Annotated in this window: 39 protein-coding genes and 3 tRNA genes; 12 read left to right on the forward strand and 30 right to left on the reverse strand. The window is 43.4% G+C overall.

The annotated features are described in order from the left end of the window. Positions 1-19: 19 nt before the first annotated feature. From J3998_RS10265 to gltX, 3 genes are all read right to left on the reverse strand, one after another. Positions 20-95, reverse strand: a tRNA-Glu gene (locus tag J3998_RS10265). 46 nt (positions 96-141) lie between these two features. Continuing rightward, a tRNA-Ala gene (locus J3998_RS10270) sits at positions 142-217 on the reverse strand. A gap of 259 nt (positions 218-476) precedes the next feature. Continuing rightward, positions 477-1,889, reverse strand: a complete 1,413-nt coding sequence (gene gltX / locus J3998_RS10275) for a glutamate--tRNA ligase (RefSeq protein WP_208150576.1) — start codon at positions 1,887-1,889, stop codon at positions 477-479. Positions 1,890-2,121: 232 nt separating this feature from the next. Here gltX and J3998_RS10280 point away from each other — a divergent pair, with 232 nt between their 5' ends. The 7 genes from J3998_RS10280 (at position 2,122) to J3998_RS10310 (ending at position 9,671) form a co-directional block, all read left to right on the forward strand. Continuing rightward, positions 2,122-3,123: an SLAC1 anion channel family protein gene (locus J3998_RS10280; protein ID WP_208150577.1), complete on the forward strand. Its 1,002-nt coding sequence runs from the start codon at positions 2,122-2,124 to the stop codon at positions 3,121-3,123. A gap of 94 nt (positions 3,124-3,217) precedes the next feature. Then, entirely contained in the window at positions 3,218-5,152 is a 1,935-nt protein-coding gene (locus J3998_RS10285; RefSeq protein ID WP_208150578.1) for a M61 family metallopeptidase, read from the forward strand. Next, positions 5,152-5,403 carry a SlyX family protein gene (locus J3998_RS10290; protein WP_208150579.1) on the forward strand — a complete coding sequence of 84 codons (252 nt, stop codon included), beginning with the start codon at positions 5,152-5,154 and terminating at the stop codon, positions 5,401-5,403. The genes J3998_RS10285 and J3998_RS10290 overlap by 1 nt, the downstream gene beginning before the upstream one ends. 48 nt (positions 5,404-5,451) lie before the next feature. Continuing rightward, positions 5,452-6,051 carry a hypothetical protein gene (locus tag J3998_RS10295; RefSeq protein ID WP_208150580.1) on the forward strand — a complete coding sequence of 200 codons (600 nt, stop codon included), beginning with the start codon at positions 5,452-5,454 and terminating at the stop codon, positions 6,049-6,051. A gap of 261 nt (positions 6,052-6,312) precedes the next feature. Beyond that, positions 6,313-7,242 (forward strand): cupin domain-containing protein, encoded by a 930-nt coding sequence (locus J3998_RS10300; RefSeq protein ID WP_243750706.1) that lies wholly within the window; start codon positions 6,313-6,315, stop codon positions 7,240-7,242. An 86-nt stretch (positions 7,243-7,328) separates the two neighbouring features. Further along, complete coding sequence (locus J3998_RS10305; protein ID WP_208150581.1) at positions 7,329-8,039, forward strand: response regulator transcription factor; 711 nt, start codon at positions 7,329-7,331, stop codon at positions 8,037-8,039. Between the two features lie 78 nt (positions 8,040-8,117). Next, a complete protein-coding gene (locus tag J3998_RS10310) occupies positions 8,118-9,671 on the forward strand; it encodes an ATP-binding protein (RefSeq protein WP_208150582.1) in 1,554 nt (517 codons plus the stop codon). Positions 9,672-9,740: 69 nt separating this feature from the next. On the opposite strand, the gene J3998_RS10315 is transcribed toward J3998_RS10310, so the two are convergent. Then, positions 9,741-11,156 (reverse strand): SPOR domain-containing protein, encoded by a 1,416-nt coding sequence (locus J3998_RS10315; RefSeq protein WP_208150583.1) that lies wholly within the window; start codon positions 11,154-11,156, stop codon positions 9,741-9,743. Positions 11,157-11,291: 135 nt separating this feature from the next. On the opposite strand from J3998_RS10315, the gene J3998_RS13400 reads away from it, so the two are divergent. After that, a complete protein-coding gene (locus tag J3998_RS13400; RefSeq protein ID WP_279576284.1) occupies positions 11,292-11,423 on the forward strand; it encodes a hypothetical protein in 132 nt (43 codons plus the stop codon). 13 nt (positions 11,424-11,436) lie between these two features. Here the strand turns inward: J3998_RS13400 and J3998_RS10320 are convergent, their stop codons facing one another. From J3998_RS10320 to gyrA, 21 genes are all read right to left on the reverse strand, one after another. Further along, positions 11,437-11,853 carry a YchJ family protein gene (locus J3998_RS10320; RefSeq protein ID WP_208150584.1) on the reverse strand — a complete coding sequence of 139 codons (417 nt, stop codon included), beginning with the start codon at positions 11,851-11,853 and terminating at the stop codon, positions 11,437-11,439. A gap of 20 nt (positions 11,854-11,873) precedes the next feature. Next, complete coding sequence (locus J3998_RS10325) at positions 11,874-13,268, reverse strand: MATE family efflux transporter (RefSeq protein WP_243750707.1); 1,395 nt, start codon at positions 13,266-13,268, stop codon at positions 11,874-11,876. 49 nt (positions 13,269-13,317) lie between these two features. Continuing rightward, complete coding sequence (locus tag J3998_RS10330; protein WP_208150585.1) at positions 13,318-13,701, reverse strand: hypothetical protein; 384 nt, start codon at positions 13,699-13,701, stop codon at positions 13,318-13,320. A gap of 15 nt (positions 13,702-13,716) precedes the next feature. Then, entirely contained in the window at positions 13,717-14,322 is a 606-nt protein-coding gene (locus J3998_RS10335; protein ID WP_208150586.1) for an NUDIX domain-containing protein, read from the reverse strand. Then, on the reverse strand, positions 14,322-15,410 hold the full coding sequence (gene alr / locus J3998_RS10340; RefSeq protein ID WP_208150587.1) for an alanine racemase: 1,089 nt from the start codon (positions 15,408-15,410) through the stop codon (positions 14,322-14,324). Before alr ends, J3998_RS10335 begins: the two co-directional genes overlap by 1 nt. Positions 15,411-15,453: 43 nt before the next feature. Beyond that, positions 15,454-16,911 carry a replicative DNA helicase gene (gene dnaB, locus J3998_RS10345; protein ID WP_208150588.1) on the reverse strand — a complete coding sequence of 486 codons (1,458 nt, stop codon included), beginning with the start codon at positions 16,909-16,911 and terminating at the stop codon, positions 15,454-15,456. A gap of 190 nt (positions 16,912-17,101) precedes the next feature. Further along, positions 17,102-17,557 (reverse strand): 50S ribosomal protein L9, encoded by a 456-nt coding sequence (rplI, locus tag J3998_RS10350; RefSeq protein ID WP_208150589.1) that lies wholly within the window; start codon positions 17,555-17,557, stop codon positions 17,102-17,104. 17 nt (positions 17,558-17,574) lie between these two features. Next, positions 17,575-18,465, reverse strand: coding sequence for a DUF2232 domain-containing protein (locus tag J3998_RS10355; protein WP_208150590.1), 891 nt, complete (start codon positions 18,463-18,465; stop codon positions 17,575-17,577). Between the two features lie 35 nt (positions 18,466-18,500). Beyond that, positions 18,501-18,728: a 30S ribosomal protein S18 gene (gene rpsR / locus J3998_RS10360; RefSeq protein WP_208150591.1), complete on the reverse strand. Its 228-nt coding sequence runs from the start codon at positions 18,726-18,728 to the stop codon at positions 18,501-18,503. 2 nt (positions 18,729-18,730) lie between these two features. Continuing rightward, positions 18,731-19,087, reverse strand: a complete 357-nt coding sequence (rpsF, locus tag J3998_RS10365; RefSeq protein ID WP_208150592.1) for a 30S ribosomal protein S6 — start codon at positions 19,085-19,087, stop codon at positions 18,731-18,733. 203 nt (positions 19,088-19,290) lie between these two features. After that, on the reverse strand, positions 19,291-20,001 hold the full coding sequence (pyrF, locus tag J3998_RS10370) for an orotidine-5'-phosphate decarboxylase (RefSeq protein ID WP_208150593.1): 711 nt from the start codon (positions 19,999-20,001) through the stop codon (positions 19,291-19,293). 25 nt (positions 20,002-20,026) lie between these two features. Next, complete coding sequence (locus J3998_RS10375) at positions 20,027-20,386, reverse strand: LapA family protein (protein WP_208150594.1); 360 nt, start codon at positions 20,384-20,386, stop codon at positions 20,027-20,029. Positions 20,387-20,565: 179 nt separating this feature from the next. Further along, positions 20,566-20,871 carry an integration host factor subunit beta gene (locus J3998_RS10380; protein WP_208150595.1) on the reverse strand — a complete coding sequence of 102 codons (306 nt, stop codon included), beginning with the start codon at positions 20,869-20,871 and terminating at the stop codon, positions 20,566-20,568. A 140-nt stretch (positions 20,872-21,011) separates the two neighbouring features. Then, a complete protein-coding gene (gene rpsA / locus J3998_RS10385) occupies positions 21,012-22,673 on the reverse strand; it encodes a 30S ribosomal protein S1 (RefSeq protein WP_208150596.1) in 1,662 nt (553 codons plus the stop codon). Between the two features lie 203 nt (positions 22,674-22,876). After that, entirely contained in the window at positions 22,877-23,545 is a 669-nt protein-coding gene (gene cmk, locus J3998_RS10390) for a (d)CMP kinase (RefSeq protein ID WP_208150597.1), read from the reverse strand. A 2-nt stretch (positions 23,546-23,547) separates the two neighbouring features. Further along, entirely contained in the window at positions 23,548-24,885 is a 1,338-nt protein-coding gene (aroA, locus tag J3998_RS10395) for a 3-phosphoshikimate 1-carboxyvinyltransferase (protein ID WP_208150598.1), read from the reverse strand. A 61-nt stretch (positions 24,886-24,946) separates the two neighbouring features. Then, the gene (locus tag J3998_RS10400) at positions 24,947-25,822 is read right to left on the reverse strand and encodes a prephenate dehydrogenase (protein WP_208150599.1); all 876 of its coding nucleotides are present in this window, start codon (positions 25,820-25,822) and stop codon (positions 24,947-24,949) included. Between the two features lie 12 nt (positions 25,823-25,834). Continuing rightward, on the reverse strand, positions 25,835-26,953 hold the full coding sequence (gene hisC / locus J3998_RS10405; RefSeq protein ID WP_208150600.1) for a histidinol-phosphate transaminase: 1,119 nt from the start codon (positions 26,951-26,953) through the stop codon (positions 25,835-25,837). A 43-nt stretch (positions 26,954-26,996) separates the two neighbouring features. After that, complete coding sequence (gene pheA, locus J3998_RS10410; RefSeq protein ID WP_208150601.1) at positions 26,997-28,109, reverse strand: prephenate dehydratase; 1,113 nt, start codon at positions 28,107-28,109, stop codon at positions 26,997-26,999. 106 nt (positions 28,110-28,215) lie between these two features. Continuing rightward, complete coding sequence (gene serC, locus J3998_RS10415) at positions 28,216-29,304, reverse strand: 3-phosphoserine/phosphohydroxythreonine transaminase (protein WP_208150602.1); 1,089 nt, start codon at positions 29,302-29,304, stop codon at positions 28,216-28,218. Positions 29,305-29,367: 63 nt separating this feature from the next. Then, a complete protein-coding gene (gene gyrA / locus J3998_RS10420) occupies positions 29,368-32,004 on the reverse strand; it encodes a DNA gyrase subunit A (protein WP_208150603.1) in 2,637 nt (878 codons plus the stop codon). A 263-nt stretch (positions 32,005-32,267) separates the two neighbouring features. Between gyrA and ubiG the strand changes: the two genes are divergently transcribed. Genes ubiG through J3998_RS10435 form a run of 3 tightly spaced genes read left to right on the forward strand, consistent with a single transcriptional unit; the run spans position 32,268 to position 34,415 of the window. Continuing rightward, complete coding sequence (gene ubiG / locus J3998_RS10425; protein WP_208150604.1) at positions 32,268-33,008, forward strand: bifunctional 2-polyprenyl-6-hydroxyphenol methylase/3-demethylubiquinol 3-O-methyltransferase UbiG; 741 nt, start codon at positions 32,268-32,270, stop codon at positions 33,006-33,008. Positions 33,009-33,012: 4 nt separating this feature from the next. Then, on the forward strand, positions 33,013-33,687 hold the full coding sequence (locus J3998_RS10430) for an HAD family hydrolase (protein WP_208150605.1): 675 nt from the start codon (positions 33,013-33,015) through the stop codon (positions 33,685-33,687). Between the two features lie 29 nt (positions 33,688-33,716). Next, positions 33,717-34,415 carry an SDR family NAD(P)-dependent oxidoreductase gene (locus tag J3998_RS10435; protein ID WP_208150606.1) on the forward strand — a complete coding sequence of 233 codons (699 nt, stop codon included), beginning with the start codon at positions 33,717-33,719 and terminating at the stop codon, positions 34,413-34,415. A gap of 67 nt (positions 34,416-34,482) precedes the next feature. On the opposite strand, the gene J3998_RS10440 is transcribed toward J3998_RS10435, so the two are convergent. The 4 genes from J3998_RS10440 to J3998_RS10455 are packed head-to-tail and all read right to left on the reverse strand — an operon-like array spanning position 34,483 to position 40,846. Next, complete coding sequence (locus tag J3998_RS10440; protein WP_208150607.1) at positions 34,483-36,135, reverse strand: ABC transporter ATP-binding protein; 1,653 nt, start codon at positions 36,133-36,135, stop codon at positions 34,483-34,485. Between the two features lie 15 nt (positions 36,136-36,150). After that, positions 36,151-37,605: an ABC transporter permease gene (locus tag J3998_RS10445; protein ID WP_208150608.1), complete on the reverse strand. Its 1,455-nt coding sequence runs from the start codon at positions 37,603-37,605 to the stop codon at positions 36,151-36,153. Beyond that, complete coding sequence (locus J3998_RS10450) at positions 37,602-38,579, reverse strand: ABC transporter permease subunit (RefSeq protein ID WP_208150609.1); 978 nt, start codon at positions 38,577-38,579, stop codon at positions 37,602-37,604. The genes J3998_RS10445 and J3998_RS10450 overlap by 4 nt, the downstream gene beginning before the upstream one ends. Further along, complete coding sequence (locus J3998_RS10455; RefSeq protein WP_243750708.1) at positions 38,579-40,846, reverse strand: ABC transporter substrate-binding protein; 2,268 nt, start codon at positions 40,844-40,846, stop codon at positions 38,579-38,581. Before J3998_RS10455 ends, J3998_RS10450 begins: the two co-directional genes overlap by 1 nt. A 276-nt stretch (positions 40,847-41,122) precedes the next feature. Here J3998_RS10455 and J3998_RS10460 point away from each other — a divergent pair, with 276 nt between their 5' ends. Further along, positions 41,123-41,899, forward strand: coding sequence for an enoyl-ACP reductase FabI (locus J3998_RS10460; RefSeq protein ID WP_208150610.1), 777 nt, complete (start codon positions 41,123-41,125; stop codon positions 41,897-41,899). Positions 41,900-42,126: 227 nt separating this feature from the next. Here the strand turns inward: J3998_RS10460 and J3998_RS10465 are convergent. Continuing rightward, positions 42,127-42,203, reverse strand: a tRNA-Asp gene (locus tag J3998_RS10465). Positions 42,204-42,221: the final 18 nt, after the last annotated feature.

The following is a 42,221-nucleotide window of genomic DNA, read 5'->3' on the forward strand; positions in this document are numbered from 1 at the left end:
AGCTGAGCTATTCCCGCAATGGCGTCCCGTAGGGGAGTCGAACCCCTGTTACAGCCGTGAAAGGGCCGTGTCCTAGGCCTCTAGACGAACGGGACTTTTTATGCAAAAAGTCTTTTAACTTATTGTAATATCAGATCATTTTGGTGGAGCTAAGCGGGATCGAACCGCTGACCTCAACACTGCCAGTGTTGCGCTCTCCCAGCTGAGCTATAGCCCCCCTGAGCTGATGGAGGCGTATTATAAGGACTTCCCAGATATGGTCAAGCGCAAAATGCAAAAAAACTGTATTTTTTTACGCGTTGCCGACAAGTACATGAAAGTGCGACAACCGCCATTTTCATAACCTATTGATTTTTATCCGCAAAGCCCTATAAACAGCGTCTTTTCGTTATTTTGCTACTCCAGCGATAGAAAACCAAAAACCCGCTAAAAGCGGGTTTAAGGAAACGCAGAACAAGTCCAAATAGCTATCGCTATTACTGGTTAGCAATACGCTCAGCGATATAGGCTTGCGCCATCTGTATACGAGCTAAACAGCGCTCTTTACCAATAAGCTCAGCCGTTGCATCAATAGCCGGTGATTGTCCACCGCCGGTAATCGCAACGCGCAATGGCATACCAACTTTGCCCATCCCAACTTCAAGCTCTTCTGCTGTAGCATTAATGGCTGCATGAATATCGGCAGCTTGCCAATTTTCGAGAGCCGCAAATTTTTCTGCTAATTTGGCTAATGGCTCGGAAGCAACACCACGAAGATGTTTTTTGGCTGCACCGGCTTCAAATTCGGCAAAATCATTATAAAAGTAGGTGGCACCCTGCGCCATCTGAACCAATGTATTAGCCCGGTCACGAAGTAAATCTGCCACATCCGTTAATGCTGGACCTTGTGCCAGATCACAACCTAGATCAGTCATGAATGGCGACAAGTGACGTGCAAGATGTTCTGCTTCAGCATTTTTAATATGCTGTTCGTTAATCCAAAGTAATTTAGCTGTATCGAAACTTGATGGCGAGCCATTGACATTATCTAAATCAAAATAAGCAATCATCTCATCTATGCTAAACACCTCTTGATCACCATGTGACCAGCCAAGGCGAACTAGATAGTTCAATAAAGCTTCCGGCAAGAAACCTTGTTCTTTGTATTGCAGGACACTGACCGCACCGTGACGTTTCGACAAACGTGCGCCATCTTCACCTAAAACCATTGGAATATGTGCAAACTTTGGTACTGTTGCACCCAAAGCTTTATAAAGGTTAATTTGACGAGGAGTATTATTAAGATGATCGTCGCCACGAATAATGTGCGTCATCCCCATATCCCAGTCATCAACCACAACGGTAAGATTATAGGTCGGTGTACCGTCAGAGCGCGCAATAATTAAATCGTCCAGCTCTTTGTTATTGATAACCACTTTACCTTTAACAAGATCATCAATCTCAACATCACCGTCAATCGGATTTTTAAAACGGATAACCGGCTTAACCCCTTCCGGAGGAATTCCATCAAAGTCGCGGTAACGACCATCATAGCGAGGTTTATCACCACGAGCCTTCTGCTCCTCACGCATAATATCCAATTCTTCCGGCGTTGCGTAGCAGTAGTAAGCCAAGCCTTTTTCAAACAACTGGTCAATGACTTCTTTATAGCGTTCAAAACGATGTGTTTGATAAATCGGACCTTGGTCGTAATCCAGTCCTAACCAACTCATGCCTTCTAAAATAGCGTTGACCGATTCTTCGGTTGAGCGCTCCAAATCAGTATCTTCGATGCGCAAGGTAAACTCGCCGCCAAAACGTTTGGCATACAGCCAAGAATAGAGTGCGGTTCTTACGCCACCGATATGAAGATAACCTGTTGGGCTAGGTGCAAAACGAGTACGAATCACTACAAGGACTCCAATTGTCTAAATCAAAATAAAGCGCCCATTATACTCTTTGAATCGATGCCTTTACATTGCAGTTTGACACTATATTTACAATTTCTACGAAACCCGGAACCACAACATTTTTTTATTTGCTATAACTAAAAAATTTAATAAACAAAACACTATTCATCTATTTGCAATTCGTTAGGATATTGACAAGAAATAACCAAAACACTCAATTTAGGAACTCACAATGGCTGAACAAAGTGCTCGCTTAGCGTATTTTCCAATCAATCTTTTCGGCGCTGTCATGGGCTTTAGCGGCTTGGCCTTGGCGCTCTTGAAAGCCTCCCAACTGAGTTGGATTACCTCAACACTGTTTATGAGCTTATCCTTGATTACCGTTGTATTGTTTGTCCTAATCAGCGCTCTATACCTAGTTAAAAGCATTAAATATCCTGAAGAAGTAAAACATGACATTCACCACCCTGTCGCAGTGCACTTTTTTCCGGCTTTCAGTATCAGCTTGTTACTACTTAGTCTATTAATTAAAGAATTCTCACCGCTTATAGGGAGTGTTTTCTGGCATCTCGGCATGGTTTTACATCTTGCCCTAACCGTCATGCTACTCAGTAGTTGGATGCATCATGAAAAATGGCAAATCACACATATGAACCCCGCTTGGTTCATACCGGTAGTTGGTAATATTGTTATCCCGCTTGGAGCAGTTCATTTCTCAAATATTGAATTGGGTTGGTTCTTTTTCAGTATTGGCTTTGTCTTCTGGGTCATTCTATTTGCCATTGTCATGTACCGCATCTTCTTCCACCCGCCAATGCTTAAATTATTGGAACCGACCCTATTTATTTTGATCGCGCCACCAGCGGTTGGCTATTTGTCCTACCTTGCTTTAAATGGTGGCGAATTAGATGTCTTCGCGCGAGTTTTATATTACACCGCCCTGTTTATGACAATTCTATTGTTGGCACAATTACCGCGTTTTATCAAAATACCTTACGCACTATCTTGGTGGGCTTACAGTTTCCCTATCGCTGCCATTACCTTGGCTAGCATGAGTTTCTATGAAAAACTTAATCTCTCGATTTTTAGTTATATCGGCATTATTTTACTTATCGTTTTAAGTGCTCTAATTGCATTTCTGAGCTTCAAAACCCTTATTGCGGTTAAAAACCGTCAACTATGCAAGCCTCATCCACAAATGAAGCCACCGCAGCCAACTATTTCCGAAAAGTAGACCCGTTAGAATTCTCTCCTTGCTATGCGGATTTTGTGTTGTTTGTTAGAATTGCCTCGCATTTCGACAATAACACAAAATCGGTAGCCCGCGAATGAGTCAATTTAGCTCCCCAGAACTACAGCAAATCAGTCAAAAATACATCAATGAAAGCACCCTCCCTGAACTGGCAAAACCAGTCACTAAAGATGAAGCTTGTGCCCGCCACTACAGTATTAGTCCGGCAAATGCACAAGCCCATTTGTTTGATGTACAGCTGCGCATTGCCTTCCCGACTAAACAACAGTTAGTCAGTCTGCCGAACTGGATTCCTGGAAGCTATTTAATTCGTGACTTTTCTAAACACCTCAGTAAATTAGAAGCCTTTACCGATGATCAACAGCCACTAAAAGTCCAGCTAATTGACAAATCTACTTGGGAAATCGAAGCAACAGAAAACAACGATGGCAACATAGCTGCAATCAATGTGAGATACCAAGTCTACGCTTGGGATTTGTCCGTTCGTGGCGCGCACTTTGATGAAAGTCATGCTTTTTTTAACGGTACATCGGTGTTTGTTGAAGTAATTGGGCAGCGCGAACTACCCTGTGTAATGAGCTTAAAAAAATCACCGGTCTGTTTTAAGAATGCTTGGAAAGCGGCAACCGGCATGGAACCAATCAAAATAGATCACCACGGTTTTGGCCACTATAAAGCGGATAATTATCTCGCCTTAATCGATCACCCTGTTGAAATAGGTAACTATACCGAAATCGAATTTCGAGCTTGCGGAGTGCCGCATAAAATGGTGCTAACCGGTATTTTCGAATGCGATTTAGAGCGTCTAAAAAACGACTTAATCAAAATCTGCGAATATGAGATCAAACTATTTGGCGAGCCGGCGCCGATGGATTCCTACCTATTCCAGGTCATGGTCACCGGTTCGGATTATGGCGGTCTTGAACATCGCAATTCCACGGCTTTGATTTGTAGCCGAAATGATCTTCCATATCATGGCATGGACAAACCAAGTGATGGTTATTTGCAGTTCTTGGAATTGTGTAGCCATGAATATTTCCACACTTGGAACGTTAAACGTATTATGCCTAAGGCATATCAAAATCCAGATTTGAGCGCACCAATCTATTCAAGACAATTATGGTGGTTTGAGGGCATTACCTCTTATTACGACGCGTTAATTTTATTACGTTGCGGTCTTATCGACCAAGACACCTATTTAAAATTACTTGCTCAACAATTAACGCGTGTCTATCGAATGCCTGGTCGTTTCAAGCAGTCAGTCAGTGAATCTAGCTTTTACGCTTGGACCAAGTTTTATCAGCAAGATGAAAATGCGCCCAATGCCATTATCAGTTATTACACCAAGGGCTCGCTGGTTGCCTTGGCATTGGATTTGACAATTCGTGAGCAGTCACAAGGACAACAATCACTAGACAATATTCTTCTGTATTTATGGGAGAACTACGGCAAAGTGAACCAAGGATTGGAAGAATTTGAGATTGAACAATTGTGCAGCCAAATTACTGGCATTGATTTGCAAGAATTTTTCGCACAAACCCTAGATAGCACCGATGATGTTGATTTGACCTCGTTATTCGCAAAATTCGGCTATGAATTTAGCTTTAGAGCGAACAATTCGCTTGCCGATATGGGAGGGTCTAACTCCGGTGACCTTTTAGCGGTCAATTTTGGCGCCAATGTCATTGATACCGCAACCGGTGGCGTGCAACTCAAACATATTTGGCAAGAGGCAAGTGCACAATTAGCAGGCTTAGCAGCCAACGATGAAATCATTGCTTTAAATGGCTTACGTATCAGCAATAAGTCACAACTAGAAACATTACTGAGACGCTGTCAACCTGGCAATAGCTTAAAATGTGACTACTTTCGTCGTGACGAGCTTCGTCACTGCGTTCTGACTTTGACACCAGCCATACCTGACCGAGTGGAAATTAACAAACAAGATAAATGTGAAAATAGGCTCAATTGGCTAACAGATAATACCCTAAGTGCAGACACGGAACTTTAATGAACAAAACAAAAAAAATAAACCAAAACTCACTAAGCTCAGAAGAACTGCAACAGCAGTTGCAGGCAATGCAAATGGTCATCGCACATCATGAAATTATGCATCAAGAGATGGAAAAGACCGCACTTAACCTAACCCAAAAATTAGATGATCTCCAGAGCCGCTACCAAGTAATCGTTAGCTTAATGCAATCTATGCAAGAACAGCAGGTTAAGAGCCCGGAAGAGGAAGTTCCACCACCCCACTATTAAAAGCGTGCTTTAATAAGTGTACGTCCTAAGAATGTTAGAATTGTTTATATGAAAAAATTACTCATTCTGCTGATTTTGATAGGAGCTTGGCACCACTACTATCATATTGAAACTGCACCTTCGATTGGCCCCGGCATCGTAGCAGCGTCTCCACCTTATCAATATAATGCAGACAGCAAGCAAATCCGTTTAGACGATTTTATTCTTTCGCCGCATGCTGAATTTGAAGTTGAAGCGCGTGTCTTAGCGGCAAGCCGTCACTATTTAGATCGCAAAGGCTGGTTAGCGCCATTGGTTCTAGTAATCGGCTGGGGAAATATGTCCGATGAAGCAATTTATCAAAATGTCGACATCGACCAATTTAACCATCTATACGAATGGACAAACAATGCCCCGACGTTAATTACAGATGAAGAAATTCTAACTTCGACCGCTAACATCCATTTGATTCCAGCGAACAACGCAATCAAAGAGAAGATGTATGATATTAAAATTGGTGATGTTGTTTCGTTACGCGGCAGCCTAGTAAGCATTCGTCGCACCACTGGCTGGAAATGGCCAACCTCGACATCTCGAACAGACAAAGGTGAAAATTCAGGGGAAATTCTCTACCTTAAAGCGATTGAGATTATCCAACCAGGCTCATAGCTAAAGCATTTAGCCGGGAATCATTAACGATCATCCTCTCTTTAAAGAACAAATTCGTCGTTCTTATGCCCGATTCAAAATATTGCTCTGGAGAATCTTTGCCTTTCTTTACAAGCTACGTATTCATCAAAACCATTCTCTAGCATAGAATTAAATGCGGTTTCAGCTGTATAATACGCACAAACATTTTTACTGTATCAAATGGCCTACAAAATCGACATAAGTCAGGCATAAGCCATTTTTTCAATATAGGTATCGATTATGCAACCACAGAAAGTTGAACAGATTCAGCAAGTCGCCCAACAAAAATGGGAACGTCAAGCTGAAGTAAAAGAATATATGTCAGCGGTAAACCCGCCAATGCCGAAAATCGATGTTGTGCCTTACCCAAGCTCTTTGCATGAACAAGGTGAAACTCGCGTCATCCCATTTGATCAGTCAGAAAAGCTGCAAACTTCTTATCCAGTTACCACACCAAATCTGTTGGCAAACTTTATCAAGATTTGCCCTGGTGACACCATCAAAACCGATGCAGTAGCCAGTTCAAACCTGTTCTACGTAATTCGAGGTAAAGGCCGTACGCAGATGAAGCACGGTACGATGGAATGGAAAGAAGGCGACTTATTTACACTGCCAGCCGTACCCGACGCTCTGCATAGCGCGGATGAGGATACAGCGATTTATTGGGTCAATGATGCGCCGGTACTTAGCTACCTTGGTGTAAAGCCAACTCACGACCGTTTTGAGCCGGTGTTATATACACGCGAACACCTAACCAAAGAATTGGAAAATGTGCGTAAAATTGCTGAAGGTAAAAACCGTACCGGTATTTTATTGTCTAACCCTAACTTCCCTCTGACCATGACTTTGACGCACACACTTTGGGCTTTATATAACGTTCTGCCTGCGGGCATTGTGCAAAAACCACATCGTCACAATTCAATCGCATTGGATTTTGTTGTTTCCGCAGGCCCGAATACCTACACGGCAATCGGTAAAGAATTAAATCCGGATGGGACGATTAAAGACCCTATCAAAGCGATGTGGACACCGGGCTCAGCATTCATCACCCCACCGGGCTGGTGGCACTCACACCACAATGAATCCGGTGAAGACGCAATTGTGTTGCCGATCCAAGATGCTGGATTAATCATGAATATGCAGCTTTTGGACTTCCAACACGTTAAGTAATACAGCAATAATGCGGTTATGAAAATACTTATTTTATAGCCGCATTTTTATTTGCAGCAGCAAACCAGATAAATAAAGGACTGCACATGCAAAATACTGAATATCGCATTGCGATTATCGAAGACGATCCAATTCAACTAGAAAGTTTGGTTACCGCTCTTGAGCAACAAGGCTTTGTGATTGAAGCTTTTTCCGACCGAGAATCTGCTGAAAAAGCCTTTGCCGAAAAACTACCGAATCTGGTTATTTCCGACATTATTTTAGGTTCGGAAATGGACGGCGGTTTCGACCTAGCAAAACACTTGCTTAGCTATAATCAACCGATTCCGATTATCTTCCTTTCCGAACGTCAATCTGAATTCGATATTTATACCGGTCATGCGCTGGGTGCGATTGATTATTTACCAAAACCAATCAGTCTCAATGTCTTGATTGTGAAAGTCAAAAACTTACTTCGCATCACTAGCTCGAATAGCAGTGCTGAACAGGATGACGAAAAATCGAAAATTGCTGAACTTGAACTGGCTCCTGATCAGTTCAGAGCTTACTGGCATGACAAAGCACTCGATTTAACGGCGACCGAATTCGAGATGCTGAAACAGTTCGCAATTGCCGGTGAAGGCAGCGTCATTACCTATGATGCACTACAAAAATCGACACAAGGTGTTGTTGAACGTAACACCATTAACACCCATATTTGTCGAATCCGAAATGCCTTCAAGAAAATCACACCTGAATTCAACTTGATTCACAATGAATACGGTCGCGGATATTCTTGGCAAAACAAAGAAGAATAAGTGATTCACTCGCGGCAGTTAATAATTTCTGCCGCCTTTACCGCTGCTTAATTCTCATAAAAATTTGCCGGGTAGTCCATGCCGTTTTCTCGCCTTAACCTTCGTCTTTCTATTCGAACTCGCTTGTTCATTCTATTGTTATTATTGACAATATTGCCTTTTCTTGCCTATCGTTTCGCTATCGACTTACACCGAATTATGCTTAATAATCAGGCAATTGTGCAACAACAGACGGTAGAAAACTTAGCCTTGATTTTGGAGAATCGTACCGATTTATGGGCATTGCAAATCCAATCGGGCAAACCAACGCGCTTGGCGCATTTAAACTTAAACAAATCGGTATTATGGGTAGTAAACGAATATGGGCAAACCACTTATGTGGTCGGCAAATTACCAGACAAAGACGAGCATCTTAACAACGATTTTTTTACCACTTCCGGTAAATTACTGATAAAAACCCTCGCGACATTTTTACCCTACTCTCTGCCCTATCCGTATCCGCAAAGTTCAAAGCCGGAAATCACTCTAATCCAAAACTCGCTCAACGGCCAGACGCTGCAACAGTACAGAATGGACAGCAATAATGAGCCTATTTCGCTTATGTCAGCCACGCCCCTATTGATACAAAACCGAATTATCGGCAGCCTTGTTCTTGAACAGCGCATGGAAACACTCTTCAGTGAAAGCTTGGATTATTTTTATAAATTAATTGGCATCGGTGCGACCATTTTCTTTATCGTCATTATTGGCGCAATCTTACATACCGCGTCTTTATCTAATCGAATCATACGATTAGACGACGATGTTAAAAAAACATTTGATATAAAAGGTCGCCTAACCCAGTTGGTTTTCCCGGATAGAAAGGCGCGGGTTTATCAGGATGAATTGTCTGATTTAAGACACCATATTTATGAGATGTTAAAGCAACTTGGCGCTTATGAGCGCTATCTGAAGCAGCTACCAAAGACGTTACGCCATGAATTGCATAACCCTTTAAATCGGCTGTCGATGGCACTGAGCTTACTGGAAAAGGAAACCGAGCACCAACAACTTGACTATGCAAAACACGCTTTAGCACAACTTCGCCAAATTATCGCTTCGCTCTCTGAAGCAACCAGTATTGAAGACAGTCTGCATAATCAGCAACCGGAGGCGTTTCCAATCGGTTTGATGCTGCGCCATTATTTAGAAAACAGCATCGTGCTACACCCTGAATACAATCTGAAAACCGAAATACAGGTCAACGACAAAGTTCAAATTTTAGGTGATGGCTTTATGATTGAACAGATGATGGATAAATTACTGAGCAATGCGCATGATTTTTCCGACGGGCAAATGCCGGTGCAAGTGACAGCAAAAGAACTAGCGAACAATATCATATTAAAAATCAATAACTCAGGACCTTCTTTACCAAGTGGTCATGAACAACAAATTTTCGATGGCATGACTTCAATGCGCATAATGAACCAAAGTGATCAAGCGCACCTTGGCCTTGGACTCTATATCGTTAAATTAATTGTCGATTTTCACCAAGGACAAGTTCAAGCGGAAAATGCACAGTTTATCTATGAAGGCAAAATCCTCAATGGTGTCGCCTTCACTATTACCTTGCCAATTTATCAATTAACATAAAACCACACGCTACAAAAAAGCCAGCTCTACCGGCTGGCTCTTCTTTTAATACCCTTAGAGTCTTTTAAACTAATCAACTCTTTTTAATACCGCCTGAGCAGTACGAATCCAAGGTGCGATACCGAGCGTATTTTTCAATTCGCTTGCTAATTTATCAGCCTGTTTACGCTCTGCAAAACTGCCGACAATTAAAACATACATGGTTTTTCCATCACGGAGTTGCGGAATTAAACGACCCTCTTTAATACCTTTATCTTTTATCATTTTTTCAATAGAAGCAGCTTCTAACATACTCGCTAACTGTAACGTATAGTTGTCGCTTGGTTGTTCCATTAGCCATTTAACATCACGGCTGTAGTTTTTCTTAGGCTCCGCAACCTTGACATCTGTAGCAATAGTAGGCATTTCCGGTTCGGCTACGTTTTTTTCAACTGCCGCTTTCGGCTCGGTAATTTCAGGTTCAGAAGGTGCAACTGGAATTTCAATATCCGCGTTACTTTGCTCAGCTTTAACCCGTTCTACATCCGGTTCAATCGCGATATTTACCGCTGCTTTAAAAGGCCTTACTTCCGGTTTTACCGGCTGTAAATCCTCTGGCGTTGGAGCTGAGTCTTTGAGTGCACTGACGACCTTTTCAATTTTCTGCTGTAATAGTTCAGAGCTGTCGACGCTTTGTTCAGCACTGGCTTGTTGAAGGTTTTTCAAATCATTTCGTACCGTGGCTAATTGCGCTTCAAGTGCAACGATTTGACTCTGCAAACTGCTAATTTTCTGTTGATTTTCATTTGCGCTCGCCAACGTTGCCTCTGCATTTAGCGGCATATCAGCAATCTTTTGTTGTAATTCAGCAATAACGTTCTTGTTTGCCTCGCTTTGAGCTTGCATCTCATTTATTTCTTTATGTACGCTGTTATAGCCCATTACCACCACCACAAGAATAGTGATAAACAGGCTAAGCATAATCGCAATGCCGGCCATCATTGGCGCTTTATTGCCTTTCGTATTACTGGAAGGTGCATACTCTTGAGCAGAAAATCCGCTATGGGTATCGGGTTGTCGCATCGATTTATTATTCACTGGATCGGATTCCAAAGAGGCTGTCGTGTTACTAGAAAGATTAATTTGTGCGATATCATCGGCAAAATCATCATCAGAAAAAGCTAAGGTATTACCTGGACTAGAATCAAGAATGGCACGACTGTAGGGATCATTATTAACAGAAGGAGTGCGTAAAGTCTGACCAACTAATGGGATATCGTCATTATTAACCCGATTATGCTGCTCGGTTTCTACCAAGCGTTGTCGAGCATTTTGCAATTGTTGTTCCGCTTCTAAAGCACTCTGCGGAACGACATCTTCTGCGGCTTTTAACCAATCTTGTAAAGAAGTGTTCGTCGTATCCGTAGACATGGATTTGGCACGACTTTCGATTTGTTCTAGAATTTTCGCGCGTTCAGCTTCAAGTTCTGAAATGCTATTAGCCATCGTAAACTTCACCATTCCCTGAGCAAAAGTTGGAGTTTATTGTAGAATGCTTTTACTGAAAAAGATACTAGGGTCTGTTGACCATTCAAAATGGATTCTGGAACAGCCAACAGCCCCTGATAGCAATGGAGAATAATGACTATGCCGGATATGTCTAGTGTTGGCGATGCACTGTTAATCACACTTGGGTTTCTTGCGGTTTCAATTACCGTGGTAGCAGGTCTAATGTGGTGGCTTTACAAGGTATTTCGCAATAAAGACGAATAAGCTCTCAAGTATTTTACGGTTTAATTTCTCCGTTCACATATAACCAATTATCATGCTCATCACGGATAAAATAACTGGTTTCATGTAATTGTCCGGTTTCTTGTTGTGCAGAAATTTCCAACGGATTTAGGGTAATCTGGTAAGTGGCAACAAACGTCACCCAACCCAAGGAATCTTTTTTACGCCCCTGTTTTCTGCCGTTAATCGTCAAGCCAGTCCACTGCAAGTTACTTTCAGAATCAAGCTCTTGCGGTGCAGTGCTTGGATGCCATGTACGTAGCAGATAATCCGCATCTTGTTTTACAAATGCACTATAACGCGAGCGCATAAGTTTTTCTGCCGTCGGTGCTGTTTTTTCCCCTAAATGAAACGGCCGACAACATTCACTATAGTCACCACCTGAATCACAGGGACATTTTTCCTTATTCATATACTGCATTCACTTATGATTTAAGACTGATGTTCTTGCGCCATTTCAGCGTAAACTTGTGCTTTCTTGGAAATTAGACGCCAAGTCAGCAGAATAGCTGCCAAACCGAGTCCTAGACAAATACCCAACCAGAAGCCATACACGCCCATCGGCTCGACCAACCAATCGGTTAAACTTAATATATAACCCAAACCTAGGCCAATCAGCCAATAACTTAAAAAGGTCACCCACATCGTAATATGAGTATCGTGGAAGCCACGTAAAATGCCTGCACAAGCAACTTGAATGGCGTCAAATAATTGATAACCGGCAGCAAAAATCATCAAGATAATTGCAATGGAAATGACGGCCATATCCTCTGAATATAAAGAGGTAATTTGTTCTCTCCATATATAAGTGTTAATTGCCAAGATTAAACCAAGTATCACCGCATACACCAATGCGGCTTTCAATAACAAATGCATGTGCGCAATATTGCCACTGCCATAAACTTGCCCGACTCGAACTGTTAGCGCCAATCCCCAGCTCAAAGGCAACATAAACAGCAATGAAGTAACGCTAATGGCAATCTGTTGTGCAGCGATAACATCCGTACCTAACGGCGCAACAAACAAAGCAATCAAGGTGAAAAGGCTCACCTCAAATAACAACGCCATCGCATTCGGAACACCAATTTTTAAAATGGGCAATACGCCTTCACGCCACTGACAATGTAAAATTTTATGCCATTGAATAAAGCTTTTGGTAAGACGATTACGCTGTACATAGATCAACCCAACCACCAGCATAAACCACATAACTAATGCGCTGGCCACACCACAGCCAGCTGCTCCCATCGGTTCTATCGCACCCCAGCCGAAAATAAAAATCGCATTTAATGGAATATTCAGCAGCAAGGCCACTAGACTAATCCACATGGTTGGCAAGGTTTGCCCGAGACCTTCCCAGTAAAATCGTAATGCCTGATAAAGCGCAACTGCCGGTAAACCAAAACTGATATAAAACAGATAATCATCCGTTAGTTGGAAGACACGAGGCTCAAGAGACAACCAATTGAGGATAAATTGCAGGTTAGCCAATACCAATGCACTGACTATACCAAGCGGCAATGCCAACCAAAGTCCTTGATTTAAAAAACGGCTCACCGCAACGCTGTCGCCCTTACCGTAAGCTTTGCCAACTAGCGGAGTTATCGCCAATAGCACGCCGGTCGCAAACATAAATATCGGTAATAAAATACTGGTGCCAAGCCCAATCGCCGCTAAATCCTGAGTACCCGACCAACCCGACATCAGAGTGTCGACCACACCCAAACCGGTCAAAGCGAGCTGTGCCAGTAATATCGGCCAAGCGAGTTGCCAAAGTTTTTGGGATTCGGCACCGAAACTATGAGTAGCAATGACAGAGTTGGACAAGCTTAGGATGCTCTTCTAAAAGTAGGGTAAGAAAAAATGCGGATCAGAGTTATTTTGATGATTTGTCATCATCTTGCGGTTTCTGCCAGTAATCTTTACCAAATTGAGATTCCGCTTCTTCAATTAATTGCTCTTGATCTTCAGACGGAACCGCTTCATCTGGGACTTGTTCGACTAGCATCGGGAAGGCAAAGATGCAGATGACTTTGGCTGTCCAATAAACCATCGCATAGATAACAATCGCTAGAGCCAGAACCAGAGGCAATCCAAACACTAAGTCAACCAGCATGGCATGACCGGCAAAAATCTTACCGACTAGCTCTTTCTCTATAAAAGCGAATTCCAACCAAAACAAAACCGCCAACCAGCTTAAGGCAAGCATCCACGGATTAAATTTAGGGTGAAAGCGGGTATTACGAAATAGGCACAACATATTGAAATAACGGATTTAATCTGCAAGTTTTTGAAAAAAAAGCCATTGTAAAGCAATCAAGGTGCTCGCGACATTAAATTCACCGTTTAATAATTTCTGCTTGGCTTCACCAAATGGCATCTTAATGACCCGAATGTCTTCAACATCAGACTCTAGGCCGGCATAATCGGCAACTTGGTCAATATCGACCGCAGAGGCATATAGATGTAAAATTTCATCCGAACCACCCGGACTCGGATAAAACTGGCAAATATATTCAGCCGCAGCAATTTCCACTCCGGCCTCTTCCTGAGCTTCGCGAATCGCCGCTTGTTCAGCCGTTTCGTCTTGATCAATCATGCCCGCAATCGGTTCGATTAACCATGCTTTACTTTCATTATCGGCTTGTAACGCATGGCCTAAAGCTCCGGCACGACACTGTTCTATCAATACGACCTTCTCTGCTTGCAGATCGTATAACAGTAAAACTGAGGCCTGCCCACGACCAAACAGCTCGCGTTCAATCGGTATTGTTAAACCGCCGGCATACAAACTATGTTGATAACGCAGTACATCAATTCGGAAGAAACCTTGATAACCACTGCGTCTATCGAGAATTTTTAACTGTTTACTCTTGGACATTAATTTCGCACCTCAATAAACGGTACGCGCTGAGTAATACCGGTTAGCAATTCATAACCGATGGTATCCGACCATTCGGCAACCTCATCAACAGACAACTGCTCATCACCCCACAAAATGGCACGGTCACCAATGCTTACTTCATCAACAAAATGACTTAAATCGACAGTTATCATATCCATGGAAACACGGCCAATCATCGGAACTCTGTGCCCATTGACCAAAACCGGCGTGCCATCTTTTGCATGCCGCGGATAACCGTCACCATAACCGACAGCAATCACACCAATATAGGTATCTTTAGAAGCTTGCCAACGATTACCGTAACCGATGAACTCTCCTTCTTGAACCCATTTAAGTGCAATCACTTGCGACTCCAAGCGCATCACCGGTTTGAAATCATAAATGCATTTTTTAGGCATACCGGCACCATATAACAGTATTCCGGGGCGTACCCAGTCAAAATGCGTTTCCGGGTAATGCAAAATTCCAGCGGAATTTGCCAAACTGCGACTGAAATTCCAGTTAGAAGTATGCGCTTCAAAAGATTGAATTTGACGATGAGTAAATTGTTTGAATTGTTCTTGCTGCTCATCAGCAACCGCTAAATGGCTCATTAGATTAATTTGATAAGCGTTTGAACTCTGCAATAAGCTCTGCACAACACTCTGCACCGCATCAGGATGAAACCCCAAACGATGCATACCAGTATCGATTTTAATCCAGACATTAATCACTGCATCATGACGATGTTCCAACAACCATTCCAGTTGATGTTGTGAGTGAATAACTAAGTCTAAGCGGTTTTGGATAACTTGCGATAGTTCCGCTGCTGAAAACAGACCCTCAAGAAGAAGAATGCGATGCAAAAAACCTTTTTGGCGCAATAGTAAAGCTTCATCAATGGAAGCAACCGCAAAGCCGTCTGCCTCGCTTAAGTGCTGCGCCACTCGACAAATATCATGACCATAACCATTTGCTTTAATTACTGCCAAGATCTTAGAACGAGGCGCTAATTTCTTGATTAAACGAAGGTTATGACCAAGAGAGGGTAAATTGATATAAGCTTTAACCGGACGGTAAATCATGCCGATAGTCATCCTTTTCTATGGCTTAATGTAGCAGGCTTTATTAATGATCCATGTCAAAGTGGGCATGGTTTTCAAATCGGGTATACTCGCCGATAAAGGTTAAACGTACAGTGCCTAAAGCACCATTACGGTGTTTACCTAAAATAATTTCAGCGATACCTTTATCCTCAGACTCTTTGTTATACACCTCGTCACGATAGATAAAGATAATTAAATCGGCATCCTGCTCAATCGCACCTGATTCACGCAAGTCAGACATTACCGGACGTTTATTCGGGCGTTGTTCCAGACTACGGTTCAGCTGTGACAGCGCAATAACCGGAATATTCAATTCTTTAGCGAGTGCTTTTAAGCCTCGCGAAATTTCCGAAATTTCGTTTACACGGTTTTCTGCATTGGCCGAACCGCGCATTAGCTGAAGGTAATCGACAACGACCAGCCCTAAACCCGTGACATGTTTTTCAATATCTTCATGCCCTGCTTCGACCGCTTCTTTTCGTTGTTTATCACGGATATCTTTATCGATGCGGCGCGCACGCGCACGCAGCTCGGAAATCATTAAGGCCGGCGTATCGTCAATAAAGACTTTCGATTTTGACAGGATATTAACCGCTTTATTCAGTTTCGGCCAATCTTCTTGCTCTAACTTACCGGTACGCATACGTCCCGCATCAATTCGACCAATTGAACTAATCATACGCATCGCCAAGGACTCACCCGGCATCTCCATCGAGAAGACCGCAACCGGCGTTCCATTTTTAGTGGCGATATTTTCTGCCATATTCATAGAGAACGTGGTTTTCCCCATTGATGGACGACCGGCAACGATAATCAAATCACCATTCTGTAAACCGGCAGTGATTTCGTCGAATTCAGTTAGATGGGTCTCTTGGCCTGTGATATGCCCTTCAGTATTAAACAGCTCGTCAATCTTATTCAGCGCCGAACTTAGGAGCATATGCATGTCTTTGTATTGACGCTCTTTCCCTTCACCATGCTCGGCAATTTCCAAAATTTTGGACTCCGCGATGTCCAAAATTTCACGCACATCTTTACCTTTTGGAAAATACGCCGTTTGCGCGACATCATTACTAGCAGCAATCAAATTGCGCAAAATCGCCTTATCGCGAACCAGTTTCGCGTAATACAAGATATTGGTTGCACTGGGTGTATTGCGAACCAAATCGGCAAGATAGGCTTTATCACCGGCTAATTCAAGATTACCAACGCTTTCTAAATGATTGGAAACTGCCACAAGGTCAAAAGGTTTATTATTACGACTCAGATCAATAATCGCATCATAAATAGCTTGATGTTGCTTGGTATAGAAGTCGCCACTGTTCACGATCGTCATCACATCATCCAAGGTTTCATTGGATAACATCAAACCAGCCAACACCGACTGTTCACCATCAATAGAATGCGGCGGCACCTTAAAAGGATTATCAGAATCGTTTGCAGTAGAAGTATTGGATTGAGTGGCGGCTGAAATCTGCATACGCGTAGCGTGAACCTATTCGTGAGCTATTTAAAGGAAGAATTATTATAACGAGGTAGCAGATTTTGAGGACAATAAAACTGAGAAATTTTCGGTAAAACTGGCTTGCAATATTTTCATCAGACAATAAAAAACGCCGATCCTAAAAAATTAGAACCGGCGTTTTCGTTAACGTTGTAAGAGTAACTAATTACTCAGCTTCAGAAGCTTTAACGTCAACAGTGATCGTAGCAACTACATCAGTGTGTAACTGTACGTCGATTTCGAAAGTACCAACGAAACGTAGAGCACCTTCAGGCATACGTACGTCACGACGTTCAACGTCGAAACCAGCTGCTTTAAGTGCATCAGCGATATCTTGAGTACCAACTGAACCGAATAATTTACCTTCGTCACCAGCAACGGCTTCGATAGTGAATACTTGACCGTTTAGGTTTTCGTAAACACCTTGAGCAACTGCTAGCTCAGCTGCAGCAGCTTTTTCTAGTTCTGCACGACGTGCTTCGAACTCAGCTACGTTAGCTTCAGTGGCCGCTTGCGCTTTACCTTGTGGAATAAGGAAGTTACGAGCGAAACCAGATTTAACCGCAACTTGATCACCCAAGTTACCTAGATTTTGTACTTTTTCAAGCAGAATAACATTCATGGCTTAAACCTCTATCTTTATTGCGTTTCCCCTCGGCCGCGGAAATTCATCCAGCTATCTAATAGGCCGATGGTAGCTAAAATCAGCATCATTTGTGGAAGTAAAAATAGCAAAACATATAAACCAACTAACCATGCATTGCTTGCCTCGCGCTCTTTCACCATATAATGGGCGACGCTTAAGCCTTGGAACATGAGCGCGGCAATCACGACACCTGAGATATCGTACAAAAGACGAATCTCTTGACCAACAATCAATCCGGTAATCGCAATCACCACAGCAATCGTTGCCGTGCTTTTCGGCAACATCAACTGATGGAAATCAGTCTGGAACTGCCCTGGGTAGTAAAGTTGACTTTGCCACCAACGGCCTAGCATTAAAATGCTGAACCATAAAATCAGAGCAAATACCGACAATAACATCGTCACCATTTGAGCCATTTTCGGCACGAAATCAGACTGATAGTCAACGCCGGCAGTATCCAGAAGCGGCTTAATTTGGCTGTTAAATAACTCTAACCACCAAGCGCTGGTATCACCCACAATTAGGTGAAAACCAACCAAACCGACTCCGATCATCAGCATGCCTAAATGCAATGCTTGCGCCAGAGAATTAGTCTCTCGCAATACCACGGCCATAATAAACACCGGCAGTAGGTATTCCATTATTGCAATAACTGCCGGCATATAACTGCCGCTCAGCATTACGGTTAGTGCAATCTGGACAATCATTGCCCAAATTAAGGTTTTAGCTCCTTCTACAGCGTTAACACGCAGTGTTACCAGAGCGACGATTCCTCCGGCAAGAATGCCTATTGGAGCAATCCAGACACTTAGTGCAGAAAGCAGAACTACCGCAATATTGGCCTGCATTGGCCCTTTCATACTGTAGTTGGCTAAGGCTAACATCTAGGTATCCCAGCTATTTCACTTCTTCAAACAAATTATTTGTGTTGATCAGTGTATGGCAATAAAGCAAGGTAACGAGCTCGCTTGATTGCGTTAGAAAGTTGACGCTGATACTTCGCGCTTGTTCCAGTAATACGGCTAGGAACGATCTTACCAGTCTCAGTGATGTAAGATTTCAAAGTATCTAGATCTTTATAATCAATTTGTTTAACACCGTCTGCAGTGAAACGGCAGAATTTTTTACGACCAAATCCACGTGCCATGATTAAGCTCCTTTCGCTTGGCGTTTATCGCCTTTGTCTTCTTTCTTAGCCATCATTACTGAAGGTTCAGTAAGCGCTTCGTCTTGCTTAACAACCATGCTACGTAGAACTGCGTCGTTGTAGTAGAAAGCGTTCTCTAGCTCAGCTAGAGTATCAGCACCACATTCGATGTTCATCATGATGTAGTGAGCTTTGTGTACCTTGTCGATAAGGTAAGCTAGTTGACGACGACCCCAATCTTCTAAACGGTGGATCTGACCACCAGATTGCTCGATCATTGCCTTATAACGATCTACCATTGCAGGAACCTGCTCTGATTGATCCGGGTGTACTAGAAATACGACTTCATAATGGCGCATTCGAATATCTCCTTATGGATGATTAAACAGTCTCCCGTTATGTACGGTGAGACAAGGAAATCAAGCGCTGGGCTTGAAAGCGCGCGATTATAACGGTTTTAAAGAGTTTAGGCAAGTTCTTTAAACAGCCCCAATAAAAATAGCGCGATAATAAAAATGGTAATCAAAGCAATCAATTACCATTCATAAGATAAGAAAAGAGCTTAGCGCAAGGAATCATTAATAGCCGCTAAGGCTGCAACAGGATTTTCCGCTTTAGTAATCGGACGACCGATGACCAAATAACTTGAGCCGGCTTGCATGGCGTCCGGCGGCGTCATAATACGCTTTTGATCATTAACATCGGAACCGGCCGGACGAATCCCTGGCGTCACTAGACAGAAATCGTCGCCGATTTCTTCACGTAACATGGTAACTTCTTGTGCCGAACAAACCACGCCATCTAAACCGGAAGCCTTAGTCAACTTAGCTAAACGCAGCACCTGCTCTTTAGGCTCAATATCCAAACCTAACTCAGCCAAATCCTCTTGCTGCATACTGGTCAATACGGTTACTGCAATCAACAAAGGCGGCTTTTCAAATTCTGCCAAAGCTTCTTTGGCCGCTTTCATCATTTTTGAGCCGCCGGACGCATGCACATTTACCATCCACACACCCATACGCGCTGCTGCCTGTACGGCTTTTGCGACCGTATTTGGAATGTCATGGTATTTTAAATCCAAGAACACATCAAAGCCTTTGGCAATCAATGCTTTAACAAAATCCGGACCGGCAACTGCGAACAGTTCTTTACCGACTTTTAGACGACACTCATTAGGATTGAGTTGGTCGACAAAACTCAAAGCACCATTGGCCGTAGCAAAATCTAAGGCAATCAATACTTTAGCGTCTTGTTCTAAGATTGGTTGAGTCATAAGTTAAAATCCAATTTCGGGTAATTTAATTCGGTAATTTGTTTTCAAGTATATCTTGGCGATTCAAGCCGGGATTTAGCACTGTCTGCGCAGAGCGCTTTGATTCAGCCAAGTCTTTTTTCGTCTGCACCAGCTCATCTGCTTGTTTTTGATTTAAACGGGTTTGTTTTTTCAAACGCCACCTCAACTGCGTGACCTGCATCTTAATTAGCAAGGCTCCAACCAGCATGCCAATAACCATAACTATTGCCAAAGCTAAACCAAGTGGAAAATCAAAACTTAATAAATAAACATCAAGTTTGACCGAGTTAGGATTTAAGACGCCAAGTAGCAATCCAAACAATAAAAATGCGAAGGTAAAAATCAAGGAAATTAGTTTAAACATCTGCGCTAACACTCAAAAAAAGGTATGCACAGATTATAGAGGAAATGGCTGTGTCTGTGGTCGCAAACACGACCAATTGAACTAATTCTTATAGTTTTATTGTATTTTCTATCAACAATAAAAAAGGCGATAAACCCAAATGGATTTACCGCCTTTAAGGCAATTCATTAATTTATGAATTACATCAGGATATCAGTCGTATCACGAGAATCATTAACACGCTCACGTAAAGCCTTACCAGGCTTAAAGTGCGGCACGCGTTTATCCGCCAGCTCTACTGTCGCTCCTGTTTTAGGGTTTCGCCCCACTCGCGCCTTGCGATGATGAAGACTAAAGCTACCGAAACCGCGAATTTCAATTCGCGAACCTTCCGATAATGTATCAATCATCGAATCAACAATTTGGTTAACAGCCAGCTCCACATCTTTTTGTGAAAACTGAGTCTGCTTACGCGCGATTAATTCAATCAGCTCTGACTTGGTCACTTTGATTCTACTCTTAGCTTATTTTTCATAAAAAAGAGAGTTATAACAACCCATCATTTAGACCAAAAAGCCTCTAAAACAATACGTTAGCAAATTATTCTAGAGGCCATACCAATTAGCCTTAACTAATTAGTTTCAGATTACATCTTGTCCTTAAGAAGGTCACCTAGTGTGTTACCTGCAACAGTTTGTTGCTCAGTGTAACCTTTGATCGCTTCTTGTTCGTCGTGAGCTTCTTTCGCTTTCACAGACAGTGAAAGTGAACGGTTCTTACGATCGATGTTAGTGATCTTAGCAGTCACTTCTTCGCCTTCACGAAGAACTGAAGATGCATCACGAGTATCTTCTGCTAGTTCAGAAGCGCGAAGGTAACCTTCAACTTCTGCCGCTAGATCGATAACTGCACCACGCTCGTCTACAGACTTAACGGTACCAGTAACGATTGAACCTTTACCGTTCGAAGCAACGAATTGACCGAATGGGTCTTGCTCTAACTGCTTAAGGCCTAGAGAGATACGCTCACGATCAGGATCGATAGAAAGGATGATTGTTTCTAGCTCGTCACCTTTTTTGAAGTCACGAATTGCGTCTTCACCAGGCTGGTTCCAAGAGATATCAGTTAGGTGAACAAGACCATCGATACCACCGTCTAGACCAATGAAGATACCGAAGTCAGTGATTGACTTGATAGAACCAGAGATCTTATCGCCTTTCGCGTGAGTTGCAGAGAAACCTTCCCAAGGGTTAACAGTACATTGCTTGATAGATAGAGAGATACGACGACGCTCTGGATCTACATCAAGAATTTTAACTTTAACGTCTTCACCTAGGTGAACCACTTTAGATGGGTGGATGTTACGGTTAGTCCAATCAAGTTCAGACGTGTGAACAAGACCTTCTATTCCATCTTCAATCTCAATGAAAGCACCATAATCAGTGATGTTAGCAACTTTACCCATCACCTCAGCACCCATTGGGTAACGAGAAACCATATCTGCCCATGGATCTTCTTCTAGCTGCTTAAGACCTAGAGAAACGCGGTTACGCTCTTTGTCGAACTTAAGAACTTTAACTTCTAGATCATCACCAACCTGAACGATTTCAGATGGGTGAGAAACACGACGCCACGCCATGTCAGTAATGTGTAGAAGACCGTCAACACCACCAAGATCGATAAATGCACCGTAGTCAGTAAGGTTCTTAACGATACCCTTAAGTACTGAACCTTCTTCCATGTTCGCAAGAATAGCTTCACGTTCTGCAGAAGACTCTTCTTCGATAACTGCACGACGAGAAACAACAACGTTGTTACGCTTACGATCTAGCTTAACAAGCTTAAGCTCAACTTCTTTACCTTCAAGGAAGCCGAAGTCACGGATCGGGCGGATATCCACAAGTGAACCAGGTAGGAAACCACGAACGCCATCAACGTCAACAGTAAGACCACCTTTAACTTTACCGGTAACCATACCTTTAACGATTTCGCCTTCTTCCATAGCCGTTTCAAGAACGTCCCAAGTCTTCGCACGTTTCGCTTTTTCACGTGATAGACGAGTTTCACCAAGACCGTCTTCTAGCGTTTCTAGGTAAACTTCAACTTCGTCACCTACTGCTACTTCTAGCTCGCCTTCAGCGTTTAGGAATTGGTTCTTAGGAATAGAAGACTCAGATTTCATACCTGCGTCAACCAACACAGCTTCTTTGTCGATACCAACAACCGTACCGATGATTAGAGAGCCAGTTTTAAATTTGTCTTCTTGCAAAGACGCTTCAAATAGTTCAGCGAAAGATAATTCACTCATGGATGTATATACCAAATAGTTTTCTCAACCAGCGGTGATTGCATATGGGAGTGTTCATACACAGCTGGGTCAGTTAAAGTTAAACCGGCTGTCCCAATAGCCGATTTTAAAAAAACAAAATCCCCGGATTCAAATGAATCCAGGGAAGAAATATTTACTTAAAAATCAAAAACTTACAAAAAAACTATAAAAGTTAATTGATTTTAACCTCCGCAATTAATGCCTTGGCTGTTCAGTAAAGATGCTGCTTTTTGACAGACCTGATCGATGTTTAAATCGGATGTATCAATCGTTATCGCATCGTCAGCGGGCTTAAGCGGAGCGGTTTTTCGATTCGCATCACGCTCGTCACGAGCTCTAATGTCCTGAATAATTCGGGCGATATTAGCATCATTCCCTTGGTTTTTCAACTGTTTAACACGTCTTTCGGCACGAACTTCCGCCGAGGCAGTTAAAAACAGTTTTAATTGTGCATTCGGGAATACCACCGTACCCATATCACGACCGTCGGCAATCAAGCCCGGTGCTTGGGCAAACGCTTGCTGTCTTTCAAGGAGTGCAGCACGCACTTCCGGAATCGGCGCAACTTGCGAAGCAATCGAAGCCACTTCTTCGGTACGAACCTTAGAAGTAATATCGACACCTTCATAAATAATCGAGTTTGCTTTAAACTCAACCGGCAGAGTTTTCGCTAAAGCGATAATTGGCTCGATATCGTTTACATCCAATTCAGCCTGCATCACTCCATATGCCAGAGAACGGTAGATCGCGCCGCTATCGAGAAAATGAAAACCGGTTTTACAAGCCAGCCACTGCGCCAGCGTACCTTTCCCTACGCCACTCGGGCCGTCAATGGTAATAACTACCGACATAATTACGCCTCTACCGCTTTAACGTCCATCCCAACTTGGTTAATTAAATCCAAGAAGATCGGGAAGGATGTATTCACATTAGCGCAATCATCAATCACGATGGTATCAGCACCGCGCAGCCCTGCAACCGTCATCGCCATCGAAATACGGTGGTCATGATGAGATTGAATTTCAGCAGATTGCTTAGATTGTGCACCACCATTGATAATCATACCGTCCGGCGTTGGTACTGCATCAATACCGACCGCTTGCAATGCATCAGCCATCACTTGAATACGATCCGATTCTTTAACACGAAGTTCTTCCGCACCGGTCAATACGGTTTTACCTTCTGCGGCAGACGCTGCGACGAACAGAACCGGGAATTCATCAATTGCCAGAGCAACCAATTCTTCGGGAATTTCGATCCCTTTTAGCGGTGCATATTTAATATGTACATCGGCAACTGGCTCACCGCCTACTTCATGGAAGTTTTCTAAGGTTAGGTCGGCACCCATTAATTTAAGAATATCGATAATCCCAGTACGTGTCGGATTCATGCCAACATGCTCAATCACCAAATCCGAACCTTCCGAAATCGCTGCTGCGACCATAAAGAATGCCGCCGAAGAAATATCCGAAGGCACATCGATATGCATACCGGTTAGCTTACCCCCGCCCTGCAAACATGCTCTAGTTTGTTGTGCATCGATTTTTTCCGATTTCACTTCATAACCGAAACCGTTCAACATGCGTTCGGTATGATCACGCGTTGGTGCCGGCTCTAGCGCACAGGTTGTGCCATCGGCATAAAGCCCCGCCAACAGCACACAAGATTTAACCTGTGCACTTGCCATCGGTAAAATGTAATCAATGGCCTTCAATGGCGCTCCAGAACCTTTAATCACCATCGGCAGGGTTCCACCCTCTTGGGTTTCGATCTGCGCACCCATTTCCGTTAGCGGATTCACTACACGCTTCATTGGACGCTTCGACAAAGAGGCATCGCCAACTAAGGTCACATCGAAATCCTGACCGGCAACAATCCCTGCCAATAGACGGGTTGAAGTACCGGAGTTACCCATATCAAGCGGCTTATTCGGTTTTTTCAATCCTTTCAGACCAACACCGTGAACAGTCACTTTGCCGTTCAGAGGGCCTTCAATTTCAACCCCCATTTCACGGAATGCATTCAGTGTCGCCAAAGCATCAGCACCTTCCAAAAAACCGGTAACCGTCGTGGTACCTTCGGCGATTGAACCAAGCATAATGCTGCGGTGCGAAATCGATTTATCACCTGGAACACGCACACGACCTTGGATTTTGCCACCAGGTTGCACATGAAATTGAATATTTGCCATGGGTATTATTCTCTGTAAATTTTAAATTCTGGAATTTGCTTCTAGTGCTGCACAGGAAAAACTAACGATTAACGATGTGTTCATCACGCGCATTTTTTGCAGTTTCAAATAGCTGATACAAAGCTTGTGCATCTTTATGCTGCACCAGCGGAATCATCTGGTCTAAATAATCACGATACTCAATCAACCACTTGGCGATGGCTTCGCTATTAAACACGGAAATATCGCGCCACATAGTTGGATCGCTCGATGCAATACGGCTGAAATCTCTAAAACCGCCAGCAGTATACTTAAAGACATTGCCAAGCTCCGGATGTTCATGCAACATCTCAACCAAAGCAAACGCCAATAAATGCGGCAGGTGCGAAGTCGCTGCAAAGACTTCGTCATGGAAACCAGCAGACATCACTTCAACATTCGCGCCTAATGCTTTCCATAAACCTTTAACGGTCTCAGTTGCTTGTTCAGAACTATTCTCAGTCGGAGTGATAATCACGCGATGATCAACATAAAGGTTTTCGTCTGCGGCAGTAACGCCACTTTGCTCTTTACCGGCTATTGGATGCCCCGGCACAAAATTCTTTGGCAATTCACCAAAAACATTTTGTACCGCATCAATCACACTCTGCTTAGCAGAACCGGCATCAGTAATAATGGTCTGCGGCTCCAAATGCGGTTTAATGCTTTCTAATACAGGCTGCATGGCACCCAAAGGTACCGCCAACAAAACCAAATCACAGCCTTGCATTGCTTCAGCCATATCTGAGCTTGCGCTATCAACAACTTGTAATTCAACCGCCAGCTTCAGGTTTTCCGGATTATGCCCGAAACCATGCACATTTTTAGCTAAACCAAGTTTCTTAATGCCTTTGGCAAATGAACCACCGATGAGCCCGACACCAATAACGGTAATTTTATTGAGTACTGTTTTTGTCATTTTTTTCTACAGTTACAGTACTTTATTCAATGCACCCATGAAATGGTTATTTTCATGGTTATTTCCAATGGAAACACGTAGATAGTCTGACATATCATAATTAGCCAATGGACGAACAATCACGCCTTCATGCAGTAACTTGTCATAAATTTCTAGTGCATTTTCGCCAAATTTAATGGTGATGAAATTCGCATAAGAAGGAATCACTTCCAGCCCTTTCGCTTCGACCGCAGCACGAATTTGCATCATACCCTGATCATTAGTACGTAATGTTTTAGTCACAAATTGTGGATCGCTTAAAGCTGTCATCGCTGCCACTTGCGCATAAGCACTCACGCTAAATGGCATTCGTAAACGATTGATATAACCGATAATTTCTTCACAACCTAACATATAACCAATACGCAGTGACGCAAGCCCATATGCCTTAGAGAAAGTTCGTGAAATCAACAAATTAGGGTATTCTCTAAAATAATCAACACCATTTGGATAAGAGCCATCGTTACAAGCGTGCTCGGCATATTCCAAATAGGCCTCGTCTAACACAACAATAACGTCTTCCGGTACTTGGCTAATAAACGCTTCCCATTCATCACGGCGGAATAAAGTCCCGGTCGGATTATTCGGATTAGCAACATAAATAATTTTGGTATTTGGCGTAATCGCCGCCAACATCGCTGGCAGATCATGACCGAAATCTTTAGCAGCAACCTCCACTGCGGTAGCACCGACAATCTGTGCAGAAATCGGATAAACCGCAAAACCGTATTGCGAGTACATGATTTCATCACCCGGTCCGGCAAACACACGAGCCACTAGCTCAAGCAGTTCATTCGAGCCATTACCAAGAGTGATTTGGTTCATTTCAACACTTAAAAAAGATGCCAACTTCTCACGCAGATTATGACCGCTACCATCCGGATAACGAGACATATTGCTGGCAAAATTATTCAGCGCAGTGGCTACTTTCAAACTTGAACCTAGCGGGTTTTCGTTAGATGCCATTTTAGAAACGTAACTGATTTTATACTCACGCTTCAGTTCATCTATCGGTTTGCCGGCAACGTACGGATTTACATTTTTAACCGCAGCCTGCACAAGATCATAGAACTTCGAAGAAGATTCACTCATAGCCAATCCATTAAACTTTTAACTGTTAAATAATTCTTACCGGTTATAACGGTGAAATCGGGAAAGAGCCGAGAATTTTGATAAATTCGGCATGTTGCTGAACTTCTTGCAAAGCCGCTTTTAGGTTTTCATCTTGCTGATGGCCTAAAACGTCGATAAAGAAAACATAATCCCAGTTTTTGCTTTTCGACGGACGCGAAATAATGCGCGTCATATTCAGACCACGATCGGCAAATGCCTGCAACACTTCCAACAAAGCACCGGCCTGATTTTTGATCGATATAACCAGTGCCGTCTTATCTTCACCGCTTGGCGCAACCACTTCACGACCTAATACCCAAAAGCGCGTACTATTCTCTTTGGAATCGGAAATGTGATATTCCAAAATCGGCAGTTGATATAAGTCTGCGGCCTGCTCAGAAGCAATCGCCGCCAAAGAAGAATCTTCCTGCGCCATCTTCGCCGCCGCTGCGTTCGAGCTCACCGCTTCCAACTGTGCCATCGGCAGATTGTTCTTTAGCCACTGACGACATTGACCTAGTGCCTGTTGATGGGCAACGACTTTGGTAATTTTGTCCCCGCTTTGCGCCATACTTAAAAGACAGTGATCAACGGCTAGTTCTAATTCACCAGAAACCTGCAAGTTACTTTTCAGCAATTCGTCTTGGGTCGCTTTCACTTCACCCTCGGTCGAATTTTCAACCGGAACGATGCCGTAATTCACTTCACCCTTAGCCACTGCATCAAATACCGCTTCAATACTGGAGACGGCAACCGGATGTGCCGAAGTACCGAACTGCTTGATCACGCTAGAATGCGAATAACTACCCTCCGGACCAAGATAAGCAACACTTATTGGTTGCTCAAGCGCAAGGCAAGTTGACATGATTTCACGGAACAATTTAGCCATTTCTTTATCAGGCAATAGTGATTCATTACGCTCTTTAACCGCACGTAAAACCTGCGCTTCGCGCTCCGGACGGTAAAACACCACATCGGTTTTGCCACCTTGGGTTTTAATCTCGGCAACTTGGTGAGCGCATGCCGCACGATCACCGATAAGCTTTTGGATTTGCTTATCAATCGAGTCGATTTGATTGCGAATTGCTGTTAGTTGCGCGTGTTCAGTAGCTGATTGAGAATTGTCTTCGCTCATAGTGCTTGCTGTAGGTTTTGTCCATGTGCCTTAAATCCGGCACGCTAAAAATTAGTTGTTAAATACTGAAGCAAGTTCAGCATTTTGTTCGTCAAACAGATGATTATTAAGAGTTTTGCTCAGCAAACTTTTTCATAAAATCAATCAATGCATCAACCCCTTCTTCCGGCATGGCATTGTAGATACTAGCTCGCATTCCACCAAAAGCACGGTGCCCTTTAAGGCTTAATAGCCCCGCCGCCTTTGATTCAGCCAAGAAAGCTGCATTCAAATCTTCAGAAGGCAATGCAAAAGTCACGTTCATCCATGAACGTTGCGACACTTTAATACGGTTACTATAGAAGCCGGAATTGTCGATATAGTCATACAGTTTTTGGGCTTTACGCTCGTTGATTGCTGCAATCGCTTGAACACCACCACAATCTTTAATCCATTCAAAAACCAAACCGGCAAGGTACCAAGCCCAGGTATTTGGTGTATTGAACATAGATTCGTTCTGCGCATAAGTATCCCAATTCATTAATGTTGGGCAATCACTACGAGCCTGACCAAGCAGGTCATCACGAACAATTAAAATCGCCAGACCTGCCGGACCGATGTTTTTCTGTGCGCCAGCATAAATGGCCGCGTACTTGGATACATCGATATCACGACACATAATGTTAGATGACATATCGGCAATAACAGGTTTACCTTGTGCAAACACAGCTTCTAGCATCTCTTCGGTAAATTCAAGACCGGTAATCGTTTCATTCGAACAAAGGTGGATGTACTTCGCATCATTACTGAAGTTCCATTCACTTGGCGCAGGAATTTCAGTCGGATTTGAACCGCCGCCGGCAACCACATTCACATTAACGTAGCGGCTGGCTTCTTTAATTGCTTTATTCGACCAAACACCGGTATCAAAATAATCCACCGTATCGTCCGGCTGAGTCAGATTGAATGGAACACCGGTAAATAATAACGATGCACCGCCATGTACAAACAACACATGGTAGTTGTCAGGAATCGTCATCACATCACGTAAATCCGCTTCCATTTTCTTGGCCAGCGCCATGTATTCCGGGCTACGGTGACTCATCTCCATAACTGACATGGTGGTGTTATTCCAATTCAGGAATTCAGATTGCGCTTTAAGCATTACCGCTTCAGGCAGCATCGCCGGACCGGCGCTAAAGTTGAATGATCTCATCTATTTATCCTTCTAAACCCGTCATTTCGACGGATTAACAAATCTCTTCCGGTTCTTTAACACTTATTTCGAATCGTTTTCAGAACCTGAGGCATTTTCTGCTGAATTTTCGGTTGTTGCTTCTGCATTGTCGGCAGTCACTTCAACGCCGTCCTCTAGTTCAGCTTCTTCATCGTCAGTAACATCAACTACGGCAATATCAACGACTTTTTCGCCTTTACCAACATTAATCAGTTTGACACCTTGAGTGTTACGACCAACAATCGAAATCTCGCTAACGCGGGTACGAACCAAGGTTCCTTTATTGGTAATTAATACGATTTCTTGTTCCGGTGTGACTGCAACCGACTTAACAACCATTCCATTACGGTCGGTGGTCTTAATCGAGATAACCCCTTGACCGCCACGATTAATGGTTGAGTAGTCATCGACAGGTGTACACTTACCAAAACCATTTTCGGTTGCTGTCAGAATCAACGTTTCAGGCTTAGCAACTTGCATACTGATAATCTTATTACCTTCGGCAACTTTCATACCACGAACACCGCGCGCGGTACGTCCCATAACACGGACGCCGTTTTCATCGAAACGAATCGCTTTACCGATGTCACTGAACAGCATGATTTCTTGCTGACCGTCTGTTAAGGCAGTACCAACCAACTCGTCATCATCCAGCAGGTCAACAGCGATAATACCGTTAGCACGTGGGCGCGAGAAGTCTTTCAGCGCAACACGCTTAACCACTGCGTTTTTCGTCGCCATAAAGACCACGCGTTCATCGTCAAACTCGTCAACCGGCAATACCGAAGTAATCACTTCGTTATCTTCTAACGGCAAAACATTAACAATTGGCTTACCACGGCTACCGCGACTCGCTAGCGGTAACTGCCAGGTTTTTTGCCAATACATCTTACCGCGGTTCGAGAAGCACAGCAGCATGTCATGCGTACTGGCAACGAATAGCTGACCAACTTGATCTTCTTCTTTCATCGCCGTCGCAGACTTACCACGACCGCCACGACGTTGCGCACGGTAATCACTTAGCGGTTGGGTTTTGATGTAACCGTCTTGCGAGATGGTCACAATACGATCTTCTACCGCAATTAAATCTTCTGCGTCTAAATCTTGGTAAGAGTGGTCGATTTCGGTACGACGAACGTCACCGAAGTTCTCAACCACTTCAACCAACTCTTCTTTGACCACTTCAGTCAAACGATCTGGGTTACGAAGGATGTCTAGGAATTCGGCAATCTTAGCGATTAGACCTCGGTACTCTTCAAGAATCTTATCTTGTTCAAGACCGGTTAGACGGTGCAGACGCATTTCAAGAATGGCTTGTGCTTGAACCGGTGATAGTTTGTAAATCGCGCCATCAGCACCGAAACCATCCGGCAGATCTTCAGGACGAACATCCGCTAACTCGACACGATCAAGCAGATCGACGACCGAGCCGATTGGCCAGTCACGTTCCAGCATACGCTCTTTAGCTACCGCAGGACTAGGTGACGCCTTAATCAACTCGATCATTTCGTCGATATTGGTTAACGCTACCGCAAGACCTTCTAAAATATGCGCTTTTTCACGTGCTTTGCGTAGATCGAAGATCGTACGGCGCGTTACCACTTCACGGCGGTGACGAACAAAGGCTTCAACAATCTCTTTCAGATTTAGCAGCTTTGGCTGGCCGTCAATCAAGGCAACCATATTGACACCGAATACGGTCTGCATTGAAGTCTGCTTATACAGGTTATTGATAATCACTTCCGGCACTTCACCGCGACGAAGTTCGATAACAATACGCATACCGTCTTTATCGGACTCGTCACGAAGACCGGTAATCCCTTCAATTTTCTTCTCTTTTACCAACTCGGCAATACGCTCGATAAGCTTTGCCTTATTGACCTGGTAAGGAATTTCATTAACGATAATTTGTGACTTGCCGCTCTTGTCGGTTTCCACCGCCGTTTTGGCGCGAATTTGCACACGACCGCGCCCGGTTTCATAAGCTTGGCGAATACCGGCACTACCATTGATAATCCCGTGCGTTGGGAAATCCGGGCCTGGTAGATATTCCATCAAACCGGCAATATCAATCTGCGGGTTGTCGATATAAGCCAAACAAGCGCTAACGGTTTCGGTCAGGTTATGCGGCGGAATATTCGTCGCCATACCAACCGCAATACCAGATGAACCATTCACCAATAAATTAGGAATACGTGTAGGCAGGACATCTGGTTCTGATTCAGAACCATCGTAGTTTTCCGAGAAATTAACGGTTTCTTTTTCAAGATCGGCAAGCAGCTGATGCGCGATTTTCGACATACGGATTTCCGTATAACGCATCGCCGCCGGTGAATCACCATCGACCGAACCGAAGTTACCTTGACCGTCAACCAACATATAACGTAGCGAGAACGGCTGCGCCATACGAACGATGGTATCGTAAACAGCAGTATCACCATGCGGGTGGTATTTACCGATTACGTCACCAACGATACGCGCTGATTTCTTATACGGTTTGTTGTAATCGTTTTTCAGCTCGTTCATCGCGTACAGGACGCGACGGTGCACTGGTTTCAAACCATCGCGAACATCAGGCAAAGCACGCCCGACAATTACGCTCATTGCATAGCTTAAATAGGACTGCTCCATCTCATCTTCGAGGGCAATCGGGATAATTTCTCGTGCAAATTCCGCCATTGGCTAAATCACTTTATTTTTACTAAATAAATGAATCGGTGATTATAGCCCTATTTCAGCCGCAAATCGACGTTTTCGGCTTAAAAATTATTTGTCGACCCCTTGTCGAAGATTAGAGAAATGCTCGCAGTGAAGCTTATTTTTGCTCTAAATTGCTTTTTACCGATTTAATCGCCTATTTTTGCAGTCAGACGTTATAATTTGAACAATTTTTTAGATGTTTGAGAAATACGCGTTATATAAGGCGTTGAAATTGAGTGATTATGAGCGAAGCGACCAGCAATCCAGCACAATCCGCAAACCCGAACAACAGCAATGCCGACCAGCAGGAATTAGACAATTTTAACCGTCTTTCCAGTACTTGGTGGGATGAAAATGGCGAGTTTGCCGCCCTGCATAAAATCAACCCATTTCGTTTAGAGTTTATTGAACGCTGGCAGTCGATTACTAACACCAGCATTCTCGACATCGGCTGCGGCGGCGGCATCTTATCGGAAGCACTGGCTCGTCAAGGTGCGCAGGTAACCGGTATCGACTTAGCACAAGAAGTATTAAGCGTTGCCCGCCTGCATGCATTAGATGAAGAAGTCGCGGTGACTTACAAAAAAATCAGCGCCGAAGACTACGCTCAGCAACATCCAGAACAACACGATATTGTCACCTGCATGGAAATGCTCGAGCATGTGCCGGATCCGCAAGCGATTATTCAAGCAGCGGCCGATTCAGTTAAACCCGGCGGCTGGGTTTTCTTCTCGACTCTCAACCGTAATTATAAAGCCTATCTACTGGCGATTCTGGCGGCAGAGAAAGTCTTGAACCTGGTTCCGGACGGCACGCATACCTACGATAAATTTATCACCCCAGCGGAAATGGATGCCATGGCACGTAAAGCGGGACTATTCTTGCGTGACAGTGCCGGAATTGAATTCAACCCGTTACTGAACCGTTACGGCTTAAACGGCAATCTCGACATCAACTATTTACTGGCTTACCAAAAAGGATAAGGCTTTGACTGCATCTGCAAACGACCTGAACTGCGTGCTATTCGATTTAGATGGCACACTGCTGGATACGTCATATGATTTTGCCTATGCCATCGGCAAAACCTGCGAGCATTTCGGACAAAAAACCGTTACCTATCAAGACCTTAGAACCGTAGTTTCACAAGGCGGTTTAGCGATGACGCAACTGGCTTTTCCTGAGTTGAATGGTGACGAACTTGAAGAACGTCGCCAGTATTTTCTTGATGTCTACTTCAATAATATCGCCCATCACACAGGAATTTTTCCTGGGCTACAGGCTGGCTTAGAACACCTAGCGGCTAACAATATCGATTGGGGGATTGTCACCAATAAACCACAGTGGTTAACCGAAAAGTTACTCAGCCTAATTAAATTTCCAAGTGCGCCGAAAAGCGTCATTTGCGGTGATACACTATCGGTTCGAAAACCGAATCCGGAACCGATGTACCTCGCCGCGAAAGAGTGCGGTACACAACCGGAAAACTGTTTGTACCTTGGCGACCATCCACGTGACATTGAAGCAGGCATCAACGCTAAGATGAAAACCGGCGCAGCAATGTATGGCTACTTACCACAAACCGCTACCGATAAAGACTGGCCTGCCGATTGGCATTTCCACACACCCTTTGAAATCAGCCGCTTTATCCAGCAGAATTTCTAACATCCTCTTTAGTTACTGAGAATAAGTCTATGAAAACCCATTTGATTACCGGCGCAGCACAAGGACTCGGACGTGAGCTATCCCGCCAACTGGTTAAACAAGGCGATCAAGTCATTATGCTTGATAAAGAGATGAAAGCACTTATCCCGCTTTACGATGAACTGGAAGAGCTGGCACCAAATAAAGTAGCGCTGTATCCAATGGATCTTCTCGGCGCCAATATTGATCACTACAAACAGTTCGGCAGCACTTTATCGGAAGAATTTCCTGAACTGGATTCAGTTTTCATGAATGCCGCGATTCTACCGGCTTTCACCCCGATTGAGCACTTTGACTACACGCAATGGTATGAAGTCCTGCACACCAATTTAAATGCGAACTTCCATATCATTCAGCAGACATTACCGCTACTGCTAAAAAACCGCGGTCAGATGATTGCAGTATCAGACGAAAGCCCACATCAAACCCCTGCTTTCTATGGCGCTTATGGCGTTGCCAAAAGCGGTTTGGAACAGCTAATGCACAGTGTTTCAGCCGAAAACAGTGCCAGTGAACTACACTGCTTTATCGCTGAATTAGGCTCTTTCGCAACTGAATCGCGCGGCCGACTCTTCCCGGGCGAAAACCCAACCTTAATGACCAGTGCGGAACGCATGGCTGAGGCCTTGCTCAATGAAATTAAGCAACAGCCTTTAAGCAAGGGTCAAGCGACTATCATCAATCTGTAAACTTAATGCACTTACAAAAAAGCTCGCAGTTGCGAGCTTTTTCTTTTGCTGTTATTTTTTCTTCAGACTAGGCAACTTTAAGTGCTTTTCTTACCAATTCCGGCGCCGATGCCAATAAGGACTGTGTGTACTCATTTTGTGGATTACGCATTACTTGCTCGACTTCACCCTGCTCAACAATTTTACCTTCCTGCATAACCGCTACACGATGAGCAATGGTAGGCACAATCGATAAATCGTGCGTGATAAACAGATAAGAAATACCGTATTGAATTTGCAACTCATGCAGCAGATTTAACACTTGCGCACGAACCGACACATCCAAAGCACTGGTCGGCTCATCACAAATAATCAATTCCGGCTCTACCGCCAAGGCACGGGCGATACCGATACGCTGGCGCTGCCCGCCAGAGAACTCATGCGGATAACGCTGCATATGCTCAGGTAAAAGTCCAACCTTGACCAGCAATTCTTCAATTCGCTTATTCTGGCCTTCGCGAGTTTGCGGGCCAACCTGCAAACTATTCATTCCCTCTCGGATAATCTCAGAAATCGTCATTCTCGGATTAAGTGCCGAAAACGGATCTTGGAAAATCACCTGTACTTTACGGCGTAATGGGCGCATCGCTCTATCGGAAAGTTTATTCATAGTGACTGAATCATCGGCGCTATGGAAAAACTCAACTTCGCCACCAGTACTCCGTACTAGATTTAAAATCGCTTGCCCAATGGTGCTTTTTCCACTGCCGGATTCACCAACTAAGGCCAGCGTTTGCCCTTTCGGGATTTCCAAATCGACGCCATCGACCGCTTTAACGTGACCAACTGTACGTTGCAAAATGCCTTTTTTAATCGGGAAATGCACCTTTAAATCTTTTAAAGACAGTAAAGGCTCGCCGCTACCGGCTTGCTTATCCTGCATTTTCGGCACCGCATCAGCCAAAAGCTTCTGGGTATAGCTATGACGCGGATTGGCAAAAAACAACTCCTTGTGAGCAAGTTCAACCAACTTACCTTGTTTCATTACCGCAATGGTGTCTGCCATTTCATTGACCACACCCATATCATGGGTAATAAACAGAATCGACAATTGGCGCCGGTCACGAATTTTTTTCAAGAGCTGTAAAACCTGAGCTTGAATGGTTACATCTAAGGCTGTGGTCGGTTCATCGGCAATTAATAAATCTGGCTCACAAGCCAATGCCATCGCAATCATGACACGTTGTTTCTGACCACCGGAGAGTTGGTGCGGATACCAGTTAATGCGCTGATCCGCTTCCGGAATACCGACTTCATTAAACAGCTCGATAACTTTCTGTTTAGCGGCTTTAGATTTTAAACCCAAATGCAAACGCAGTACTTCAGCCACCTGATTGCCAACGGTCATAACCGGATTGAGCGAAGTCATCGGCTCTTGGAAAATCATCGCCACTTTTTTACCACGTAGCCCCTGCATCTGCGCTTCAGTCAAATCAAATAAATTCTGTTGTTGCAGCTCAATCGAACCTTGCGTGATTTGCAAAGCTTGCGGCAATAAACGCATGATTGCCAATGATGTCAGTGACTTACCACTACCGGACTCACCAACCAAGGCAAAAATCTCGCCTTTATGGATATCGAATGTCACTTTATCGACCAAAGTCTGCTCACCAACTTGAATACTTAAATTAAGCAGACTCAAGACCGGATATTCATAATTTCTCTGCAACAATTTGCTCATAATAAAACGACTCAATTAATGGGCACGTGGATCCAACACCCACTGCACACGATCTGAAAATAAGTTAGCGGCAAGCACCAAAATAAACATAAAGCCAAAAGCCGACAGAAGAGACCACCAAACCATGGGCTCGCGCGCCATTTCCAAACGTGCTTGGTTAATCATATTGCCCCAACTTGGGGTTGTCGGATCTACGCCGACACCAACATAAGAAAGTACCGCTTCAGCCAACACCAAACCGCTGAAATCCAATACCAAGGCGATAAGCACTAAATGCATCAGGTTCGGCATAATATGACGTCGGATAATACTAAAGCCCCCAAGCCCAAAAGCCTTAGCCGCAGAGACGTATTCAACTTGAGAAATCTTTAAGGTTTCGGCACGCAACAAACGACATAAGCCAGTCCAACTGGTAATACCAAGAATCAGAATCAAGAAAAGTAGACGTAAATCGGCGCGCTCTTCAGTGGAACCAAACCAATCGTTATGCGTATTCAAAATTGACTGCATAACCAGTACCGCCGCCGCAATCAACAACACACCCGGAATGGAATTTAGAGTAGTGTATAGATACTGAATAACATCATCCACTAACCCCTTGAAGTAACCGGCCGAAATTCCTAAAAACAGTGCCAGAGGCAACATGACCAAAGTGGTCAATAAGCCAATCATAACACCGGTACGAATCGCTTTAATTGACTGATATAAAACATCTTGCCCAACCTTATCGGTACCTAGCACATGGTAGAAATTGCTCAAATGATACAACCAGCTAAGAGCAAAAATTAACATGAATAAAGTCAGGTAAAACGTTTTCCATGGCAAAGGTTCTAGCTTTTGACCTGCACGCCTAAAAATAAAAGCCTTGATTCGGAAATAACCATGAACTAGCCAAAATACCAAAGTTGTGAATAAGGAAAAAACAAATACATACAGGGTTTGCAGAAAAACATCAGCACTTATCGTATCGCCATCTTGCAAGTGCTGACCGGCATACTTTAATAGCTTATATTGCTGTTGAACGCCCTCTTCGTTATACACGATTGAAGTGCTGTATTCGGTGAGCGCAAAAGGTGCCGAGTAAGTTCGTTCCGTCGACAAGATTAAATGCTGCATCCCTAAATCAAGCAAACTCAGTGTTTTACCGTGAAGTTCATCATGAACTAAATTACCCGTAAACTCTGCAAAATCCTGTTGCAGTGCCTGCAATGACCAAGGCTCCACTGCTGAATGATCGACAGAAGTCGTTTGCTCGATAAAACGAAAATGCACTGAATCAAGCATCGCTAAAGCGAAGTATGTGGATAAAATCAGGCCGGCAGCCATGGCAATTTTAGATTGGAAAATCTTGCGCCACTGTTTACGGGCTTGCTCAGAACGGCGAATCGAACGGATTCCGAATATAAACACTACCAGCAGAATCCAAAGCAGTATATCAGTCCATAACATCACGATTGATACATCGGTCATGACAACTTCACCCTTGGATCAAAAATAGTATAGGAAATATCAGTCAAGACTAAGCCGATAATGTATAAAACCGAACCAATAAAAACCATTGCTTTGACAATCGAAAAATCTTGCGCATTAATGGCATCAATAGTGTAACTCCCCAGCCCCGGAATACCGAAGAAAGACTCCATAATAAGACTCCCCATAAATAGAGTCGGAATCACGACTACAACGCCGGTTAAAATAGGCAACATACCGTTACGTAGAACATGGCCGTTTAAAACGCTCAGATCATTTAATCCTTTAGCACGCGCAGTACGAACATAATCCTTATTCATCTCTTCTAAGAAAATACTGCGATACCAGCGGATACCTGTCCCTAAACCGGCAAACACACCAATAAATACCGGTAATATTAAAAACTTAACGCCTTCCAAACCCGGTTGATACCCTGAAATAGGCACCCAATGCCAAATCTTACTAAACAAAACCTGACCAGCGATGATATAGAACAGACCGGAAATTGACATAATGGTGACCGCTAAAATCATAGTGGCCGTATCCAGCGGAGAACCACGGAATAAGACAATTAGCAGCGCAATGGCGATAGTGGTCACTAAACCGATAATAAACGTCGGTAACGCAATTGCCAGTGAAGGCCACATTCGTTCATAAATATCAGCAGAAATTTGTCGACCGGAGTCGGACTGACCAAAATCAAATTTAAACAACTTGATTGACTCTTGCACAAATAGGGTATCGATAACTTTATTTTCGGCATTGGCTTGCGTATTAAAAAACAACGGCTTGTCATAACCGCGCTCTTGCTTCCACGCAGCAATCATTTCAGGGGTGGTTTGCTTGGCTCCAAGTTGCGCTCGCGCCATATCTTCTGGGGTATTAACCATAAAAAACAGTGCAAAAGTAATAAAGTTAACACCAATCAGTATTGGAATTGCATAAAAAAGACGGCGGATAATATAGGCAAACACTAACGCCCTCCTCTCTGTTTTAGATTAACACTAACACCAACCTTAACCATTTGACGTTGGCGATAAGCATACATTAGCGGAACAATGGAAAGTAGGATCAATACCACAACCAGAACAATCGGCCATAAGACAGGTTGATTCCATCGCTGCTGTTTATCAGCCCGCGCTTCCGAATCCAAATTACGATATTTCAATGTATTATTGGCCAAAGAATTCGGCCAAACGTTTTGCAACCAAGAGTGATATAGCACTAAGGATTTTGGATGCAAACCCCAAACCCAAGGGGAATCTTTTTGAACAATTTCAGTCATCTGCTGAACAATCTGTAAACGTTCTTCCGAATTCGGCATACGTTTCATCTTGGTGAACAACTCATTAAATTGTGCCTGATCATAGTTAGCACTGTTGATGCCGGCACCATTGGTATTAATTGCCGCATTATCACCAAACAATAAAAACATAAAATTTTCCGGATCCGGATAATCCGCATTCCAACCCCATGAAAACAACTGAACTTTCGCGCCGCGCACTTTACTCTGAAAACGATTGTAATCGGTGGCACGAATCACTAACTCAATCCCAAGTTTAGCAAATTGTTTTCGATACCAATTTAATCGGGATTGGCTATCAGGCCCTGTTGCAGAGGTATCATAATAAAGTTTTAACGATGTGCCGTCTTCTAGTTTACCGCCGGGATACCCGGCTTCTGCTAATAACGATTTGGCTTCATCAATTGAGCGACGTTGAATACGACCGTCCACCTCTTTGTAAACATAAGGGTTGTAACTTCCCTCATCAAAACCAAAGATTCCGGGAGGCACAGGGCCTTGTGCCGCAATGCCGCGACCATTTAAGAAAATTGAAATATACTCTTCGTAGTTGATGGCAATACTGATCGCCTGACGTAATTTCTGCTGCTGCTCGGAATAGCCTCCAACAACGGGGTCTGCCATATTAAAGCCAAGATAGAAAATCGATGGCTGCACGGCGTTAAGAAACTGAATGCCTTTATCACGCATCTGATCAGTTAAAGCAATGTCACCAACGCTGGAAATGCTAACTGCTTGGTCAAAACTCTCAGAGCTTACACCACTCGCATCATAATACCCTTGCAGAAACTTATTCCACAGCGGCACCGACTCTTTTTCTAAGGTATAAACCACTTCATCAATCAAAGGCAGTTTCTTGCCCGCATCCGCTAATAATAGTTGGTTTGCATCATACGGTAAGCCATCATCTGGATAAAATTCGTCATGAAAATTTGGATTCTTTTTTAGGCGCATCACTTGGTTTGGATTATTCTCAGCTAAATAATAAGGGCCTGTACCAACCGGAGACGTATCTAAAGTGATATTTTTTTCAACCAAGCCTTTTTGCTTATAAAACTTATCTGCCTCCCAGGGAATCGGAGCAAAAAAATTCATCGTCAACCAATATAAGAACTGCGGATAAAGCCCTTTGATTTTGATACTAAAATGGCTATCTGAATGAATTTTAACTCCTTCAATTTGATAAGCATTCAAATCAAAATAACTCACCTTAACTGACTTATCACTGTTTTTTAACTGCTCTTCATAACGCTTTGAAATATCATCAGAAAACTCTTTCAAACCAACAATATACTGATTCATTGAATCTAAAATAGGTGAGTGATTTTGCCTAAGCGCCATTCGCTTAATCGCATACACATAATCGGCAGCAACAAGTTTGCGACTTACAGCTTGAGGTAAGTCATTTATAGAAGAAATAGACTGTAACTGTTCAGCACTTAACTGATGATATAGAAACTGTTCACCTTGCTTTACAAATGCCGGATGCGGTTGAAACCGCACATCATCTCTCAGATAAAAATGGTATTCGGTAAATGCTGCTTTAGCACTCTGATCACTAGCTAAAATATTCCCCTGTTCATCAAAATAATGCTGCTCAGGCATAGACTTAAGCGTTAACGGCTGCAACGAATATGGGCGCTTAAAATAATGATATTGCAACGGTGGCTCATAGATTTGACCAAGAAAAGCCCATTCATTAGAGCTATAAGAAACCACTGGATCGAGATGCTTTGGTGGCGTTCCAAAATTGCTGTAAAGGACTTTTTTATCTGAATTTACTTCAGAATAAGGATCGTTCCAACTGGCTTGCGAATAGGAAACAGACAAAAACACGACAATCGCAATAAAAAATTGGATCGTTAACAATAAATTTGGACTGTGCTGCCGAGAACCAATCTTATCCATAAGAACGCTGTGCTTTGGTTTATGAATCATGCCCAACCAATATTCCTTTAATACAGTCTGCACAATTCTATAGGAGTTTCTTGAAGAAGCGAATCTTTTTGTCGATGCGTTTTTTCACGGTTAATTCGAGATTTTATCGTACATAAACCTCTACCGCCGCCCTCTACAATCAAGCCGCAAAACTTAAGCATTATAACTAATAATTTGACGTTATAATGCTTCTAAATTTAGATTCAAGCCAGTTCACTGGCTAATGAACTATGGCAAGAAGCCTTTCCATTAAAAGAAATCATTTTGGAGAAAAATATGGGATTCCTAGCAGGAAAAAAAGCTCTAATCATTGGTGTCGCAAACAATAAATCAATCGCATACGGCATCGCTAAACAGATGCATGAACAAGGTGCTGAAATTGCGTTAACTTACCAAAACGAAAAATTAAAAGGTCGTGTTGAAAAAGTTGCCGCTGAGCTAGGATCGAATATCGTGCTTCCTCTTGATGTTGCAAACGATGCACAAATTGAAGAAGTATTCGCAGAACTTAATAAACAGTGGTCTGGTCTTGATATTTTGGTGCATTCAGTAGCTTTCGCACCGCGTGAAGAACTTGAAGGCCGTATGATTGATGCCTCAACTCGCGAAGGCTTTAAAATTGCACATGACATTTCAGCCTATTCATTAACGGCATGTGCTAAAGCTGCACACGAGATGCTAAAAGCTAACAACGGTTCGGTACTTACCGTTTCTTACCTAGGCGCTGAACGTGCGGTACCTAACTACAATGTCATGGGTATTGCCAAGGCCTCTTTAGAAGCAACTGTTCGTTACCTAGCCGCAGACCTCGGTCAAGAAGGTATTCGTGTTAACGCCGTTTCAGCAGGCCCTATTCGTACTCTTGCAGCAGCAGGGATTAAAGACTTCCGTACCATGCTAGACAAGTCTGCCGCAGCAACCCCGCTACGTCGTAATGTTACCATCGAAGAAGTGGGCAACACTGCCGCCTTCTTATGCTCTGATTTAGCTTCCGGCATTACAGGCGAGATTACTTATGTGGATGGCGGTTATAACGTGACTGCTTCAACCTAACCACATACAAAGCATCTAGCTAGGCGCATCCTCACTGTAGCTCGAGCAAAACGCTTTAAAAAGTTAAGACCGGCATTTGCCGGTTTTTTTGTGCCGCAAATTAAATCGCTGGTAATACTTCTAATTTTTAGCCAACTTCTGCTGGTTTTTATAACTGTACAAAATAGATAAAGATAAGAAACGAAAAAAGCCACTAAAGAAAAATTCCTTAGTGGCTTTTGCAATAATGGCGGAGCGGACGGGACTCGAACCCGCGACCCCCTGCGTGACAGGCAGGTATTCTAACCAACTGAACTACCGCTCCGAATTGTATGGTGGGTGA

The sequence above is a fragment of the Thiomicrorhabdus marina genome, assembly GCF_017571465.1.
GTDB classification, from domain to species: domain Bacteria; phylum Pseudomonadota; class Gammaproteobacteria; order Thiomicrospirales; family Thiomicrospiraceae; genus Thiomicrorhabdus; species Thiomicrorhabdus marina.

Excerpts from the sequence above, each read along its gene's own strand:
- J3998_RS10280 (WP_208150577.1), top strand. The coding sequence starts at position 2,122 with ATGGCTGAACAAAGTGCTCGCTTAGCGTATTTTCCAATCAATCTTTTC.
- J3998_RS10285 (WP_208150578.1), top strand. The coding sequence starts at position 3,218 with ATGAGTCAATTTAGCTCCCCAGAACTACAGCAAATCAGTCAAAAATAC.
- J3998_RS10290 (WP_208150579.1), top strand. The coding sequence starts at position 5,152 with ATGAACAAAACAAAAAAAATAAACCAAAACTCACTAAGCTCAGAAGAA.
- J3998_RS10295 (WP_208150580.1), top strand. The coding sequence starts at position 5,452 with ATGAAAAAATTACTCATTCTGCTGATTTTGATAGGAGCTTGGCACCAC.
- J3998_RS10300 (WP_243750706.1), top strand. The coding sequence starts at position 6,313 with ATGCAACCACAGAAAGTTGAACAGATTCAGCAAGTCGCCCAACAAAAA.
- J3998_RS10305 (WP_208150581.1), top strand. The coding sequence starts at position 7,329 with ATGCAAAATACTGAATATCGCATTGCGATTATCGAAGACGATCCAATT.
- J3998_RS10310 (WP_208150582.1), top strand. The coding sequence starts at position 8,118 with ATGCCGTTTTCTCGCCTTAACCTTCGTCTTTCTATTCGAACTCGCTTG.
- J3998_RS10315 (WP_208150583.1), bottom strand. The coding sequence starts at position 11,156 with ATGGCTAATAGCATTTCAGAACTTGAAGCTGAACGCGCGAAAATTCTA.
- J3998_RS13400 (WP_279576284.1), top strand. The coding sequence starts at position 11,292 with ATGACTATGCCGGATATGTCTAGTGTTGGCGATGCACTGTTAATCACA.
- J3998_RS10320 (WP_208150584.1), bottom strand. The coding sequence starts at position 11,853 with ATGAATAAGGAAAAATGTCCCTGTGATTCAGGTGGTGACTATAGTGAA.
- J3998_RS10330 (WP_208150585.1), bottom strand. The coding sequence starts at position 13,701 with ATGTTGTGCCTATTTCGTAATACCCGCTTTCACCCTAAATTTAATCCG.
- J3998_RS10335 (WP_208150586.1), bottom strand. The coding sequence starts at position 14,322 with ATGTCCAAGAGTAAACAGTTAAAAATTCTCGATAGACGCAGTGGTTAT.
- alr (WP_208150587.1), bottom strand. The coding sequence starts at position 15,410 with ATGATTTACCGTCCGGTTAAAGCTTATATCAATTTACCCTCTCTTGGT.
- dnaB (WP_208150588.1), bottom strand. The coding sequence starts at position 16,911 with ATGCAGATTTCAGCCGCCACTCAATCCAATACTTCTACTGCAAACGAT.
- rplI (WP_208150589.1), bottom strand. The coding sequence starts at position 17,557 with ATGAATGTTATTCTGCTTGAAAAAGTACAAAATCTAGGTAACTTGGGT.
- J3998_RS10355 (WP_208150590.1), bottom strand. The coding sequence starts at position 18,465 with ATGTTAGCCTTAGCCAACTACAGTATGAAAGGGCCAATGCAGGCCAAT.
- rpsR (WP_208150591.1), bottom strand. The coding sequence starts at position 18,728 with ATGGCACGTGGATTTGGTCGTAAAAAATTCTGCCGTTTCACTGCAGAC.
- rpsF (WP_208150592.1), bottom strand. The coding sequence starts at position 19,087 with ATGCGCCATTATGAAGTCGTATTTCTAGTACACCCGGATCAATCAGAG.
- pyrF (WP_208150593.1), bottom strand. The coding sequence starts at position 20,001 with ATGACTCAACCAATCTTAGAACAAGACGCTAAAGTATTGATTGCCTTA.
- J3998_RS10375 (WP_208150594.1), bottom strand. The coding sequence starts at position 20,386 with ATGTTTAAACTAATTTCCTTGATTTTTACCTTCGCATTTTTATTGTTT.
- rpsA (WP_208150596.1), bottom strand. The coding sequence starts at position 22,673 with ATGAGTGAATTATCTTTCGCTGAACTATTTGAAGCGTCTTTGCAAGAA.
- cmk (WP_208150597.1), bottom strand. The coding sequence starts at position 23,545 with ATGTCGGTAGTTATTACCATTGACGGCCCGAGTGGCGTAGGGAAAGGT.
- aroA (WP_208150598.1), bottom strand. The coding sequence starts at position 24,885 with ATGGCAAATATTCAATTTCATGTGCAACCTGGTGGCAAAATCCAAGGT.
- J3998_RS10400 (WP_208150599.1), bottom strand. The coding sequence starts at position 25,822 with ATGACAAAAACAGTACTCAATAAAATTACCGTTATTGGTGTCGGGCTC.
- hisC (WP_208150600.1), bottom strand. The coding sequence starts at position 26,953 with ATGAGTGAATCTTCTTCGAAGTTCTATGATCTTGTGCAGGCTGCGGTT.
- pheA (WP_208150601.1), bottom strand. The coding sequence starts at position 28,109 with ATGAGCGAAGACAATTCTCAATCAGCTACTGAACACGCGCAACTAACA.
- serC (WP_208150602.1), bottom strand. The coding sequence starts at position 29,304 with ATGAGATCATTCAACTTTAGCGCCGGTCCGGCGATGCTGCCTGAAGCG.
- gyrA (WP_208150603.1), bottom strand. The coding sequence starts at position 32,004 with ATGGCGGAATTTGCACGAGAAATTATCCCGATTGCCCTCGAAGATGAG.
- ubiG (WP_208150604.1), top strand. The coding sequence starts at position 32,268 with ATGAGCGAAGCGACCAGCAATCCAGCACAATCCGCAAACCCGAACAAC.
- J3998_RS10435 (WP_208150606.1), top strand. The coding sequence starts at position 33,717 with ATGAAAACCCATTTGATTACCGGCGCAGCACAAGGACTCGGACGTGAG.
- J3998_RS10440 (WP_208150607.1), bottom strand. The coding sequence starts at position 36,135 with ATGAGCAAATTGTTGCAGAGAAATTATGAATATCCGGTCTTGAGTCTG.
- J3998_RS10445 (WP_208150608.1), bottom strand. The coding sequence starts at position 37,605 with ATGACCGATGTATCAATCGTGATGTTATGGACTGATATACTGCTTTGG.
- J3998_RS10455 (WP_243750708.1), bottom strand. The coding sequence starts at position 40,846 with ATGATTCATAAACCAAAGCACAGCGTTCTTATGGATAAGATTGGTTCT.
- J3998_RS10460 (WP_208150610.1), top strand. The coding sequence starts at position 41,123 with ATGGGATTCCTAGCAGGAAAAAAAGCTCTAATCATTGGTGTCGCAAAC.